We start from the raw sequence: 57,671 nt of genomic DNA, 5'->3' as shown, positions 1-57,671 counted from the left end.
CAGTAGAACTGAAGTTTGATGGCTTGACGCTGAATCTAACCTATCGTAATGGTGTTCTCGAACAGGCATCGACGCGTGGTAATGGTGTCATTGGTGAAGGAATATTTGCTCAGGTGAAGACCATTAAGTCTGTTCCATTAACGATTCCTTTTAAAGAAGGGGTCATTGAAGTACAGGGCGAAGGGATTATGAATCTATCTGTGCTCGCTGATTATAATACCCGGGCTGCAGAGCCACTTAAGAATGCGCGTAATGCGGCGGCAGGAGCACTGCGCAATCTAAACCCGAAGACTACTGCAGAACGTCGTTTGAATGCATATTTCTATAATGTAGGTTTTGGCGAAGGTGTAGAGTTCGCCGATCATCAGGAGATGATGGATTTTCTACGGAATAATAAATTCAAAGTTAATCCTTATCTGACTTACTGTAATGATTTCGATGATGTGACTGAGCAGCTTGCTGGAATCGAGGAGAGTCGTTCAAGTCTTGATTACCTCATTGATGGAGCGGTGATCAAGGTAACGGATTTCCGTATTCGTGAAGTTCTTGGTTACACTGACAAGTTCCCTCGCTGGGCAGTGGCTTATAAATTTGAAGCTGAAGAAACAACGACCGTGCTTGAGTCTGTTAGCTGGAATGTAGGACGTACAGGTAAAGTGACTCCTTTAGCTCGTGTTGAAGCCGTAGAGCTTGCTGGAGTTACCGTGCAGAATTGCACATTAAATAATGTGGGCGATATTGAGCGCAAAAACTTGAAATTCGCCTTAGGCTCACGAGTGTTTATTCGGCGTTCTAATGATGTTATCCCGGAAATTCTCGGCAAGGTAACAGAAGAGAATGACGGAGGAGAAATTATTTTCCCTGAGGATTGCCCGGCTTGTGGATTTCCGCTAGAAATGCGTGGTGCGCATCTTTTCTGTAATAATAAGCTGAACTGTAGACCGCAAATTATTAGTCGGATCACTCATTTCGCTTCGCGTGATGCGATGGATATTGAGACGTTTAGTGAGAAGACAGCAGGTCAGCTCTACGACGAGCTTAATGTTCATGACTCTGCGGATCTGTATGAGTTGTCCTTTGAGCAGCTTGTACAGCTGAACCGTTTCGGGGAGAAAAAAGCACAGAATTTGCTGCAAGCGTTAGAGGATAGCAAAGGTCGCGATCTCGCCTCATTCCTCTTTGCGTTAGGAATCCCTAACACAGGTAAAGCAACAACTAAGATGCTGGCTGATCATTTCCGCGATCTGGATGCTGTGATGCAGGCTAAAGCGGAAGAACTTGCCGAGTTGCCAGACATTGGCGGGATTGTCGCCGAGAGTATTGTTAACTTCTTCGCAGATCCTATAGTTGTGGCGAATGTTGCTCGGTTGCGGGCGCTTGGGGTTGAAGCAAAAGCTCCTGAGGCCGCACGCCCTGTTAGCACGGATTCCTTCTTTAGCGGAAAAACGGTAGTGTTGACCGGTTCATTACAAAAGCTTACACGTGACGAAGCCGCCGAACGTCTGGAAGCACTCGGAGCGAAGGTGTCTGGAAGTGTATCTAAGAAGACGGATTTGGTTATTGCCGGTGAGAAGGCAGGTAGTAAACTGGCCAAAGCACAGCAGCTGGGCATTCAGGTCATCGAGGATGAGGCTGAGCTGATTCGACTGCTGGAGATGTAAGCATATTTTTACTAAATTCTAAAAGGGTACCAGTTCCATTTCGTTTAAGTACGAGTGGAGCGGGTACCCTTTTTTTGCGTAACCTACTTATTGTCGTTCGATTTTAAGTACATGTTTCTATTTTCGAGGAAAAACGTTCAATGGATCTGCTAATATAGAAGCTAAAGATAATTATTACTATATTTGAAAGGAACCCCCTCCTGTGAAGAGAGAAACGATATTGTTAGTAGATGATGAGAAGGAAATTGTAGAGCTGTTATCGATATACCTCTGTAATGAGGGCTATCGCCTGCTTAAAGCTTATGATGGGATGGAGGCACTGGCGTGTCTGCAGAAGGAAGAAGTAGATCTGATTATTCTTGATGTCATGATGCCTAAGATGGATGGATTAGCTGCATGTATGAAGATCCGTGAAGAGCGGAAGATGCCAATTATCATCCTTTCAGCCAAAAATACGGATATGGACAAAATCTCAGGACTTAGCATAGGAGCGGACGACTACGTGGGCAAGCCGTTTAATCCTTTGGAGATTGTGGCACGAGTTAAGTCACAGCTGCGTCGTTATCACGCTTTCAATAAAGATAGTAATAGCCTAGGGAATGACAGCAAACTGAGCTTTGAAGATTTAACTATAGATACGTCTAAGCATGAGGTACATATAGACCAGCAGAAGATTAAGCTGACCCCCCGGGAATTTTCTATTTTAGAACTTTTGGCAAGGCACCAAGGTCAAGTGCTCAGCTTAGAGCAGATATACGATAAGGTGTGGAACGAACCATTTTTAGATGGGGGTAATACTGTTATGGTACATATTCGTAACCTCCGCGATAAAATCGAAGTGGATTCGAAGCGCCCCCGTTATATACAAACCGTCTGGGGAGTTGGCTATAAATTAGATGGACCTTCCTGAAAGGATTAGGTGAGGCTTCTTGAATTCAAAATATATAACTACGATTCGTTGGAAGTTTATATACGCCTTTTTGCTTAGTGTGCTTTCCGGTGGATTACTGCTGTTTGCAGGTTACCAGCTCGTTAATTTCATGATCTATCTGAATCCAGCGTCAGAGTCGGCTCCCTATTCACGTATCTTACGCTGGATCATTAATCATATTGGTTCTATGCCACTGCTGACCGCAGCTGGTATTATCAGCTTTTTACTGTTCTTTTTTATCTATACTCATAAAGTAGTACTGTATCTGGAGGAGATCACCAAAGGAATTCGGGAAATCACAAGCTCCGGGATGTCGCACCGAATTGAAGTCAGAACCACGGACGAGCTGGGAGTGCTGGCTGAGAATATTAATGAAATGGCTGAACGTTTGCAGCACTCCATGGAAGAGGAACGTAAAGCAGTGAATGCAAAAAATGACTTGATCACAGGTGTCTCCCACGATTTACGAACCCCCCTTACCTCTGTCCTCGGTTTTCTGGAATATATCGAGCAAGATCGATGCCAGGAAGAAGTAGAAATACGATATTACGTGAGCATAGCCTACAACAAATCCCTTGTGCTGCGTAAACTGATCGACGATCTTTTTGAATATACACGCGTAAATAGTGGGGAATACCCTCTGGTTATGGAGCGATTAGATTTAAAAGCATTTATACGGCAGCTAGCGGAGGAGTCAGTTCCCGAACTAACAAAGGCTGAAATGACCTATGAGATCGATGACCAAGCTGGTGAGTTGTGGATAGAGGCATCCCCTAAAGAATTAGTTCGTGCTTATGAAAATTTGATTACGAACGCGATCCGTTACGGTAGAAGCGGCGGGAAAGTGGAGATTGGTTTCAGTAAAAGGGGAAATGAAGCGGTTGTCCGCATTAGCAATTTTGGAGAGATGATTGCAGAGAGCGATATTCCGTTTATTTTTGAACGATTCTATCGAGCAGAGAAGTCTCGTTCACAGCATACAGGCGGTTCAGGCCTAGGTCTTGCCATTTCCAAAAGTATCGTCGAACGCCACAATGGCGTTATTTATGTAGAAAGCTCCCCGCTTCGGACGGATTTTATCACCTATTTCCCATTCTTCATAGAATCTTAAGAAAACTCTTGGCGGGTTCTTAAGATTTGGAAGATATCCTTGTGAGCACAAGGAGGGAATGACTATGCACAAACTTCGGACGGTTCGCATCCATTATCTTTATATTTTTATAGGGAGTGCTCTTTTGAGTGCTGCCTTTCTTTTTGCTGTCCAGCGGGCTGTTGCTTTGCTGTATTCTCATTATTCGGGGAAGTCAGGCGTCTTTTTTGTTCGTCTTATCCATTGGACCATTAATCATATTGGAACAATCCCTAGCGTCATAATTCTATTTGTTCTATTCTTCAGTGGGTTATTTATTCTCCGTTCACAGAAAATTGCCGATGATTTGCACACGGTACTGATTGGAAGCTCAGAGTTAGCAGACAAGGGAGTAACAAAAGAAATCAAGGTCCTCTCTGGAGGAGAATTAGGCCAAATCGCCGCTAACCTGAATCGCATGCAAAGAATTGAAGTTCCGAATAGAGGCGTAGCAACAGAAAAGATGCAGGATACACCAGCTGTAGCTTTATTGATAAGAACTCGGGCAATTCTCCGTGCTCTCCGTGAGGTAGAGGAGGCTGACAACACGGATGATGGGATGGAAGCCCAAGCACTTCTTGAAGCAGCGAGTGTTGAAGCCCGTAGTATGGAGCGGTTCTTAGAGTACCTGATTATAGAATCATGAATACCGTTACCGAAAAAAAACAAAGTGTAGCCCATTCAGGCAAGGATGGCAGATGGATCGTGCGTACCCGGATACTCCGTCTAGGGTATTTATTATTTGATGGGAGTATCATTGGAATAATATTAGCGCTCGTGGGTTTGCTTTACGTATTTCAATACGGCGGGCAAGTGGTTAAACAGCAAGAGGATAAACTTCAGCTGCCGGAATCGAGCATCATTAAGACCTCGGACGGGACGACATTACGAATGATCCCTTTACCGGGCTCGGGGTATAGACATTCAGTGGAGCTGGAGGAAATGCCTGCATTATTGATAAATACGTTTTTAGCGGTGGAGGACCGACGCTTTTATAGCCACCAGGGATTAGATTATAAAGGAATTTCTCGCGCTTTTCTAAATAATATTGTGGATATGGATCTCTCTGAGGGCGGGAGTAGTATTACTCAGCAGCTAGCTCGCAATCTTTATTTGAACAGGAACAAGAATGTCATACGTAAGCTAAACGAAGCATCCATTGCTCTTGCATTGGAGAGGCAGTTATCAAAACGAGAGATTCTAGGGCTTTACCTCAATCAGATTTACATGGGGCGTGGACAATATGGAGTAAAGGCAGCTGCGGAGCGTTACTTCGGCGTATCCGATTTGAAAAAACTAGAAATATGGCAAATCGCCACCTTGGCAGGAATCCCTAAAGGACCATCTATTTATAATCCGGTAGACAATAGTACATTATCCAAAACAAGAAGGAATCTCGTTCTACAGATTATGTTAGATCAAGGACTGATTACTAAAGAACAAATGCTTGAGGCCAGAGATAAAAAGTATCAACCTCCCGCTGCGAACAAAGTAGAAGTCATTGGTGTGCATTATGTGGACGCTACGCTTAAGGAAGCGGCTCAGATCACTGGGAAGTCTGTGGAGGAGCTTCGAACGGGTGGCTACACTATCGTTACAGGGTTGAACATTAAAGCACAGCAGGCGCTAGAGCAGGCTTTTCTAAAGGGTTCTTCTTTCCCGCCTGACGGAAAAGATCAGCAGGTAGAAGCAGCTATGACCATAATGGATCATCGTACAGGTGAAGTGGTGGCACTAATTGGTGGGCGTGAACAAAATGAGGGGAGCTTGAACAGAGCTACAATTGATGCGCGGCAGCCAGGCTCCAGCTTCAAGCCGATCATTGATTATGGACCCGCGCTAGAGAGCGGGAAGTTTAGCCCGAATAGCATACTTTCTGATCGCAAATACGCTTATGGAAACTATGTACCTGAGAATTTGAACGGTGTGTATCAAGGTCAAATCACAATGAGTAGAGCGCTGCAAAAATCCGTGAATGCGCCAGCTGTTTGGCTTTTGAAGCAGGTTGGAATCTCTTCTGCACGGCAATTTGCAGCCAAATTAGGAATTGTACTGACAGAGGAGGATAACCATTTATCAATAGCTTTAGGAGGGCTTCATAATGGGGTATCGCCACTTAAAATGACACAAGCCTATGGTGTCTTTGCTAATGGAGGTAAATTCAATGAGGCTCATATGGTACGCACGATAATGGATTCAAAAGGGAAGGTTGTGTATTCACATCTCTCCGAATCACGGCAGGTAATATCGCAACGAACCACAGAGGCAATGACGATGATGCTACGTAATGTTGTCAATGAAGGAACGGGCAAAAAAGCGCAAATGAACAGGCCTGTAGCGGGGAAAACCGGAACAACCCAATTGGATCTGCCAGGCGTAAGCAAGAAAGCTAACCGGGATTTGTGGTTTGTTGGTTATACTTCGGAATGGACAGCTGCAGTGTGGATGGGGTTTGATCGTACAAATAAGGATAATTATATGACAGAGGGCAGCGGGAAGGCTGCCGCTCTATTTTCTACAGTCATGAGTAAGGCGTTAAGTGGTTACTGATGTTACTGATGTTTATTGAGCGGCCCATTCTTCTAGTTTCTCGTCTCTAGGAAGCAGGAGAGCAAGGAAACCCAAAAGAGGTAGGAATCCACAAGCTATAAATACTTTTGAAATTCCAATGCTGTCAATCAGATTGCCGAGTACCAAGGAGCCAATTCCTCCGAGCCCAAAAGCAAGACCAGTGATTAACCCTGAAACTGTTCCGATATTGCCTGGATAAAGCATCTGAGCATAGATTACAGTAACAGAGAAGCTGGACAAAAGGATGAAGCCGCCAATCAGTAAGAGTATAGCTGCCCACATTTGGTTCACGAAGGGTAGAGCCAGTGCGAAGGGCACTGTTCCGACCATAGAGAGAAGAATGAGATTACGCCGTCCGAAGCGGTCTGCCAGTGGGCCTCCAAAGAATGTACCGACAGCTCCAGCTGCCAGATACATAAAAATATAGATTTGGGCCTTATCAAGCGTCATTTGATATTTGTCCATTAAATAGAAAGCGTAGTAACTGCCGATAGAAGCGCCGTACCAAGATCTTACAAAAACTAGGAAAACGAGGATGATTGTTGCCGTTCGAATACTTTTGCGTCGGGCAGGATCGATTGCACGAGCTGTTGATTTTTTATGAAACGTATATCCCGCATCCAGCATCTCTCGATACCAGCGAGCGACATAGGTCTGGACGGCAATTCCGGCAGCCGCAACGATAGTGAAGCCAAGAGCGCCGATCTGCCCAAAGGGAATGAATATCCATTTCGTGAGCATTGGTCCTAAAGATTGTCCAGCATTGCCGCCGACTTGAAAAATAGATTGTGAAAGACCTTTCCGCTGACCGGCAGCCATATGAGCAACACGCATGCCTTCGGGATGAAAGGTAGCAGATCCGAAACCGATTAGCATGACGGAAAACAATACAAGGATATAGTTGTTGGCATAAGCCAATAAAAGTACGCCTAGAAATGTGCTGCACATACCCAGTGGTAACAATATAGGACGTGGCTTACGATCTGCTGCATACCCAATGACTGGTTGGATAACTGAGGACGTCATGTTTAAAGCAAAGGAGATCCACCCGATCTGAGCGAAGGAGAGCATTAAGTTATCTTTGAGAATAGGAAAGATTGCAGGGATGACTGCCTGAATAGAATCGTTAAATAAATGAACAAAGCTGACAGCCAGCAAAATCTTATAGATTGTTGCTTGTTGCAGATTACGCTGCTCCTTGTCCTTGGTGTTTGTTTGGGTCGCGGCACTAGATGGATTGTTTTTCATTTAGACTCCTCTCATACGTATTATTAGAAGTTAATATATGGGATTACGATAAATTCTATTTAGCCATAAATTAAGGATTATTGGAATCAATTTGTGTTGGTTTGTGCTAGTTTGAAAGTATTTATTCGTAGATTATTTTTATTTCAAAAAAAGCTTGCAAACATAAGAACAGCATGGTATATTATCTCTTGTGCTTATGACGCATCGAACAAATGAAACACAAACGATGAAAAAATAAGTTGACAAGAAATACGAAAACATGATATACTCAAATTCCTGTGCAAGAGACATTTAATGTCGAAATGCTGGGAGCAAGTTCTTTGAAAACTGAACAAATGGAACGCGTTAATTTTTAAAAAAAAGATTCATTTAATGAATCGTCAGTTTCAAAATGAGCATATCGCTCTTTTCAATACTAATTGGAGAGTTTGATCCTGGCTCAGGACGAACGCTGGCGGCGTGCCTAATACATGCAAGTCGAGCGGAGTTATTTTGAAAGCTTGCTTTCAAAATAACTCAGCGGCGGACGGGTGAGTAACACGTAGGCAACCTGCCCCTTAGACTGGGATAACTACCGGAAACGGTAGCTAATACCGGATAATTTCTTTTTTCTCCTGAAGAAAGAATGAAAGACGGAGCAATCTGTCACTGAGGGATGGGCCTGCGGCGCATTAGCTAGTTGGTGGGGTAACGGCCCACCAAGGCGACGATGCGTAGCCGACCTGAGAGGGTGAACGGCCACACTGGGACTGAGACACGGCCCAGACTCCTACGGGAGGCAGCAGTAGGGAATCTTCCGCAATGGACGAAAGTCTGACGGAGCAACGCCGCGTGAGTGATGAAGGTTTTCGGATCGTAAAGCTCTGTTGCCAGGGAAGAACGTCCGGTAGAGTAACTGCTATCGGAGTGACGGTACCTGAGAAGAAAGCCCCGGCTAACTACGTGCCAGCAGCCGCGGTAATACGTAGGGGGCAAGCGTTGTCCGGAATTATTGGGCGTAAAGCGCGCGCAGGCGGTCATTTAAGTCTGGTGTTTAAACCTTGGGCTCAACCTGAGGTCGCACTGGAAACTGGGTGACTTGAGTACAGAAGAGGAAAGTGGAATTCCACGTGTAGCGGTGAAATGCGTAGATATGTGGAGGAACACCAGTGGCGAAGGCGACTTTCTGGGCTGTAACTGACGCTGAGGCGCGAAAGCGTGGGGAGCAAACAGGATTAGATACCCTGGTAGTCCACGCCGTAAACGATGAGTGCTAGGTGTTAGGGGTTTCGATACCCTTGGTGCCGAAGTTAACACAGTAAGCACTCCGCCTGGGGAGTACGGTCGCAAGACTGAAACTCAAAGGAATTGACGGGGACCCGCACAAGCAGTGGAGTATGTGGTTTAATTCGAAGCAACGCGAAGAACCTTACCAGGTCTTGACATCCCTCTGAATCCACTAGAGATAGTGGCGGCCTTCGGGACAGAGGAGACAGGTGGTGCATGGTTGTCGTCAGCTCGTGTCGTGAGATGTTGGGTTAAGTCCCGCAACGAGCGCAACCCTTAACTTTAGTTGCCAGCAAGTAATGTTGGGCACTCTAGAGTGACTGCCGGTGACAAACCGGAGGAAGGTGGGGATGACGTCAAATCATCATGCCCCTTATGACCTGGGCTACACACGTACTACAATGGCCGGTACAACGGGAAGCGAAACCGCGAGGTGAAGCCAATCCCATCAAAGCCGGTCTCAGTTCGGATTGCAGGCTGCAACTCGCCTGCATGAAGTCGGAATTGCTAGTAATCGCGGATCAGCATGCCGCGGTGAATACGTTCCCGGGTCTTGTACACACCGCCCGTCACACCACGAGAGTTTACAACACCCGAAGTCGGTGGGGTAACCCGCAAGGGAGCCAGCCGCCGAAGGTGGGGTAGATGATTGGGGTGAAGTCGTAACAAGGTAGCCGTATCGGAAGGTGCGGCTGGATCACCTCCTTTCTATGGAGAATCGTCTTCTGCAATGAAGACATTCAAATCGGAAGTTAAACTTCCAAAATCATTTAACGCGTATCCATTTGTTCGGTTTTGATGGAATTTGCGGGGCCATAGCTCAGCTGGGAGAGCGCCTGCCTTGCAAGCAGGAGGTCAGCGGTTCGATCCCGCTTGGCTCCACCAACAAACTTCATCTATTTGTTATGTCTAGAATATTTTTAAACTTGATCCTTGAAAACTGGATACCGAAACGAATTTGCGTTTTAGAACATCTTTTAGCTAAAACTTGTGTAAACAAGTACGTTAGTTATTAGCTGGAAGCGAAGATTTTCAATTGTGCGAACAAGCGAAACATCGGAGCGAAGGTTAAGCTAATAAGAGCACACGGAGGATGCCTAGGCGCCAGGAGCCGACGAAGGACGTGGCGAACAACGAAACTGCCTCGGGGAGCTGTAAGCAAGCTTTGATCCGGGGGTGTCCGAATGGGGAAACCCAGCTGTGGTAATTCGCAGTTACTCATCTCTGAACACATAGGAGATGTAGAGGCAGACCAGGGGAACTGAAACATCTAAGTACCCTGAGGAAGAGAAAACAATAGTGATTCCGTCAGTAGCGGCGAGCGAACGCGGAACAGCCTAAACCTAAGAGCTTGCTCTTAGGGGTTGTGGGACGTCTCACATGGAGTTACAAAGGAATATGGTAGGCGAAGAGGTCTGGAAAGGCCCGCGATAGAGGTAAAAGCCCTGTAGCCTAAACTGTGTTCTCTCCGAGACGGATCCCGAGTAGTGCGGGGCACGTGAAACCCCGTATGAATCCAGCAGGACCATCTGCTAAGGCTAAATACTACCTGGCGACCGATAGTGAAACAGTACCGTGAGGGAAAGGTGAAAAGCACCCCGGAAGGGGAGTGAAATAGAACCTGAAACCGTGTGCTTACAAAAAGTCAGAGCCCGATCTATGGGTGATGGCGTGCCTTTTGTAGAATGAACCGGCGAGTTACGTTTAACATGCAAGGTTAAGTCGAGAAGACGGAGCCGCAGCGAAAGCGAGTCTGAATAGGGCGATTTAGTATGTGGACGTAGACCCGAAACCGTGTGATCTACCCCTGTCCAGGGTGAAGGTGCGGTAACACGCACTGGAGGCCCGAACCCACGCATGTTGAAAAATGCGGGGATGAGGTGGGGGTAGCGGAGAAATTCCAATCGAACTCGGAGATAGCTGGTTCTCCCCGAAATAGCTTTAGGGCTAGCCTCGGTATAAGAGTAGTGGAGGTAGAGCACTGATTGGGTGCGGGGTCCGCAAGGATTACCAAGCTCAGTCAAACTCCGAATGCCATATACTTATTGCCGGGAGTCAGACAGTGAGTGCTAAGATCCATTGTCAAAAGGGAAACAGCCCAGACCATCAGCTAAGGTCCCCAAGTGTGTGTTAAGTGGGAAAGGATGTGGAGTTGCACAGACAACCAGGATGTTGGCTTAGAAGCAGCCACCATTGAAAGAGTGCGTAATAGCTCACTGGTCGAGTGACTCTGCGCCGAAAATGTAACGGGGCTAAACACACCACCGAAGCTATGGCTAGATACGTATGTATCTGGGGTAGGGGAGCGTTGTATGTGGGTTGAAGGTGTACCGTAAGGAGCGCTGGACAGCATACAAGTGAGAATGCCGGTATGAGTAACGAAAAGATCAGTGAGAATCTGATCCGCCGAAAGCCCAAGGTTTCCTGAGGAAGGCTCGTCCGCTCAGGGTAAGTCGGGACCTAAGGCGAGGCCGAAAGGCGTAGTCGAAGGACAACAGTTTGAAATTACTGTACCACCGTAATCCGCTATGAGCGATGGGGTGACGCAGGAGGGTAGTGACGCGGACTGATGGATATGTCCGTCTAAGCAGTGAGGCTGATGTGTAGGCAAATCCGCACATCATTAAGGCTGGGCTGTGATGGGGAGCGAAAATTACAGTAGCGAAGGTCATGATCTCACACTGCCAAGAAAAGCCTCTAGCCAGGAGAAGGTGCCCGTACCGCAAACCGACACAGGTAGGCGAGAAGAGAATTCTAAGGCGCGCGGAAGAACTCTCGTTAAGGAACTCGGCAAAATGACCCCGTAACTTCGGGAGAAGGGGTGCCCCGGTAGTGTGAATAGCACGAGGGGGCCGCAGTGAAAAGGCCCAAGCGACTGTTTAGCAAAAACACAGGTCTGTGCGAAGCCGCAAGGCGAAGTATACGGGCTGACGCCTGCCCGGTGCTGGAAGGTTAAGGGGAGTGGTTAGGGGTAACCCGAAGCTATGAACCGAAGCCCCAGTAAACGGCGGCCGTAACTATAACGGTCCTAAGGTAGCGAAATTCCTTGTCAGGTAAATTCTGACCCGCACGAATGGCGTAACGACTTGGGCGCTGTCTCAACGAGAGATCCGGTGAAATTTTAATACCTGTGAAGATGCAGGTTACCCGCGACAAGACGGAAAGACCCCATGGAGCTTTACTGCAGCTTGATATTGAATTTGGGTACGATCTGTACAGGATAGGTGGGAGCCGTAGAAATCGGAGCGCAAGCTTCGGTGGAGGCGCCGTTGGGATACCACCCTGATCGTATCTAGGTTCTAACCTAGTACCCTTACCGGGTACGGGGACCGTGTCAGGCGGGCAGTTTGACTGGGGCGGTCGCCTCCTAAAGAGTAACGGAGGCGTTCCAAGGTTCCCTCAGAATGGTTGGAAATCATTCGAAGAGTGCAAAGGCATAAGGGAGCTTGACTGCGAGACCTACAAGTCGAGCAGGGACGAAAGTCGGACTTAGTGATCCGGTGGTACCGCATGGAAGGGCCATCGCTCAACGGATAAAAGCTACCCTGGGGATAACAGGCTTATCTCCCCCAAGAGTCCACATCGACGGGGAGGTTTGGCACCTCGATGTCGGCTCATCGCATCCTGGGGCTGAAGTAGGTCCCAAGGGTTGGGCTGTTCGCCCATTAAAGCGGTACGCGAGCTGGGTTCAGAACGTCGTGAGACAGTTCGGTCCCTATCTGTCGTGGGCGCAGGAAATTTGAGAGGAGCTGTCCTTAGTACGAGAGGACCGGGATGGACGTACCGCTGGTGCACCAGTTGTTTCGCCAGAAGCATGGCTGGGTAGCTACGTACGGACGGGATAAGCGCTGAAAGCATCTAAGCGTGAAGCCCCCCTCAAGATGAGATTTCCCAATTAGTAAGACCCCTTGAAGACGACGAGGTAGATAGGTTGGAGGTGGAAGTGCAGTAATGCATGGAGCTGACCAATACTAATCGGTCGAGGGCTTATCCTATACTTAAAATGCAAATTCAATTCGGATTCAGTTTTCAGGCATCAAGCCTGTAACACGCTTAGAAATTCATTCTCACTTCTGGTGATGAACGAAATTTCACGCGGCAGCGTCTGTTTCACAGACGCATGTTTGGTGGCGATAGCGGAGGGGTTCCACGCGTACCCATCCCGAACACGACCGTTAAGCCCTCCAGCGCCGATGGTACTTGGACCGAAGGGTCCTGGGAGAGTAGGACGTTGCCAAGCACAATTAGACCACTGTTGAGTAATCGACAGTGGCTTTTTTGCGTCTATTATAGGCTGTGGAAAACTTGTGGATAAACATTTGGATTTGCAGAAAAGTTACGCACATGTGGATAGATGATTGAAAGAGAAATAATCTCTAAATAGTGTGGATTAAATGCATAATTATATGGATCTGTCAACAGAAAACCTAAGTAATACACGGGTTGCTGTGGATATAACCGGGATTATGTGGATAGAGCTATTGATAAGTGGATAACTATTTTAACTTGGATGTGACAAGATTTCAAGACTATTTTTAAAACTGCATAGAGCTGTGGATAACTAAAATAAAGTTATAAATAATGTAATAGATTAGCGCACAATTGACGCTCTTGTTATACTTATCCTAAAAGTAATTTTATAAAGGATGAGGTGAGTTTGTGGTAATAAGACAGTTACGTTCAGAAGAATTCGATGCAAGCATGAACTTGTCAGAATATGCTTTTCAGTACAAGCTTCCTAGTGAAAAAAGGGCAAGTGCTAAGGAAAGATTCAAGGCTGAACAGGTATGGGGTGCTTTTGAGGACGGAACATTGGAAGCTAAATTGACGATTATACCTTTCCAAGTCTACATACAGGGCAGAGTGGTACCTATGGGTGGTATAGCAGGAGTGGCTACATGGCCCGAGAACCGCAGACAAGGACATGTGGCAAATCTTTTGTCTCATGCGCTGCATACGATGAATGAGGCAGGTCAAACGCTCTCTTTTCTACACCCGTTCTTGATTCCGTTTTATCGTAAATTTGGCTGGGAGGTTTATTGTGAATATAAGAAATACTCTATTCCAGTAGCGAAGTTTCCCAAAAAGGTTGAAGTTGAGGGCAAGGTTAAACGGGACATCAAAGATATCGAAGTATTGGATAGCCTATACAATCGATTCGCTGTCAGTTATAACGGGACACTCAAGCGCGATTTGGACTGGTGGGAGAACTCTGTTTTAGATGATGAAGGAAAGAGTGCAGTATTTTACTCCAAGAGTGGTGAACCAGAGGGATATGTGCTGTATAAGGTAGAGAACAGAGAACTGGTCATTGATGAATTTGTTTTTTTGAATGAACAAGCTCGGCAGGGGCTGTGGACATTTCTTGCGAACCATGATTCGATGGTGACCGGTGCATCCTTAAAGCTGGTGCCTTCGGATGACATGTTACCTTTCTTGCTGCCAGATCCACGTATAGGACAAGAGAATTATCCTTATTTTATGGGGCGGATTGTTAATGCCAAGTCATTCATTGAAACTTACGCCTTCAGAGGAAATAGTAGTCAAAAGAAGCATCTAATATATATCGAAGATAAGTTTGCACCTTGGAATCATGGGTTATGGGCATGGAATATCTCTAATGAGGGCTCGGCTACTTTGATAAGAGTAGAAGGGGAACGGGCGGAAGCAGACCTGAGCTGTGATATAGGTACTTTGACGGCCTTGATGCTTGGATACAAACGACCAACAGAGATGACTCGTTATGGAAGTGTCTCTGGCCACGCAGCAGCACTGGAATGGTTTGAAGAAATTATTCCACAAGCACAGACAGCTTTATTTGATCATTTTTAAAATATAAGAAAGTATAAGTTTCACGCTATACATTATCCTTATATTTCTCGCATAAACGCTTATCGCCCTAATAAGGATACCGAAGGCGTTTATACTTGACAAAAATTAGGCTCTCCCCTTCGAAAGAAGTTGGGAGAGTTCTTTATTTCCGAATACATTCGCTGAAAAAAGTGAAAAATAAGAGAATCCACTTGGAATTAGCACAGAATATGTTATAATATTAAAAAGTCAAAGAAAGTCAAAGTCAACGAAGCATAATGACATCTATCCGATCTTCTGAACACGTGGGATTATCCACAAATGTTTAAGTTCAATTAAAGACCATTGTCATTATGAATGCAAGTTGCAATCGGTATTATAAAGATTTAAGCACTGGAGGATGAGTGATGCGCAATATCTCTGATATTATCGAACAATATCTGAAGAATATTTTGCATGAAAGTCCCGAAGGTACGGTGGAAATCCAGCGAAATGACCTGGCGGACCAGTTCTCATGCGTACCGTCACAGATCAACTATGTCATCAGTACACGCTTTACTCTGGAAAAAGGTTATGTGGTGGAAAGTAAGCGTGGTGGCGGGGGATATATTCGTATTCAACGTTTTGAATTACCACCTAACGTGGCACTGCATGCCCATTTAAACCATACTATAGGTGGCGGGATTGATCAGAACGCTGCTGAAGGGCTGATTTATCAGCTGGAGGAAGCTGGTTTTCTAAGTAAGCGTGAAGCGTGCCTTATGCGCGCTGCTGTTTCTCGGGAATGCCTAACGGTTAAGATTCCATACCGGGATGAGATTCGTGCCAAGATTATGAAGGCGATGTTAATCTCTTTGTTAGGCAAATAATTGTCAACCATAAGGGAGGGGCTTACGCTTATGCAATGCCAGGAATGTGGCGTCAAGCCGGCAACACTCCACTTCACTAAGATCGTGAATGGAGAGAAGACGGAGTTTCATATCTGCGAGAGCTGTGCACGGGAGAAGGGTGAACTCATTCCCGGAACGGCTGGAGGATTCTCTATCCACAGTCTGCTCTCAGGTCTGCTTGATCTTGAAGGTGCCGGCAAGGAGAAGTCGGCTGCAACGAAGACTACGCAGAGTCTGCAATGTGAGAATTGTGGGATGACGTACTCCCAGTTTAGCAAATTAGGCCGTTTTGGCTGTAGCTCCTGTTATGAATATTTTAACAGTGCACTGGACCCGCTTTTTAAGCGAGTGCATGGCAGTACTTCACATGTAGGTAAGATTCCGAAACGTGCAGGAGCTCAGATTGTGTTTAGACGCCAAATTGATGAACTCAAGCAGGAATTACAGCAAAGTATTACACAAGAAGAATTCGAGAAAGCAGCGGAGCTGCGAGATCAGATTCGTAAACTTGAAAAAGAAATAGCACAAGAGTAAAGTCTTTGATATATAGGGGGGATATGACATGTCAAGTCTCCGATTTACTGAACAAGCGCTTAGTGATTGGATGCGTTCTGGAGGTAGTCATTCTGAGATTGTAATTAGCAGTCGTATGCGTATTGCCCGTAATCTAGAGCATCTTCCGTTCCCAATGCTGGCTTCCTTAGAGCAATCGGAAGAAGTATTAGAGCTACTGGCTCCTGTGTTTCATGAGGAAGCAGCTGCAGATTTCGGATCTTTTCAACTCCTAAAGCTTGATGAAGTGAATGAACTGGACAAAAAGGTACTGGTTGAGAAGCATCTAATCAGTCCTAACTTGGCTAATGATTCGCGCAGTGCGGCTGTCTTATTAAATGAAGATGAGTCGGTCAGCATCATGATTAACGAAGAGGACCATCTGCGAATCCAGTGTCTGTTTCCTGGTCTTCAGGTTAGAGAAGCATGGGAACGTGCGACGGCGATCGATGACATATTCGAGGCAGCTGTTAATTACGCTTTTGATGATAAAAGAGGATATTTGACTAGTTGTCCCACCAATGTTGGTACTGGGCTTCGTGCCTCGGTAATGCTGCATCTACCAGCGCTTGTAATGACTCATCAGATTAATCGCATCTTGTCTGCAGTGAACCAAGTGGGATTGACTGTAAGAGGAATTTACGGTGAGGGTAGCGAAGCAGTAGGGAACATCTTTCAAATTTCTAATCAAATCACCCTCGGTCAAACGGAAAGTGAAATTATAGAGAACCTTCACAGTGTAGTTACCCAGATTATTGAGCATGAGCGAAATGCACGTGAACGGTTGCTTGTTGATTCCGCCCTGAGAATAACAGACCGAGTGAAGCGTTCTTACGGAATTTTATGTTATGCAGCTCTTATGGAGCTTAAAGAATCTGCTCAACGCCTATCTGATGTGAGACTTGGGGTTGACCTTGGCATTCTGGAAGGTCTTTCGATTTCAGTGCTTAATGAACTTAACGTTAAGACACAGCCAGGATTTCTGCAAAAGATGTTCGGCGATGAGCTGAACGCTACTGAACGAGATATGTATCGGGCAAAACTGCTCCGAGAAACACTGGGAACACAACATTAATATAGATATTTATTATTCATGGAGGTGCAGGAGATATGATGTTTGGAAGATTTACGGAACGCGCACAAAAAGTGCTAGCGCTGGCGCAGGAAGAAGCTGTTCGTTTAGGACACAACAATATTGGTACAGAACATATTTTGCTCGGACTTATTCGTGAAGGAGACGGCATTGCTGCTAAGGCATTAATAGCTTTAGGGCTAGGTCTTGAAAAAATCCAGGACGAAGTGGAGACACTGATTGGCAGAGGTCAAGAACAGCCTACGAACATTGCTTATACTCCTCGCGCTAAAAAAGTGATTGAGCTGTCGATGGACGAAGCCCGCAAATTGGGTCATACGTATGTTGGCACTGAGCATATTTTGCTTGGACTTATCCGTGAAGGGGAAGGTGTCGCGGCTCGTGTGCTTAATAACCTCGGCATCAGCTTGAACAAAGCTCGTCAACAAGTTCTTCAGCTCCTGGGAAGCAGCGAGGCTGCCTCTAGTCATAGCGGGACTCCGGCTAACGTCAGCACACCGACCCTGGATGGTCTTGCGCGCGATTTGACCGCTTATGCTAAGGAAGGTAATCTAGACCCAGTTATCGGCCGTAGTAAGGAAATTGAACGTGTTATTCAGGTACTGAGTCGCCGGACTAAGAATAACCCGGTACTGATCGGTGAACCTGGTGTTGGTAAAACAGCTATCGCTGAAGGACTTGCACAAAAGATTATCAATAATGAAATCCCAGAAACACTTCGCGACAAACGCGTCATGACGCTCGACATGGGCTCAGTAGTGGCTGGAACAAAATATCGCGGTGAGTTTGAAGACCGCCTCAAGAAAATTATGGATGAGATTCGCCAAGCAGGTAATATCGTGCTCTTTATCGATGAGCTTCATACACTGATCGGTGCTGGTGGCGCGGAAGGTGCGATTGACGCATCTAACATTCTGAAGCCGGCTTTAGCCCGTGGAGAACTTCAGTGCATTGGTGCGACTACGCTTGACGAATATCGTAAATATATTGAAAAAGATGCTGCGTTGGAGCGTCGTTTCCAACCGATTACGGTGGATCAGCCATCTCCAGAAGAAGCGGTCCAAATTCTGTTCGGACTTCGCGATCGTTATGAAGCGCATCACCGTGTGAAGATTACGGATGAAGCTATAGTGGAAGCAGTGAAGTTGTCCGATCGTTACATCCCGGATCGTTTCCTGCCAGATAAAGCGATTGACCTTATCGATGAAGCAGGATCTAAAGTAAGGCTTCACTCTTACACCATCCCGCCAAATCTGAAGGAACTTGAAATGCGCTTGGATGATATCCGTAAGGAGAAGGATTCCGCAGTGCAGAGTCAAGAGTTTGAAAAAGCGGCGGCCTTGCGTGATACAGAGCAAAAAATCCGTGAAGAGCTTGATACGACTAAGAATCAATGGAAAGAAAAACAGGGTCGCACGGATTCAGAGGTTACACCTGAAGACATCGCACAGGTTGTAGCTAGCTGGACGGGTATACCTGTAAGCAAGCTGAAGGAAGAGGAGACCGACCGTCTACTTAACATGGAGGCTTTACTGCATGAGCGAGTGATCGGTCAGGACGAAGCTGTTAAGGCAGTTAGCCGGGCACTACGCCGTGCGCGTGCGGGTCTTAAAGATCCGAAACGTCCAATGGGTTCCTTTATCTTCCTCGGTCCTACTGGTGTAGGTAAAACTGAGTTGGCTCGTGCATTGGCTGAAGCCATGTTCGGCGATGAGAATGCGGTCATTCGTATTGATATGTCGGAATACATGGAGAAGCACTCCACGTCCCGCTTAGTCGGAGCCCCTCCTGGATATGTTGGCTATGAAGAAGGTGGCCAATTAACCGAGAAGGTACGCCGTAAACCTTATTCTGTAGTGCTGCTTGATGAAATTGAAAAAGCGCACCCAGAAGTATTCAACATTCTGCTGCAAGTTCTTGAAGATGGTCGTTTAACTGACTCTAAAGGACGGGTAGTCGATTTCCGTAATACATTAATTATTCTGACTTCTAACGTAGGCGCACAAGCGATCAAGAAGAATTCGACACTTGGATTCACAGCTGTGCAAGATGCTGGAGCAGAATACGGTAATATGAAGGGCAAGGTTATGGAAGAGCTTAAGAAGAGCTTCCGTCCTGAGTTCTTGAACCGGATTGACGAAATCATCGTCTTCCATTCCCTCGATGAGAAGCATATTGCTGAAATCGTTACATTGATGTCTGATGAGCTGCGCAAGCGGCTGCGTGAATATGATGTTGATTTCGTACTCACGGATGCGGCGAAGGCTTTCCTGGCTAAGGAAGGTTACGACCCAGCCTTTGGTGCACGTCCATTACGTCGTGCGATTCAGAAGCATATTGAAGACCGTCTCTCCGAGGAATTGTTGAGAGGAAATATCCAAAAGGGTGATTCGCTCAACATTGATGAAGTTGGCGGAGAACTTGTAGTGAATAAAGTGGATGCTCCTGTAGCGCCATTGCTTGAAAAAGAAGTAGAATCCGAATAAAAAAACGGAATAAAAAAAGCTTCCGCTCCTCAGTTTATAGAGGGGCGGAAGCTTTTTTAATATAAATTTATCACTTAAAAATATACATTTAGTACAAATTCCGAATGACCTTTCGTTAAAGGGGCAGAAATGGTAAACTTTCATTAGAAGAAAATATCCGCAATTTAAAAGTTCGGACCGTAAGGAGAACAAATGGCTAAACCAAAAACTAAATTTTTTTGCACCGATTGTGGATACGAATCGCCAAAATGGTTCGGAAAATGTCCCGGGTGCCAAGCTTGGAACTCCATGGTGGAGGAAACGGAAAGCGTAGTCAAAACACAGGGAATGAATGCCCCTATTTTTCATAGTAAAGAAAAGGCACAATCGATCATAAGTATAGAAAGTGACAAGGAACCGCGCATACTGACAGGTATAGGTGAGCTTAACCGTGTTCTCGGTGGGGGGATCGTACCAGGATCGCTGGTACTAGTAGGGGGAGACCCAGGAATCGGTAAATCTACGCTCTTATTACAGACGTCGCATGCTCTGACAACTCAGGGATTGCGAGTGCTGTACATTTCGGGCGAAGAATCGGTAAGGCAAACTAAACTACGTGCGGATCGCCTCGGTGCGTTGTCAGCTGAGCTATATGTACTATGTGAGACGAATATGGAAAGCATAGAAGAAGCGATTGAACAAATTCAGCCGCAATTTCTTGTTATCGATTCGATTCAGACTGTATTTATGCCAGAAGTAACCAGTGCGCCAGGCAGTGTGACCCAGGTTCGGGAATGTACGACAAGATTTATGCGTATCGCTAAGATTCGGGGAATTGCTACAGTTCTCGTTGGGCATGTCACCAAGGAAGGCGCTATTGCAGGCCCACGGATGCTTGAACATATGGTGGATTGTGTGCTGTATTTTGAGGGAGAGCGGCATCATACGTATAGACTCCTGCGGGCTGTAAAGAACCGCTTCGGTTCAACGAATGAAATCGGCATTTTCGAAATGGGTGAAGTGGGTCTAACAGAAGTAGAAAATCCATCGGAGCTCTTCTTATCGGAGCGTCCACTCGGCGTAGCCGGATCTACAGTCGTGGCTAGTATGGAAGGGACTAGACCGGTGCTTGTTGAGCTTCAGGCTCTTATCGCTGCCACTCATTTCCCCTCCCCACGCCGGGTGTGCACAGGTATGGATCACCAGCGGATGGCACTCATTATCGCTGTACTTGAGAAGCGGATGGGCATGTTCCTGCAAAATCAGGATGCATACCTTAATGTTGCTGGAGGCGTGAAGCTGGATGAACCGGCGATTGATTTAGCAGTAGCTGTTAGTATCGCTTCCAGCTTTCGTGATATTTCAACAAAACCTTACGATGTTTTCTTCGGTGAAGTAGGACTTACAGGTGAAGTAAGAGGTGTTTCACGCGCGGAAATGCGTGTGAAGGAGGCCGCGAAGCTAGGCTTCCGGCGGGTGATCATGCCAGAGAAAAGTTTGAAGGGCTGGAAGCACCCGCAAGATATCCAGATTATTGGCGTCAGTACCGTAGCAGATGCACTATCGGTCGCGTTAGATTAGGGGGCACAGGGATTATGAAAGAATATAACCAATTAGAGAATATGAATGATCTGCTCAGACTGGCGGCACCGGGGACACCCTTTCGGGAAGGTCTTGAGAATGTGCTGCGAGCTAAGACGGGAGCACTAATCGTCGTTGGGTATAGTCCTGAGGTGATGGAGGTAGTGGATGGAGGATTCTCCATTAACTGCGATTTTTCACCCAATTATTTATATGAGCTCGCCAAAATGGACGGTGCCATTATTCTTAGTGAGGATTTGAAACGAATTTTGTATGCAAATACACAGCTAATTCCGGATTCGTCCATCTCTTCTATCGAGACAGGCATTCGTCACCGGACCGCCGAGCGCGTAGCGAAGCAAACAGGTAAACTGGTTGTTTCTATTTCACAGCGCCGCAATATCATTACCCTGTATCAAGGTTCCATTCGGTATGCTTTAAAAGAAATCGGAGCTATTTTGGCTAAAGCTAATCAAGCGATTCAGACCCTCGAAAAGTACAAAGCGGTTCTTACACAAGGACTGACGAATTTGTCTGCTTCGGAGTATGAGGGAATCGTCACCGTAGCTGAAGTGGTCGGAGTGATTCAGCGGGTAGAGATGGTTCTACGCATAAAAATGGAGATCAAACGATATATAAATGAACTAGGCAATGAAGGACGCTTAATCAGCATGCAGATGGAAGAACTGGTTGGAAATACAGAGGAAGAAGCATGGCTCCTATACAGAGACTATGCTAAGGAAGAGCAAGAAGATAAAATCCGTGAAATTATTGCCGGTCTCAAACGTATTAGTGATGATGACCTAATGGATGACAACCATATTGCTCGATTGCTGGGCTACTCTTCTACGGCAATTTCTTCCGAAGAGGTGGTTACTCCGCGTGGATATCGTCTGCTCAACAAGATTCCGCGGCTTCCAAATGTGATCATTCATAATCTGGTGGAGCGGTTTGAAATGCTGCCTAATTTGATGTCTGCAAGCATAGCTGAACTGGATGAAGTGGACGGAATTGGGGAGGTGCGGGCTCGTAATATTCAGGATGGGCTCAAACGTTTACAGAAGCAAGTTCTTATTGACAGGCAAATGTAAATAACATACAATCACGTAATATTGGAGCTGTTTAAGGCCAATGTGAGAAAATTGAGGTGAAGAAATGATACAAAAATCAATTCCGAGTCTTTTTACCATAGGTAACTTGATGCTCGGAATGTTTGGTATCATGATGGCGTTTGACGGTAAAGTTAGCATGGCCGCTATCATGGTTATTATTGCTATGCTGTTAGACGGATTGGATGGCCGAGTTGCTCGTGCACTTAAATGTGAGAGTGAATTTGGTAAGGAACTGGACTCTTTGTCTGATGTCGTTTCTTTTGGAGTAGCACCGGCTGTTATTATGTACGTCTCAAGCCTGCATGATTTAAATTCTGCATTAGCCTGGACAGTAACTGCAATTTTCCCGGTGTTTGGTGCATTGCGCCTAGCTCGCTTTAATGTTCATCCAGGGGTTCCTGGTTATTTCATCGGATTGCCAATTCCTGCTGCTGGTGGTGTACTTGCCACATTAGCTCTTTTTAATAAAGATGTTTCTGCTCCATTTATGATCGTGGCTACATTGCTCTTATCATATTTGATGGTCAGCACTGTTAAATATCCTAATTTTAAGAAGGTTGGATTACCTAAAAAAGTGGTTGTCGGAGCGCCAGTAGTCATTGTTGTTGCCGTGGCTGTTGCTGTTGTGTTCCCTGAACAAATTGCTAAGCTAATCTTCGTCTTACTTGGGATTTACGCGTTATATGGTTTTAAACAAAACATCGATCGATTGACAGCCAGACGCCGTCACCGTCGTAGAAGACGTTCTGAAGATAAAGTGTATCACTCGAAGAACGGTTAAAGCAGTCTTGTAGTAAGGTTGAACTAATATAATTATAGCTAGAGGCTTTGTCGTCCTTAGGGGATGGCAAAGCCTTTTTGCAATTCCAGCGCTACCCCAAGTTTATCGTCTTGAAAATTGGAACATACTGGTGAGGTATAGATCATTCAAGGATGAATAAAAAGGAGGTGCGTTAGGTTATGTGGAAAAAAGTGATATTGTCTTTTGCTTTAATATGTGGTGCTTGGTCTGGTTTTTCGCTATACCATGCGCTTGAAAGAGGATTCCCCAAGGGAATGGAAAAGCTGAGTGAAAGTTTACCTGTAGAGGGAAGCATTTTATTTACGGTGCTGGGTGCCATTATTTTTTTGTTTGCGGGGTCTTTATGCGCGGAATGGGGAGGTTCAAAACTGCGGGAGGCGGTTCTGTACTGTTCGCGTATACCAATGAATGAATTGGCTGCAGGTGCAGCTGGGCTTACAGGAGGGCTTTTGCTATCTCTTCTGTTATATCCTGCTATGATTTGGCTTGGAAAAGCTGGGCAGTTGCTGCAGGTACCCGTTACGTTAGCTTTTGGATATATGGGGCTGCGGATCGGTCTGGAGAAAAAAGAGGAACTAGCTGCACTTTGGACAACTGGACGCTGGGGGCAAGCGGCTGAACCGGAAGGTCGTGGCCTGGAGGAGCATAAAATCCTCGATACGAGCGTTATTATTGATGGTCGGATCGCCGACATTTGCAAAACTGGATTTATTGAGGGAACGATTGTCATACCGGAATTCGTACTTGAGGAGCTCCAACATATCGCAGATTCTTCCGATCTACTGAAACGTAATCGCGGACGGCGGGGACTTGATATTCTCAATAAAATCCAAAAAGAGCTCGATGTGAAGGTATTAATCTACGAGGGAGATTTTGAAGAAATCTCTGAGGTGGATAGTAAGCTGGTGAAGTTAGCGAAGGTACTGCGAGGTAAAGTAGTTACCAATGACTTTAACTTGAATAAGGTTTGCGAATTACAAGGAGTCTCAGTCCTGAATATTAATGATCTTGCGAATGCCGTGAAGCCCGTAGTGTTGCCTGGTGAGGAAATCGTAGTTCAGGTCATTAAGGATGGAAAAGAGCATGGACAAGGCGTAGCCTATTTAGACGATGGAACAATGATCGTTGTGGAAGGCGGACGGGAATATATCGGAACTACGATGGAGGTTCTCGTCACGAGTGTGCTTCAAACTTCAGCTGGACGGATGATATTTGCGAAGCCAAAGCTCTTGGAAAAAGCACAATAAGCGTAGATAAAGTACACGGCAAATGTCCTATGGGTTGGAAATGCCCGCCAAACACGTTATGATGGGAATATACGTGAAAGACAGGAGCCTGAGTAATGTCAAACAGTGTGGGCGTCGTCATTGTGGCGGCAGGCAGAGGAACGCGAATGGGGACTGTAGAGAGCAAGCAATATCTGTTACTGCAGGGGAAACCAATCATCGTTCATACGCTGGAAGTATTTCAGCAGCACGAATTGATTTCTGAAATCGTGCTCGTAACCGGTAAGGAAGATATTGAGCGCTGCCGGGAATGGATACAGCTCTATAAGCTGGACAAGGTTAAGGCTATAGTACCTGGTGGATCTGAGCGTCAGCATTCCGTACATAAAGGATTGTTGAAACTTACGACACAGTGGGTAATGGTACATGATGGTGTTCGTCCGTTTGTGCAGCCGAATGAAATTGAGGCATGTTATGAGCGAGCGAAGCAGATCGGTGCTTCAGTTCTTGCTGTACCAGTCAAAGATACGATCAAACAGGTAGATAACGAAGGCAAAGTACTGTCTACGCCGGATCGGCGAAGTCTGTGGGCGATTCAAACCCCGCAGACTTTTCGTCTTTCTGAATTGCTGGATGCCTATGCGGCCGCGGAGCGGGATGGATTTCTAGGTACTGATGATTCCAGCTTGGCAGAGCGTGCTGGTATTCCGGTTTCTGTGGTAGAGGGAAGCTACAGAAATATTAAGATTACGACGCCAGATGATTTGGATTTTGCAGAATTCACAGAAAGAAACAGGGGAGAGGGACAATCATGATCGCTGTAGGACAAGGGTTTGATGTACATCAACTGGTTGAGGGAAGGCCTTGTATTATTGGAGGCGTTACAATTCCTTATGAAAAAGGATTAGTAGGACATTCCGATGCCGATGTGCTGCTGCACGCAGTAAGTGACGCGATTCTAGGCGCACTAGGACTTGGTGATATTGGCAGACATTTTCCGGACACAGATCCAGCGTTTAAGGACGCGGATAGCTTGAAATTATTAGAACAAGTGTGGGCACTTGCTAGCGAGCGAGGTTATAAGCTTGGAAATATCGATTCAACGATTATTGCCCAAAAACCAAAGATGGCGCCATACATTCCACAAATGACGGAGATTATCGCTCGTGCGCTTCACGCGGACCCGTCCAAGGTGAACGTTAAAGCTACGACTACTGAACAGCTTGGTTTTGCCGGTCGTGGTGAAGGAATTGCCGCACAATCTATTGTCTGTCTACTCCAAGATGTGATATCATCTTGAGATGGTCTAAGTAGCAAATCTAAGTTTTAACCATATGAAGCGGAGGGAATATAATGACGGATCAAGTCCGGGTGCGTTACGCACCGAGCCCTACGGGACATTTACATATAGGTAACGCCAGAACGGCGCTGTTTAACTATCTGTTCGCCCGTAATAAAGGCGGTAAATTCATTATCAGAATTGAAGATACAGACGTGAAGCGCAATGTCGCAGGCGGCGAAGAGAGCCAGCTTAAGTATTTGAAATGGCTAGGCATGGATTGGGATGAGAGTGTTGATGTTGGCGGAGAGTACGGACCTTACCGCCAGACTGAACGTCTTGACCTATATCGTGTATATTGGCAGGATTTGCTGGACAAAGGTTTAGCTTACCGCTGCTACTGCACAGAGGAAGAACTGGAAGCAGAACGTGAAGAACAGACTGCACGTGGAGAAACCCCTCGTTATTCCGGCAAACACCGTGATTTGACGGAAGAACAACGCCTTGCCTTTGAAGCTGAGGGACGAGTAGCTAGCATTCGCTTCCGTGTACCAGAAGATCGTACGTACACGTTCGATGATATCGTAAAAGGTACTATTTCTTTTGATACGAAAGAAATGGGTGATTTTGTTATCGTGAAGAAGGACGGAATTCCGACCTATAACTTTGCGGTAGCTGTTGATGATTATTTGATGGCTATCACCCATGTACTACGTGGGGAAGATCATATTTCCAACACACCACGTCAGCTAATGATCTATGAGGCTCTTGGTTGGAAACCCCCAATATTTGGTCATATGACACTGATTGTCGGTGACAACCATAAGAAGCTTAGCAAGCGGGATCAATCTGTAATTACATTTATTGAGCAATATGATGAATTGGGTTACTTGCCTGAGGCTTTGGTTAACTTCATTTCTCTACTGGGCTGGTCGCCAGAGGGAGAAGAGGAGATCTTCAGTAAAGAAGAACTTATTTCTATTTTTGATGCGGACCGTTTGTCCAAAAGTCCGGCTGTATTCGATAAGCACAAGCTGGCGCATCTAAATAATCACTATATTAAGCATGCTGATCCTAAACGGATCTCGGCATTAGCGATTCCACATCTGCAAAAAGCGGGGAAAATACCGGCTGAGCTGAATGATGAGCAGCAGGCATGGGCAGAAAGCCTTGTAGCACTGTATCAAGAGCAGATGAACTCTGCCTCCGATATCGTAGAGCTATCTGAACTATTCTTCCGCAGCCATCTGGAGTTAGAAACAGAAGCGGCGCAGGTTCTGGCGGAAAGCCAAGTGCCTGAAGTCTTGTCTGCTTTCCTAGCTAAGGTTGAAGCTTGTCAGGATTTCAGTGCTAGTAATATGGCTGTACTGATCAAGGAAGTGCAGAAAGAAACAGGGCACAAAGGCAAAGCGCTCTTTATGCCGATACGTGTGGCTTTGACCGGACAAACGCACGGACGTGATCTTAATATAACGATTGCTTTGCTCGGCCAAAACCGTGTCATCGAACGTTTGAAATCACAAATTAAAGGAGCTTAAGGTAGTATTACTTATCATTAAGCCTCTTGTCAGTCCCTTATCTTTTACGCTAAGATAGAACCATATGATAATAGCTGTGATCAGGAGAAGTACGTCCATAAAGGCAATTGCCAGAGAGAATAACCGAGAAAGGGATACCCTTTCGGGCTGGGAGTTATTCATTTGTCCGGGGCAGAACATGCGCCTGTGAGCTGCACGGTTGAACGATCCTAAAGGCTCGTTAGATCGCGCCGGGTACATCGCCGTTAATGATGCCAAGTGGAACGAAGGAACTCTGCCGATGGTAACAACAGCAGTCTGTTTGATTCGTTCAAGCAGAGTGGAACCGCGGTTAAACGTCTCTGCAGCTTTATGCTGCAGGGGCTTTTTTTGTTTCAGGGTATCTTTTCTAATATAACAAACCAAGCAAACACCCACAGCATATGTATGATAAGAATGATGGATTGGAGACAATACCTTCCTTGTGTACCTGTAAACAGGAGATGGGGGAGTCAAGAAGAGAGGAACCGTGATGTTTAAGCATATTAAGTCGGACATTCGGGCGGTATTTGATAACGATCCCGCTGCCCGCAGCTGGTTCGAGGTTGTCTTCACGTATGCAGGGTTGCACGCCATTTGGGGTCACCGGATTGCCCATTCTTTTTTCAAACGCCGCTGGTATACAATGGCCCGTATGGTCTCACAGTTTAGTAGATTTATGACCGGTGTTGAAATCCATCCCGGAGCTGTCATCGGAAATAGGCTGTTTATCGACCATGGTATGGGGATTGTTATTGGGGAAACCTGTGAAATCGGTGATGATGTTATTATCTATCAAGGTGTTACACTTGGGGGGACAGGGAAAGAAAAAGGTAAGCGCCATCCCACAGTTGGCAACAATGTAGTTATTGGTTCTGGTGCGAAGGTATTAGGATCGTTTCGTATCGGCGACAATTCAAATATAGGTTCGAATGCGGTTGTGCTGCGTGAAGTTCCAAATAACAGTACAGTAGTAGGGAATCCGGGCCGTGTAGTAAAACGTAACGGTGAACGTGTATCCGATCGCTTGGATCATACCAAGATGCCAGACCCGCTTGTAGATTCACTTCGCTTTCTGCAAAAAGAGATCGAAGAGATCAGAGAGAAGCTTGGCGAAGAAGATAAGCAAAAGACCGCGCAGCGGCTAGTCGAAACTCAGCAGTACATTGGTGATTACGAAATTTAAGCATATCCGGTACTTAAGGAATCGGGACAACAGAAAGGGTTGGAATAGGATGGCTTTACAAATTTACAACACAATGACACGCAGCAAGGAGCAGTTTGTGCCCCAAGAGTCGGGCAAAGTGAAAATGTATGTATGTGGTCCAACCGTTTATGGATATATGCATATCGGAAATGCTAGACCTATTATTGTCTTTGATATGGTCCGGAATTATTTGGAGCAACTCGGCAATGAGGTACGGTATGTTACGAACTTCACAGATGTAGATGATAAACTGATACGCAAAGCAGAAGAAATGAACACTTCAGTAGCAGAGGTTGCTGAGATTTTTATTAATGCTTATCGTGAGGATCTTGAAGGGCTTGGAGTAAAACCGGCAACATTGAATCCGCGGGTAACAGAAAGCATGGAGCTGATCATTGGATTCATTAAAGAGCTCGAGGAAAAAGGGTATGCCTACGAGAGTGGTGGCGATGTATACTACCGTACTTCCAAATTTGAAGACTATGGTAAGCTGTCCCGTCAGAATCTAGATGAATTACAGTTTGGTATTCGCGTGGAGGTAGACTCACGGAAAGAGAAACCTGAGGACTTTGTGCTGTGGAAAGCAGCAAAACCAGGTGAAGTGTACTGGCAGAGCCCGTGGGGAGATGGACGCCCGGGCTGGCATATTGAATGCTCGGCCATGGCAAGAGAGTTCTTGGGGGATACGATGGACATCCACGGGGGTGGACAAGATTTGCAGTTCCCGCATCATGAATGCGAATGCGCTCAGACAGAAGCTCTGACGGGTAAGCCACTCTCTAATTATTGGATGCATAATGGATTTATCAACATCGGTGATGAAAAAATGTCGAAATCATTGGGTAACGGTTGGCTTGTGAAAGATATCCGTGGGCAATTTAAAGCTGGGACTATTCGTTATTTCATGCTATCGACCCATTATCGTAATCCGTTGAACTTCTCGGTGGATTCAATGACTTCAGCTGAAAAGAGCGTAGAACGTATCTCACTTGCAGAAAGTAACGTTAAGCATCGTCTTGAACTTGCTGCTGAAGGTGCTCAGGGTGAGGTCAGCTTAGAGATTAATGATAAGTTATCTGCTATTGTGGCCAATTTTCATGCTAGAATGCAGGATGACTTTAATACCCCTGATGCGATTACCGCTATGTTTGATTGGGTGAGTCTTGCAAACCATACCCTTGCGAATAGTGAAGCAGCCCCTGCTGATTTTGCTGCGCTCTTGCAAGCTTTTGGGGAAATGAATGCTGTGCTGCGTTTGACACCTGAGCATGAGGAAGAAGAGATCGCGAGTGAAGAAGTTGAACGATTGATCGCGGAGCGGGTTGAAGCGCGTAAGAATAAGAATTGGAGCCGGTCCGATGAGATTCGTGATGAATTAGGTCGCTTGGGCATATTGCTTGAGGATACTCCGCAAGGAATGCGGTGGCGGCGGAAATGAGTGAGGAACGCAAGTTTCAGAACGGGTGGTTTCCTTACGAGCCTTCCAAACCTGCGCGACTCCTCTCGCCAATTGTGCTTGCCTATGTAGGAGATGCCATTTACGAAGTGTCAGTTCGCCAGTATTTAGTATCTCTTCCGAATTTGCGCCCAAACCATCTGCATCGCTCCGCTACAGGACTTGTATCCGCTAAGGCGCAGAGTGCAATTCTTGGATTTTTGGAGCCAAGTCTCACAGAAGAGGAAAAAGATGTCGCCCGTCAGGGGAGAAATGCTAAATCGGGAAGTATTCCTAAGAATGCAGATGTGCTTGAATACCGTCATGCTACTGCTTTTGAGTGTCTGATAGGTTACTTATACTACACAGGTCAACAGGAGAGAATACAAGAAATTGTGAACAGTGGCATACAGTTTATGTTGAAACAGCCGTGATAAAGCTTTTGCGAAATAGAGAATAGGAGAAGTGAACATGGAAGAAGATTTGAAGACAGAAGAGGAAATATTGGCTGGGAAGCATTCAGTGCTTGAGGCGCTTCGTGCGGGTCGTACATTAAATAAAATATGGATTGCAGAAACGGCTCAGAAGCATCTGACCGCACCAATCGTCGCTGAAGCACGTAAAGCGGGGATTGTCATTCAGCATGTGGACAAGCGTAAGCTGGATCAGCTTGCTCCTGGAGTTCAACATCAGGGGGTAGTTGCTCAAGCCGCGCCTTTTGCCTATGTCGAGGTAGATGATCTGCTGGCTGCAGCTGAAGCCAAAGGAGAGCCTGCATTCTTGATTTTGCTGGATGAGATTGAAGATCCTCATAACCTAGGGTCCATTCTGCGGACAGCAGATTGTACTGGAGTGCATGGAGTAATCGTACCTAAACGTCGTTCGGCTCAGATTACTGCTACCGTCTCCAAAACATCGGCGGGTGCCGTGGAATATGTTCCGGTTGCGCGGGTGACTAACCTAGGTCAGACCATTGATCGTCTGAAAGAGCAGGGAGTCTGGGTAGTAGGTACGGATGTGGATACAGATCAGAATCTGTTTGGATCCAATATTTTCACAGGACCGGTAGCTGTTGTAATCGGTAATGAGAATAAAGGGATGGGACGCCTGATTCGTGAAAAATGTGATGTATTACTTAAGCTGCCGATGGCCGGAAAGATCAATTCATTAAATGCCTCTGTCGCCGCAGGAGTCATTATGTATGAAGTGGTACGCCTTCGGCAACAGCAGGGATAACTATGGCCGACTGGCGCGATGTGCTGCTTGTGGACGGGTATAATATGATCGGTGGCTGGCCGGAACTAGCGGCACTGTCCCAGATTGGTATGCAGGAAGCACGCGACCGCTTGATGGATTTGCTGGCTGATTACCAGGCTTACTCAGGACGACGAGTTATTGCTGTGTTTGATGCATACCGCGTTCCAGGATTGGGTCGGTCATTTGTCCAGGGCAAAGTCCAGGTGTTTTTCACCAAGGAAAAAGAAACCGCAGATGAATGCATCGAGCGATTGGTTGGAGAATTTAGCAACCGACGTCGGCAGATCTATGTTGCAACAAGTGACTTTGTGGAGCAACATATTATTTTCGCCCAAGGTGCACTGCGGATTTCTGCAAGAGAATTGCACCTAGAAATTGAAGAGAACCAGAAACAAGTGAAAAAAGCTATCGAACCGGGAAGTATCAGTTCTACACGTCATTCTTTGGAAGACAAACTGCCTCCTGATGTGCGGAGTAAACTGGAAAATTGGCGTAGGCAGTGACAAGAGGAAAGATTTAGGTAATATTTTTATTCCATTTTATGCTATTCCAGATTGTTTTTGGACAAATCCGGTTGACGGTGTAAGGTAACATAATATATACTGATCCTATATTTCGCGAAGTAACGATGTGTCTTGCGTTGCAGCCGGGGGGATTCTTGGTGAGTGTCGACCTCAAGGAAATAATGCTATCCGAGTATGATTTCATAAGTGATGAAGATATTGTCGAGGCTTTCCGTGGTGGCGACAGTGGCGCATTGGAACACTTAATTAATAAATACCGTAATTTTGTACGTGCTAAAGCCCGCTCTTATTTCTTGATCGGGGCAGATCGTGAAGATATTGTTCAAGAAGGAATGATTGGTCTATATAAGGCTATTCGTGACTTTAAAGGTGACAAGCTCTCTTCATTCAAGGCTTTTGCTGAGCTCTGCATAACACGTCAGATTATAACTGCTATTAAGACGGCCACGCGTCAGAAGCATATTCCGCTCAATTCTTATGTTTCGTTGGATAAGCCCATTTATGATGAAGATTCCGACCGGACGCTTATGGATGTCATTTGTGGAACTCAGGTACTAGATCCAGAAGAGCTAATTATCAATCAAGAAGAATTCATTGGACTTGAAGATAAGATGGCGGAGATTTTAAGTGACCTAGAGCGTAAGGTTCTGATGTTGTATTTAGACGGACGATCTTATCAGGAAATTGCTGAAGATCTGAAGCGGCATGTGAAATCTATTGATAACGCTTTACAACGAGTAAAGCGGAAATTAGAAAGATATCTAGAAGTGCGTGACAATTAATGATATAATGAACACAAGAGGGCTCGTACATCGAGTTCTTTTTTTTAGTCTCATGAAATTGCTTAGATAGAATTAGGAGCTAACACCATAAATTTCTATTTGAGTCGATTTTAGTTGTTGCCGTTGAGGGTAGGTTTATACACAGTCGGAATGCCCCATAATGATAAGGAAGACAGCGAAGTGTGAGGAAGAGATAGACCCAAGGACAGGGTACGGCCATATGACTATAACACCCGAAATTACCCAGTGCAGAACGGAATTCTTTCGTTGACACAGACCTTGACATTATGCTAAAGTGTTTTAGGTAGGCCTAAATTCGCGGCTTTTTTTAGGATCAATATTTACGTCTTCTAATTGTAATGTTAGAAGGACGTCTCGGGAGGTGCACATCATGCGGGTAATTATCACTTTGGCTTGTACAAGTTGCAAACAAAGAAACTATGCGACTACCAAAAACAAGCGAAATCACCCCGACCGCATGGAGATGAAGAAATTTTGCAAGTATTGTAACTCGCAAACTCCTCATCGCGAAACCAGATAGTCTGTGGAGGTGTAGTCGGCATGAAACGTAGTTTCAAGTCTATGTTTTCCTTTTTCACTGAGAGCTGGAGTGAACTCAAAAAAGTTCGCTGGCCAAGTCGTAAAGAATTGACCAACTATACATTGATCGTTCTCGGTACAATTGTAGTTGTCGCTATTTACTTCTGGGTTCTGGACATCGGTATTTCCGCTGTGATTGAAGCGATTATTTAGAGAGGTCCCAGGTGGCTTGATATGGAAAAAAGATGGTATGTCGTTCATACCTATTCTGGGTATGAGAATAAGGTCAAAGCCAATTTGGAAAAGCGCGTTGAGTCCATGGGCATGGAAGACAAAATATTCCGCGTTCTTGTTCCTATGGAAGAAGAAATCGTAAACAAAGACGGTAAGAAAAAAACCGTTATGCGTAAAGTTTACCCGGGTTATGTTTTGGTGGAAATGGTTCAGACTGATGATTCCTGGTATGTTGTCCGCAATACTCCGGGCGTTACTGGATTTGTTGGTTCGACAGGCTCAGGGTCTAAACCAACAGCTTTGCTTCCGGAAGAGGTAGAACAAATTCTGAAGCATATGGGCATGGTTGAACCTAAAGCGAAGATTGATTTCGAAATCAAGGAATCCGTACGTATTATGGTTGGTCCGTTTGCGAATTTTGTGGGATCCGTGGAAGAAATTTTGGCTGACAAGAGCAAGATCAAAGTGCATGTGAACATGTTTGGACGGGAAACCCCGCTAGAGTTGGATTTCACTCAAGTGGAGAAAATATAACATAAGCTAAGGGTTTCTTGTGGGAGAGCGCCAATGGCGTTCGAAGACCACTATTTTTGCAAGGAGGTGTCACTCATGGCTAAAAAAGTTATTAAAATGGTGAAACTGCAGATTCCTGCAGGGAAAGCGAATCCAGCGCCTCCAGTAGGTCCGGCGTTAGGTCAAGCAGGTGTCAACATCATGGCATTCTGTAAGGAATTTAATGCTCGTACTGCCGACCAGGCTGGCTTGATCATTCCGGTTGAAATTACAGTATTTGAAGACCGTTCCTTTACGTTCATCACTAAAACTCCTCCGGCTGCTGTTCTGCTTCGCATCGCTGCTAAAGTAGAAAAAGGATCCGGCGAACCAAACAAGAAAAAAGTAGCAAAAATCGGCCGCGCTGCGGTTCGTGAAATTGCTGAAACAAAAATGCCAGACCTTAACGCTGCATCTGTAGAAGCTGCAATGCGTATGGTTGAAGGTACTGCTCGCAGTATGGGTATCACAATCGAAGACTAGTAGTTTTCGAAGAATCGGTCATTCGTGACCCGCAAGTATGTGGGAGGAATTTCCGCTAACACCACAAAGGAGGAACATTTTCATGGCTAAACATGGTAAGAAATACCAAGAAGCTGCTAAGCTGATCAACAGCGAAGCAACTTACGAGCCTTCAGAAGCTGTAGAGCTTGTGAAAAAGGCAGCGACTGCAAAATTCGACGAAACCGTTGAAGCAGCAGTTCGTCTGGGTGTAGACCCGCGTAAACAAGACCAAGCAGTTCGTGGTGTTGTTGTCCTGCCTCACGGCACTGGTAAAACACAACGCGTGCTTGTATTTGCAAAAGGTGAAAAAGCGAAAGAGGCAGAAGCTGCTGGCGCGGATTTTGTTGGTGATCAAGACATGATCAACAAAATTCAACAAGGCTGGTTTGAATTTGATGTCTGCGTAGCTACACCTGATATGATGAGTGAAGTCGGTAAACTGGGTCGTCTGCTTGGTGGTAAAGGTCTTATGCCTAACCCTAAAGCTGGCACAGTTACATTCGATGTTTCCAAGGCTGTGCAAGAAATCAAAGCCGGTAAAATCGAATATCGTCTTGACAAAGCAGGTCAAATTCACGCGCCAATCGGCAAAGTGTCCTTTGATGCTGCACAATTGAACGATAACCTTAAAGCTCTTATCGACGCTTTGAACCGTGCGAAACCAGCTGCTGCTAAAGGTGTATACCTTAAAGGCATCTCGATTTCTTCCACAATGGGTCCTAGCGCTCGTGTGAACACAACCGTCTTCAGATAAATAAGGGTTGACTCTTTGGGTCAATTTTGATAATCTATAACAGTTGTGAAACTTAAGGTATCAATCTTAACCTTGAATATGCTTACCGTAGACAGTAGGTGCCTTAGTGCTTAATTCCCTACCGAGGTGTTGTGATAGAAACAAGAAGTAACGAGCTCGCTCGTATAACTTTCGTTTTATCAAGCCTTCGTGATTCTGCGGAGGCTTTTCTAATGCCTGCGTAGGAGCGGTGATGCTTTCCTTGGAAAGGACGCCGACACATAAATTTTCAGGAGGTGTATACATTGGCAAATGCAAAAGTAATTCAAGCAAAACAGGATGCGGTTGACGTTGTTACTGCGAAACTGCAAAACAGTCTTTCGACTGTTGTAGCGGACTATCGTGGATTGAACGTTTCCCAAGTGACTGAACTGCGTAAGCAACTTCGTGAAGCTGGCGTTGAGTTTCAAGTCCTGAAGAACACATTGCTACGTCGCGCAACTGCTGCGGCTGAGTTGACTGAGTTGGATGAAGTTTTGACTGGTCCAACAGCTATCGCATTCAGCACAACTGATGCAGTAGCTCCAGCTAAAATTTTGAACGATTTCGCCAAGAAAAACGACGCTTTGAAATTGAAAGGCGGCGTAGTAGAAGGACGTGTCATCGACGCGGACCAATTGAAAGCACTGGCTGAGCTTCCATCCCGCGATGGTTTGCTGTCCATGCTGCTTAGCGTACTTCAAGCTCCAATGCGCAACTTCGCGCTTGCAGTTAAAGCTGTTGCTGAAAAAGAAGAACAAAGCGCGTAAGCCTTTGACTCTTGCAGCATAAATCAATACCACAAACAAATTTAAATTATAAATGGAGGTTCAATCATGAGTAAAGAAGCAATCTTGGAAGCAATTAAAGGCATGAGCGTATTGGAACTGAACGACCTGGTTAAAGCAATTGAAGAAGAATTCGGCGTAACAGCAGCAGCTCCAGTAGCAGCTGGCGGTGCGGTAGCAGCAGTAGCTGAAGAGCAATCCGAATTTGACGTAATTTTGACAGGCGCTGGCGCTTCCAAAATCAACGTTATCAAAATCGTTCGCGAAATCACAGGCCTTGGCTTGAAAGAAGCTAAAGACCTTGTAGACAACGCACCAAAAGCAATCAAAGAAAAAGTAAGCAAAGACGAAGCCGAAGCTACTAAAGCAAAATTGGAAGAAGCAGGCGCAGCTGTAGAAGTGAAGTAATTCCTTCTATACTGAAAACCCCTTGAACTTGTTCAAGGGGTTTATTTTATAAAAATATAAGAAAGTATAAGTTTCACATTATACTTTATCTTTATATTTCTCGCTTGAACGCTTACCGTCCTTATAAGGACATCAGAGGCGTTTATGCTTGATAGAGTTAGTAGGGTTGTGTGAATACAAACTATTAACATAAAGGAAAGGGAGGATAGAGATGTCGCAACATTATTATTCGCAGCAACCGGAAGTGCGTCATGACAGACGTACCATCGACACCGTTCTAAGAGGCAAAAGCTTTCGTTTCACAAGTGATGCGGGTGTGTTCTCTAAAGGAGACATCGATTACGGTAGTCGAGTTCTCATTGAAGCTATGGATATTCCGGACGGTTCAGCAGTGCTTGATGTGGGTTGCGGATATGGACCGATAGGCATAAGTGCAGCATACCTAGCCCCCAAAGGGCAAGTTACGATGATTGATATTAATAGTCGTGCGGTAGAACTTGCGCGTGAAAATGCCCAGCACAATGGAATCCGGAATGTTACGGTAATGGAAAGCGATGTGCTCGGCGCATTGAATGAACAACAAAAGTTCGATGTGATTCTTACCAATCCTCCGATACGTGCAGGAAAAGCTGTAGTGCATCAGATTTTTGAAGAAGCTTATGAGCATTTAAATGAGGGTGGATTTCTGTGGATTGTCATTCAGAAGAAGCAGGGCGCTCCATCAGCGGTAGCTAAACTTGAAAGCTTGTTCTCAAATGTAGAAGAAGTGGGCAAAGATAAAGGTTATCGTATTATTAAAGCTCAAAAATAAAAATCAATAGGTTATTGACATGTGATAGTGATAATGGTATTATTATAAAATGTCAGTATTAAGATAGGCTCCATGTCTTTAGTTTGCTGAAAATGTCAAGCGATATATTGTCGCCGGCTAGCGCAAGCCGTACGGCAAGTTTTTTGCGAATTGGTTCTCTATGCTCTGGCGTAGCGAGTGTTACGCGGTAATAGATAATAGCGCATAAACTGTTGCTTGTTGACGTATAATATGTACGTTTTGGGCAAATCTACTGGATAAGGAGTATTTTGGTCATGGATAAGTGCGCTCTTTTTTCGAAGATTTCGATAAGGGCTTTTCTTTTATTTATGACTGAATCCTTGTAGTATGGTTCCATTATACGGTTCCAAACAAGGGTTCGCAATCAATTTTTAAGTGAGTAGACATGAGGGGTGAGTAAAGTTGGCAGGACATCTTGTTCAGTATGGTCGACGCACTCGGCGGAGCTATGCGAGAATTAACGAGGTACTCGAGGTCCCGAACCTGATCGAGATCCAACAAAAATCTTATGATTGGTTTTTGGAGGAAGGATTGCGGGAAATGTTTCAGGACATCTCGCCGATCCAGGATTTCACAGGTAATTTGGTGCTAGAGTTCATTGATTACAGCCTGGGTGAACCAAAATATACGGTTGACGACGCTAAAGAGCGGGACGTGACGTATGCGGCTCCTCTGCGTGTAAAGGTGCGGCTCATTAATAAGGAGACCGGTGAGGTCAAAGAGCAGGAAGTGTTCATGGGAGATTTCCCGCTGATGACGGAGACCGGCACTTTTATTATTAACGGTGCGGAACGGGTTATTGTCAGCCAGTTGGTTCGCTCTCCAAGCGTCTATTTCAGCACAAAAGTGGATAAGAACGGCAAAAAAACCTACACCGCCACAGTAATCCCGAACCGCGGAGCCTGGTTGGAACTTGAGACCGACGCTAAGGATATTATGTATGTTCGTATCGATCGGACTCGTAAAATTCCTGTTACCGTACTTTTGCGTGCTCTCGGTTTCGGTAGTGATGCCGAAATTCTGGAATTGCTTGGCAATGATGAATATATTCGCAATACGCTGGATAAAGACAACACGGACTCCACGGAGAAGGCGCTTATTGAAATTTATGAGCGTTTGCGTCCGGGCGAACCGCCGACACTAGACAATGCCAAAAGTTTGCTGGTCGCGCGTTTCTTTGATCCAAAACGCTACGACCTAGCTAATGTAGGCCGTTACAAAATCAATAAAAAGCTACACATTAAGAACCGTCTTTTCAATCAACGTCTTGCTCAGCCTTTGGTTGACGAAGCTACAGGAGAAATCCTGGCTGAGTCCGGTCAAATGGTCGATCGCAGACTGCTTGATGAATTGATTCCTTACTTCGAAAAGAATGTTGCCTTTAAGAACTACCGTGTTACTGGTGGGGTTATGGACAGCGAAGATATTCCTCTTCAAACGATTGACGTATTCTCGCCAATTGAAGAAGGTCGGGTTATTAAGCTGATCGCTAACGGCAACATCGACAAGTCTGTTAAGCACATTACTCAAGCTGATATTATATCCTCGATCAGCTACTTTATTAATTTGCTTCACGGAATTGGTAATACCGATGATATTGACCATCTGGGTAACCGTCGTCTGCGTTCTGTGGGTGAACTTCTGCAGAATCAGTTCCGTATCGGTTTGTCCCGTATGGAGCGCGTTGTGCGTGAAAGAATGTCGATTCAGGATGCTAATGCAATTACGCCTCAAGCTCTGATCAATATTCGTCCGGTTATCGCGTCCATTAAAGAGTTCTTCGGTAGCTCCCAGCTGTCTCAGTTTATGGACCAGACGAACCCACTTGCGGAACTTACGCATAAACGTCGTCTGTCTGCACTCGGACCCGGTGGTTTGACACGTGAACGCGCGGGCTTTGAAGTTCGTGACGTCCATCACAGTCACTACGGCCGGATGTGTCCAATTGAAACACCGGAAGGTCCGAACATTGGATTGATCAACTCCTTGTCCACCTTTGCTCGTATCAACGAATACGGCTTTATTGAAGCTCCGTATCGTTGGGTAGATCCAAAGACAGGTAAGGTAACTGAACAAATCGATTATCTGACTGCTGATGAGGAAGATAATTATGTAGTTGCTCAGGCTAACGTATTGATCGATGAAGATGGCTCCTTTAAGGAAGACATGGTAATCGTTCGTTACAATAAAGACTCTGACAACATTACAACAATGCCAAGTAATCGTGTAGATTACATGGACGTTTCGCCTAAACAGGTCGTATCCGTCGCTACGGCGCTCATTCCGTTCCTTGAGAACGATGACTCCAACCGCGCTCTGATGGGATCTAACATGCAGCGTCAAGCCGTTCCACTTCTAATTCCTAAAGCTCCGCTCGTCGGAACAGGGATGGAACATAAATCCGCTAAGGATTCTGGCGTATGTGTTGTTTCTAAATATGACGGTATTATCGAACGCTCTTCAGCTAATGAAATTTGGCTGCGCCGGGTTGAAACTGTCGAAGGCAAAGAAGTTAAAGGCGATATCGTTAAATATAAATTACACAAATTTATGCGTTCTAACCAAGGTACCTGTATTAACCAACGTCCTCTAGCTAAAAGAGGGGATATTGTTAAGAAGGGTGACATCCTGGCGGACGGTCCTTCTACAGAAATGGGCGAACTTGCTCTTGGTCGTAACGTAGTCGTTGCGTTCATGACTTGGGAAGGTTACAACTACGAGGATGCGATCCTGTTAAGTGAAAAGCTAGTTAAGGAAGATGTATACACTTCGATTCATATCGAGGAATACGAATCCGAAGCTCGTGACACTAAACTGGGACCTGAAGAAATCACACGTGATATTCCAAACGTGGGCGAAGAAGCTCTGCGCAATCTTGATGAGCGTGGAATTATCCGCATCGGTGCGGAAATCAGTGCTGGTGACATTCTAGTTGGTAAGGTTACTCCTAAGGGTGTAACTGAATTGACTGCAGAAGAGCGTCTCCTACACGCTATCTTTGGTGAGAAGGCTCGTGAAGTACGGGATACCTCTTTACGCGTTCCTCACGGTAGTGATGGTATTATCGTTGACGTTAAAGTATTTACACGTGAGAACGGCGATGAGCTGCCTCCTGGCGTAAATCAATTGGTTCGTGTGTACATCGCTCAGAAACGTAAGATTTCTGAAGGTGACAAAATGGCCGGACGTCACGGTAACAAGGGTGTCGTTGCTCGTATCCTGCCAGAAGAAGATATGCCGTTCCTTCCGGACGGTACGCCGGTACAGGTTGTTCTTAACCCTCTAGGCGTTCCTTCTCGTATGAACATCGGACAGGTGCTTGAGGTCCATATTGGTATGGCCGCATTGCGTCTGGGAATTCACATTGCAACGCCGGTATTCGACGGAGCGCGTGAGTACGACGTATTTGATACGATGGAAGAAGCTGGCATGCAGCGTAATGGTAAGACTGTATTGTACGATGGTCGTACAGGTGAACGCTTCGAACGTGAAGTTACTGTCGGTGTCATGCATATGATCAAACTGGCGCACATGGTTGATGATAAGATTCACGCCCGTTCAACAGGACCTTACTCACTAGTTACGCAACAGCCACTGGGTGGTAAAGCTCAGTTTGGTGGACAGCGTTTCGGGGAGATGGAAGTGTGGGCGCTTGAAGCTTACGGTGCTGCATATACATTGCAAGAAATTTTGACTGTAAAATCCGATGACGTGGTTGGTCGCGTGAAGACGTACGAATCCATTGTCAAAGGTGAAAATGTACCGGAACCAGGTGTTCCTGAGTCGTTCAAGGTATTGATCAAAGAACTGCAGTCCCTGGGTATGGATGTTAAGATTCTTAGCGGTGACGAGCAGGAAATTGAAATGAGAGAATTGGACGATGAGGACGAGACGTCAGGCGACAAGCTGAGCCTCAATTTAGAAGGCGCAGAAGTCGGAATAGAATAATCACGTTGGAGCTTTTGAGTTCCATTTTATAAAGGACCGCGCCCTCTTTTGATGTAACAGTCAGAGGAGGGCAAAGCGGTACTAAATCAGGATTAGGTTAAGGAGGGTTGCTCCTTGTTGGACGTTAACAATTTTGAATTTATGAAAATCGGACTCGCTTCTCCGGAGAAGATTCGTTCATGGTCCCGCGGAGAAGTTAAGAAACCGGAAACCATTAACTATCGTACATTGAAACCGGAAAAAGAGGGTCTTTTCTGTGAGCGTATCTTTGGACCGCAAAAAGACTGGGAATGTCATTGCGGTAAATACAAACGTGTCCGTTATAAGGGCGTAGTCTGCGACCGTTGTGGCGTTGAAGTTACTCGTGCTAAAGTTCGTCGTGAACGTATGGGTCACATTGAATTGGCTGCTCCGGTATCTCATATCTGGTACTTCAAAGGTATCCCAAGCCGTATGGGTTTGGCACTAGATATGTCTCCAAGATCACTTGAAGAGATTATCTACTTCGCTTCGTATGTTGTAACTGACCCAGGTGAAACACCACTGGAAAAGAAACAACTTCTATCCGAGAAAGAATATCGTAGCTACCGTGAAAAATACGGTTACGGATTCCAAGCGGGCATGGGTGCTGAAGCTGTTAAGAAGCTTCTTCAAGACATCGACATCGAAAAAGAGCTGGAATTCCTCAAAGAAGAACTGCGTACGGCCCAAGGCCAACGTCGTAACCGGGCGATCAAACGTCTGGAAGTCATTGAAGCATTCCGTAACTCAGGCAACAAACCTGATTGGATGATCATGGATGTTCTTCCGGTTATACCTCCGGAGCTTCGTCCGATGGTTCAATTGGATGGTGGCCGTTTTGCTACGTCTGATTTGAACGATCTTTATCGTCGTGTTATTAACCGGAACAACCGTCTGAAAAGACTGTTGGATCTTGGTGCGCCTGACATTATCGTGCAGAACGAGAAACGGATGCTACAGGAAGCTGTCGATGCTCTCATCGATAACGGCCGTAGAGGACGTCCGGTAACGGGTCCTGGTAACCGTCCATTGAAATCTCTCAGCCACATGCTGAAAGGTAAACAAGGACGTTTCCGTCAGAACTTGCTCGGTAAACGGGTTGACTACTCTGGTCGTTCCGTTATCGTTGTAGGACCGTACCTCAAGATGTATCAGTGCGGACTCCCTAAGAAAATGGCGCTAGAATTGTTCAAGCCTTTTGTCATGAAGGAATTGGTTAATAAGGGCCTAGCCCACAACATAAAGAGCGCAAAACGTAAAGTTGAGCGTGTAAGTCCTGAAGTATGGGATGTACTTGAAGAAGTAATCAGAGAGCACCCAGTACTTCTAAACCGCGCACCAACACTTCACCGTCTCGGTATCCAAGCTTTTGAACCGATTTTGGTGGAAGGTCATGCTATTCGTCTTCACCCACTCGTATGTACGGCTTATAACGCCGACTTTGACGGTGACCAAATGGCGGTGCACGTTCCTCTGTCAGCAGAAGCTCAAGCGGAAGCACGTATTCTCATGCTTGCATCCGGTAATATCTTGAACCCTAAAGACGGAAAACCGGTTGTAACACCTTCCCAGGATATGGTCCTTGGTACTTTCTACCTGACCATGGACAACAAGGAAGAAAAAGGATCAGGTATGATTCTGCGTACCGTAAATGAAGCTGTATCAGCTTACCAGCGCGGAACTGCAGGTCTTCATGCTCGTGTAGCTATTCCAGTTAAAGCACTAGGTAAGACTTGCTTTACGGAAAAACAACAAGGTGCAATGTTGATTACTACGATCGGTAAGATTATCTTTAATGAAATTTACCCAAGTAGTTTCCCTTATATCAATGAAGCGACTAAGACTAACTTGCTGCATGGCACGCCAGAGAAATACTTTATCTATGAAAAAGGCGCAGATATTCGCGAGCTGATTGAATCCGCTCCTGAAGCCAGCGCTGTAGGTAAAGAATACCTGGGTCTGATTATCGCACGTTGTTTTGAAACTTATCATACAACCAAAACCTCTATGATTTTGGATAAAATTAAACAACTCGGCTTTACTTACTCCACACGTTCCGGTGTTACCGTTGCTGTGTCGGATGTTATCGTGCCTGAGGAGAAAGTTACGATCCTGAAAGAGTCCGAAGCTAAGGTAGATGTGGTTGCTAACCAATATCGCCGTGGTCTGATCACTAATGACGAACGGTACGACCGCGTTATTGAGATCTGGTCGAAGACGAAGGATGATCTTACAAACATCCTGCTTAAATCGATGGACCGTTTCAACTCAATCATGCTCATGGTTGACTCCAAAGCGCGGGGTAACAAATCGCAGATCACTCAGCTGGGTGGTATGCGTGGTCTGATGGCAACACCTTCGGGTCGGATTTTCGAATTGCCAATTAAAGCGAACTTCCGTGAAGGTCTTACGGTCTTGGAGTACTTTATCTCCACTCACGGAGCGCGTAAAGGTCTTGCCGATACCGCACTTCGTACTGCTGACTCCGGTTACTTGACTCGTCGTCTCGTTGACGTAGCTCAGGACGTTATCGTCCGTGAGGAAGATTGTGGAACGGATAAAGGATTTACAGTTAGTCGTATTCAGGATGGTAAAGAGGTTATTGAGGATCTGTATGACCGTATTGAAGGTCGTTACTGCTTCGAGACTGTTCGTCATCCGGAAACAGGCGAAATCATTGTTCACCGCAACGATTTGATTGACTCCGATAAAGCGGAAGCAATCGTAGACGCTGGTGTAACTAAGCTACAAATCCGATCTGTACTAAGCTGCCGTGCTCGTCATGGTGTTTGTAAGAAATGTTACGGTCGTAACTTGGCAACTGGTAAACACGTTGAGATCGGTGAAGCGGTTGGTATTATCGCTGCACAATCTATCGGTGAACCAGGAACCCAGCTTACAATGCGTACGTTCCATACCGGCGGTGTTGCCGGTGATGACATCACGCAAGGTTTGCCGCGTATTCAAGAGTTGTTTGAAGCCCGTAACCCTAAAGGTCAGGCTACAATCAGTGAGATCGATGGTGTAATCAAGGAAATCCGTGAAACTAAGGATCGTCGTGAAATCGAAGTTCAAGGTGAAGCAGAATCCAAGACTTATTCCATTACTTATGGATCACGTCTACGTGTCAGCGAAGGCCAAGAAATTGAAGCCGGCGATGAGTTGACAGACGGTTCGATTGACCCTAAAGAAATGCTGCGAATCAAAGGGATCCGTGGGGTACAAAACTACATTCTGCAAGAAGTTCAGCGTGTATATCGTAACCAGGGCGTTGAGATCAATGATAAGCACATTGAAGTTATGATCAAACAAATGCTTCGGAAGATCCGTATCATTGATGCAGGTGACACAAGTCTGTTACCAGGCGCGTTTGCGGATATTCATGAATATGAAGCTGCTAACAAAGAAGCCATCTTGTCAGGTAAAGAGCCTGCAGTTGCTAAACCGGTCTTACTCGGTATTACCAAGGCATCTCTTGAGACAGATTCCTTCTTATCCGCTGCATCTTTCCAAGAAACTACTCGTGTCTTAACAGACGCTGCTATCAAAGGCAAAGTAGATAAGTTGCTTGGACTCAAAGAAAATGTTATTATCGGTAAGTTGATTCCTGCAGGTACTGGTATGAATCGTTACCGTAATGTTAAGCTAAGTGATCCAAATGCAGAAAGCGCGCTTGAATCTTTAGAGCCGGTTCCTGCTGAATAAATTAGCAAACATGGTAGTGAACTCGTGTCATACCTAATCATAGGTGTGACACGAATATCTGCTGTGTATAATATTCATAAAAATTATTGCTGAATTTCTTGACACCATCTATTGATAATGCTAAAATGTCTAAGGTGCGTGAGTAGCCATGTTATCCTTGTTCATTGGAGGTAATGATTATGACTGATGATAGAGGACTACAGGATGCTCAGGTCAAGATCGGTACCAAACAAACCGTCAAGGCGGTAGAGTTGGGCCAAGCTGCAGAAGTCTATGTGGCAGAGGACGGAGATCAAAGGCTTACTTCCAGGATAGTTATGCTTTGTAACAAACAAGGTGTTAAGATCACATACGTGGATACGATGCTGAATTTGGGCAAGGCCTGCGGAATAGAAGTTGGCGCTGCGATGGCAGCCGTCTTAAAACAATAGCTACGGAAATGTTTTTGTACTGGGGTGAACTCCAGCGGCAAGAACTTTTCATTTGTCTTTTTATGAACCGCCTGGGTCTGTGGGCTTAGAGTTCTTAAATTGGCTATCATTTCAGGAAGGGGGTGGCAACAACATGCCAACAATTAACCAATTGGTTCGTAAAGGCCGTCAAGCCAAAATCGAAAAATCTAAATCTCCCGCTCTTCAAAAAGGGTATAACGCCCTCAAGCGTGAGGCTACAAATTTGAGCGCTCCGCAAAAACGCGGTGTGTGCACTCGTGTTGGTACTATGACTCCACGTAAACCAAACTCAGCGCTTCGTAAATATGCCCGTGTTCGTTTGACGAACCGTCTCGAGGTAACAGCTTATATCCCGGGTATCGGACATAACTTACAAGAGCACAGTGTTGTATTACTTCGCGGAGGTAAAGTAAAGGACCTTGCAGGGGTTCGTTACCATATCGTTCGTGGTGCATTGGATACAGCAGGTGTAGCTAACCGGATGCAAGCTCGTTCTAAATACGGTGCTAAACGTCCTAAAGCTAAGAAATAAGAAAAAATTCTAGAATAATAAACATTTAAGAAAGGGGGATATCCATGCCACGCAAAGGTCCAGTTACTAAGAGAGACGTATTGCCAGATCCGTTGTATAATAGCAAGTTGGTTACTCGTTTGATTAACCGCATTATGCTGGGTGGTAAAAGAGGTGTCGCTCAAAGCATTCTGTACAATTCATTCAAGTTGATTGAAGAACGTACGGGTAAAGATCCGATGGAAGTTTTCGAAGCTGCCATCAAGAATATCATGCCGGTTTTGGAAGTCAAAGCTCGTCGTGTCGGTGGTGCTAACTATCAAGTACCTATCGAGGTTAAACCAGAGAGACGTACTGCTCTGGGATTACGTTGGCTCGTAAACTACTCTCGCAACCGCGGTGAGAAGACGATGGAAGAGCGTTTGGCGGCTGAGATCATCGACGCTTCCAACAACACAGGCGCTTCTGTTAAGAAACGCGAAGATACACACAAAATGGCTGAAGCAAACAAAGCGTTCGCTCACTACCGTTGGTAGGATTAAGGTCATTCAAATAACTTATATTTTGAAGGGAGATCCATTTCATGGCTAGAGAGTTCTCCTTAAAAAATACACGTAATATCGGGATCATGGCGCATATTGATGCTGGTAAAACAACTACCACAGAGCGGATTCTTTTCTATACAGGCCGTACGCACAAAATCGGTGAAGTTCACGAGGGTGCTGCTACGATGGACTGGATGGAGCAAGAACAAGAGCGCGGAATCACGATTACGTCCGCTGCTACGACTGCTGCGTGGAAAGGTCACCGCATCAATATCATTGATACCCCAGGACACGTTGACTTCACTGTTGAAGTTGAACGTTCCCTGCGTGTATTGGATGGGGCAGTAGGTGTATTTAGTGCAAAAGAGGGCGTTGAGCCTCAGTCTGAAACCGTATGGAGACAGGCTGACCGTTATAACGTTCCACGTATTGCATATGTGAACAAAATGGACATTATCGGTGCGGATTTCCTTAACGTAATCGAAACTATGCGTGATCGCCTTCAAGCCAATGCAGTTGCTATTCAATTGCCAATTGGTGCAGAAAGTGATTTCACTGGTATTATCGACCTTGTTGAGCAAAAAGCACACATGTTCAGAGATGATCTAGGCCAAAACATCGAAGTAACGGATATTCCGGAAGAATATTTGGCCAAAGTTGAGGAGCTGCGTCTCGAGTTGATCGAGAAAGTTGCTGAACTTGATGAAGATCTGACTATGAAGTACCTGGAAGGCGAAGAAATTACAGTTCCGGAAATTAAAGCTGCACTGCGCAAAGGCGTAGTTGAAGTTAAATTGTTCCCTGTAATTGTTGGATCCTCCTACCGTAACAAAGGGATTCAGCTTATGCTGGATGCTGTTGTTGATTACTTGCCATCTCCTCTTGACGTTCCAGCTATCACTGGACATCTTGATGATGGAACTGAAGCAGTTCGTCATTCATCGGATGAAGAACCGTTTGCAGCTTTGGCATTTAAAATCATGACTGACCCTTATGTAGGTAAACTTACGTTCTTCCGTGTATACTCTGGTATTCTAGAGTCCGGATCTTACGTAGTTAATGCTACTAAGAACAAGCGTGAACGTATTGGTCGTATCCTTCAAATGCATGCTAACAGCCGTCAAGAGATTTCCATCGTGTATTCTGGCGACATCGCTGCAGCAGTTGGTTTGAAAGACACCAGTACAGGTGATACACTGTGTGATGAGAAGCATCCAGTAATTCTGGAATCAATGAACTTCCCTGATCCAGTTATCGAAATCGCTGTTGAACCAAAAACAAAAGCTGACCAAGATAAATTGGGCGTTGCTCTCGGTAAGTTGACTGAAGAGGATCCAACTCTTCGTGCTCATACTGATGAAGAAACAGGCCAAACTATCCTGGCTGGTATGGGTGAACTTCACTTGGACATCATCATCGACCGTATGCGTCGTGAGTTCAAAGTAGAAACCAATGTGGGTAAACCACAGGTTGCTTACCGCGAAACGTTCAAGGCACCTGCTCGCGTCGAAGGTAAATTTGTACGCCAATCTGGTGGTCGTGGTCAATACGGTCACGTATGGGTTGAATTTGAACCCCTCGAGCCAGGTACTGGTAGCAAATTCGAAAGTAAAGTTGTCGGTGGCTCGGTTCCTAGAGAGTACATCGCTCCTGCACTTGCGGGTATCGAAGAACAAATGAAAAACGGCGTACTTGCAGGCTTCCCGCTTGTAGACGTTAAAGCTACCATCGTTGATGGTTCTTACCATGATGTCGATTCCAACGAAATGGCATTTAAAATTGCCGGCTCGATGGCGCTTAAAGCAGCTAAAGACAAGTGTAAACCTGTCCTGCTTGAGCCAATCATGAAAGTAGAAGTAACTGTTCCTGAGGAATATATGGGTGATGTTATGGGTATGCTGAACTCCCGCCGTGGCCGTATCGAAGGTATGGATTCCCGTGGTGGAGCGCAAATTATCCGTGCTAAGGTGCCTCTTTCCGAAATGTTCGGATACTCTACAACTCTTCGTTCTGGTACTCAAGGACGTGGCGTATTCTCAATGGAGCTTTCTCACTATGAAGAAGTTCCTAAATCCATTGCGGAAGAGATCGCTGCTAAGAACAAAGGCGGAGAATAATTACTAGTTTTAACTTGCCGTCCGAGTATAATTACTCAGTCATCTAAGATAAACATATATGCGGGCGGCTCAAATATAAGGAACCCCACATTAAGGAGGAACTGTTCAAATGGCAAAGGCAAAGTTTGAACGTAACAAACCGCACGTTAACATCGGTACTATTGGTCACGTCGACCATGGTAAAACGACTCTGACTGCTGCAATCACTACTGTATTGTCCAAAACTTACGGTGGCGCAGCTATCGCATTCGATCAAATCGACAAAGCTCCTGAAGAGCGCGAACGTGGTATCACAATCTCCACTTCCCACGTTGAATATGAAACTCCTAACCGTCACTACGCTCACGTAGACTGCCCTGGTCACGCCGACTATGTTAAAAACATGATCACTGGCGCAGCGCAAATGGACGGAGCTATCCTGGTTGTATCCGCAGCTGATGGCCCTATGCCACAAACTCGCGAGCACATCCTGTTGTCCCGTCAAGTAGGTGTTCCATACATCGTTGTTTTCTTGAACAAATGCGACATGGTTGAAGACGAAGAGTTGTTGGAATTGGTTGAAATGGAAGTTCGTGACTTGCTGAGCGAGTATGACTTCCCAGGCGACGACACTCCAATCATTCGTGGTTCTGCTCGTGAAGCTCTTCAAAACCCAGAAGGCGAATATGCTAAGAAGATTGTTGAAATGTTCGAAACAATCGACGAGTACATTCCACTTCCAGAGCGTCAAACTGACAAACCATTCTTGATGCCTGTCGAAGATGTATTCTCCATCACTGGCCGCGGTACTGTGGCAACTGGTCGCGTAGAACGCGGAACAGTTAAAGTCGGAGAAGAAATCGAAATCGTTGGTATTCACGAAGAAACTAAGAAATCCGTAGTTACGGGCGTAGAAATGTTCCGTAAATTGCTGGATTCCGCTCAAGCGGGCGACAACATCGGAGCTTTGCTTCGTGGTGTAGACCGTACTATGATCGAGCGTGGCCAAGTATTGGCTAAACCGAACTCTGTTAAACCACACACTGAGTTCACTGCTCAAATCTACGTTTTGACTAAAGAAGAAGGCGGACGTCACAAACCATTCTTCACTGGTTACCGTCCACAGTTCTACTTCCGTACAACTGACGTAACTGGCATCATCAACTTGCCAGAAGGTACTGAAATGGTTATGCCTGGTGACAACATCACTGTAACTGTTGCTTTGATCTCCCCTATCGCTATTGAAGAAGGTACTAAATTCTCCATTCGCGAAGGTGGACGTACAGTTGGAGCAGGTAGCGTAGCTTCCATCCAAAAATAAATTCGTTTCTATCTGCGGGTAGATTCTGAATCATAGTGCCCCGGATTCTTCTTGCGGAGAATCCGGGGCTTTTTGTTATTTAATAGGATAAACCATCATAAATTCGACAATATACGATAAAATAAATATGAAATTTCGAATATTTCTACAAAATTCAACAAAATTCAACGATAAATTGTTTACAATTTTAATAATCATAGAGTAAAATGAAAGGAAGGTAATATTGTAAAAAATTAGTAATTAAGGGGAGAGTGATAACATGGGAAAATGTCCTTTTTCATTCATGCATGCTATAACATCACGTAATAATAATGAGGATTCTCACACCCCTAAATTAATAGAAAATAAACACCAGATTAAGCGTACTGAAGATTTTTTTCATACTCTTGAGGGTTATGACGAACTCAATGAGCAGATGAGAATGATTGATCTATCTGAATCAGATTTGAACTTATTACGTAGGGTGAAGCCTAGCGTTGAAAAGAATATAGACTATATCATTGATCAATTTTATAATTCGGTATTAGGTGTGGATAAACTCGAAGCCATTATATTGGAGCATAGTAGTATCGAGAGGTTGAAATCAACACTCCGCGAGCATATCATTGAAATTTTTGATGGCAAAGTTGATGAAGAATACATAGCAAAGCGAATGAAGATTGCTAATATTCATAAAAGAGTAGGACTTGAGCCTAAATGGTACTTATCTGCTTTTCAAAATCTTCAGAACGTTTTTATACAAGTTATCTATAATGAGACACATGATGACAATACGCGTCTACATGTAGTTAAGACCGTAACTAAGCTGCTTAACCTTGAACAACAACTTGTCCTAGAGGAATACGAGAAGGAGAACGTCAAAGAGAAGGAACAGCAATACCTTTTGGTTAAAAATGAATTAAAGCAGAAAATTGCTGAATTCAGCAACGAATTAATAGATTTTAGTATCGATACAAATGCCGCTGTGAAGCAGCTAGTAGCCAGTAGCAATGAAGTGAGTAGAACATTCCAACGTACAGCTACATCCGCTGTAGAGTCGCAGGGGTTGGCTACAGATGGACATGAGCATTTGGATAGCTTATCAGGACAGATTAATCTTATTTATCAAAGTACTAGTGAAATGGAACATTCAGTCCACGAATTAAGCAATTCCTCTAAACAAATTCAAAAAATCGTAAACTCAGTTAAAGATATTGCAGATCAAACTAAAATTCTTTCACTTAATGCAACGATAGAAGCCGCTAGAGCCGGAGTGCATGGTAGAGGGTTTAGTGTAGTTGCTCAAGAAGTTAGTCGGTTGGCAGAGGATACGAAGAATACTGTAATTCAGATCGTAGAGCTGACTTATAAATCGGGAAGTCTCACACAACAAGTCGTTGAGGAGATACGTAAGGTACAAGAGCTAACCAAAAGTGGGAAACATCAATCCGTTGAGACTAGTCTTTTGTTTTCCGAAATTGTAGAGGCGATGAGGAGTAGCACACAAGAGATTGTTATAGTAGAAGAAGAAATAAGAACATTGATTCAGACAATAGAGGGAATTGGGTCAGCAACAGCACAGACTGCGGAGTCAGCTGAGATTTTTAAGTCTGCCACTGAGAATCTTTAACCTATATAATAGTAACAAAGCAACGCATGAAAAAAATATGCGTTGTTTTGTTATTTTAGCTTGCAATACTGCTGCCTATTATATATAATAATAAATGTTGTTCTGAGACGTTGCGATGATGTGAGAGGTTACTGACACACCCGGCCCCTTTGCCATGAGGTCGACGTCAGAAAATTTTCACGGAGTATGTCCGATAATAAATTGGGCGATAGAAGGAGGGACTAAAATGGCAAAGCAAAAAATTCGTATTCGCTTGAAAGCATACGACCACAGAATTCTTGATCAATCCGCAGAGAAAATCGTTGAAACTGCAAAACGTTCGGGTGCTGGTGTATCTGGACCGATTCCGTTGCCAACTGAGAAGCAAATCATTACTATTCTCCGTGCGGTACACAAGTACAAGGATTCCCGTGAACAGTTTGAACAACGGACTCACAAACGTTTGATCGATATTGTGAACCCAACACCACAAACTGTGGATGCCTTGATGCGCTTGGATCTACCGTCCGGTGTAGATATCGAAATCAAATTGTAATTCTATTTTTAGCAACTTAGGAAAAGAAAAGAGGTGTCAACATTGAAAGGTATCTTAGGAAAAAAACTCGGTATGACTCAAGTGTTTACTCCAGAAGGTAACGTAATTCCTGTTACTGTTATCGAAGCAGGCCCTTGTGTAGTACTGCAAAAGAAAGACCTGAATATCGACGGATATGAAGCAGTGCAATTGGGCTTTTCTGATAAAAAAGAAAGTCGCTCCAATAAGCCTGAACAAGGTCACGCCAAAAAGGCAAATGCAACACCTAAGCGCTACGTTCGTGAAATTCGCGGTGTTGACCTCGGGTCTCTCGAGGTTGGACAAGAACTGAAGGCTGATATTTTTGCTGAGGGCGAATTTGTTGACGTAACTGGCACATCTAAAGGTAAAGGTTTCCAAGGTAACATCAAACGTTGGGGACAAAGCCGCGGACCAATGGCACACGGATCGCGTTACCACAGAAGACCGGGTTCCATGGGTTCTATCCAAGCTAACCGTGTTCCGAAGGGCAAACGCCTCCCAGGACATATGGGTCACACGACTATCACGGTTCAAAAGCTTGAAATCATCAAGGTTGACGTTGAACGTAACGTATTGCTGGTTAAAGGCGCTATCCCAGGTCCTAAAAACAGCTTCGTGAAAGTTAAACAAACCGTTAAGAAATAATTACCTAAGAAAGGAGGAACATGAAATGCCAAAAGTAACACTTTTTAATATTAGTGGCAACGAAGTTGGTGAAGTAGAACTGAGCGATACAGTATTCGGTATTGAACCGAATGAGCACGTTCTACACGAAGCTGCGCTTATGCAAAGAGCTTCCCTTCGTCGTGGTACACACAAAGTAAAAGGACGTTCTGAAGTTCGTGGCGGTGGACGTAAGCCTTGGAAACAAAAAGGTACAGGTCGCGCTCGTCAAGGATCCATTCGTTCTCCACAATGGAAAGGCGGCGGCGTTGTCTTCGGACCAACACCACGTAGCTATTCCTGGAAATTGCCTAAGAAGGTTCGTCGTTTGGCGATCAAATCCGCTTTGTCCTCGAAAGTACTCGAGAATGACATTATCGTATTGGATAGCTTGACAATGAATGCTCCGAAGACGAAAGAATTCGCAGCAATCTTGAACAACCTGAAAGTGGAACGCAAAGCTTTGATCGTAGCTACTAGCTATGATGATAACGTAGCACTTTCCGCTCGTAACATCCCTGGGGTGAAATTCGTAGCGGCTGACGGCATTAATGTTCTTGACGTACTGACGTACGACAAACTGATCATCACTAAAGAAGCAGTTCTGAAGGTAGAGGAGGTGTTCGCGTAATGAAAGATCCTCGTGATATTATCAAACGTCCGGTGATTACGGAACGTACTTCCGACTACATGAGCGAAATGAAATACGCTTTTGAAGTGGATATCCGTGCTAACAAAACCGAAATCAAAAAAGCTGTCGAGGCTATTTTCAAAGTAAAAGTAACTAATGTGAACACAATGCGCGTGCCTGGCAAACTGAAACGTTATGGTAAATATTCTGGTTACACTCCAGAGTGGAAAAAAGCCATCGTTAAGCTTAGCCCGGACAGCAAACCGCTTGAATTTTTTGAAGCGGTAGAATAATACTCTTAAAGTAAGGAGGAAACTATAGTGCCAATCAAAAAGTACAAACCGACCTCTCCGGCAAGACGCCATATGTCTGTGTCTACGTTTGAAGAAATCACAACAAACCAGCCAGAGAAATCGTTGCTTTCTCCGCTGTTCAAACATGCGGGACGCAACAACCAAGGTAAAATTACGGTTCGTCACCATGGCGGCGGACACAAACGTAAATACCGTATTATCGACTTCAAACGGACTAAAGACGGCATACCAGGTAGCGTTGCTACAATCGAGTATGACCCGAACCGTACATCTAATATTGCTTTGATCCACTATGCTGATGGAGAGAAACGTTATATCATCGCTCCTAAAGGCCTAAAAGTTGGGGATAAAGTAGAGTCCGGCCCAACAGCCGACATCAAAATTGGTAACAGTCTTGCACTGGAGAACATCCCAGTGGGTACAGTTATCCACAACATTGAGTTAAAACCAGGTAAAGGCGGACAATTGGTTCGTGCTGCTGGTACAGAAGCTCAATTGCTTGGTAAAGAAGAAAAATACTGTTCCGTTCGTTTGTCATCCGGTGAGGTTCGTAAGATCCTTAGCGTATGCCGTGCAACTATCGGTTCCGTAGGTAACGAAGATCATGAATTGATCAAAATCGGTAAAGCTGGACGTAGTCGCTGGCTGGGCCGTCGCCCTGAAGTACGCGGTGTAGTAATGAACCCGAACGATCACCCACACGGTGGTGGTGAAGGCCGCGCTCCAATCGGACGTAAATCGCCTATGTCTCCATGGGGTAAACCAACCCTTGGTTACAAAACGCGTAAGAAAAACAAGGCATCTGATAAATATATCGTTCGCCGCCGCACAAAATAAGACGCTTCTGGCAAGTTAATAAAGCGCGAAGCGTCGATTCGCGGTTTGAAGAACCGGATGAAGGGAGGATTCACACATGGGTCGCAGTTTAAAGAAGGGGCCGTTTATCGATGGCTACCTGCTTAAAAAAGTTGAGGAACTGAACGAGGCTGAAAAAAAGGTTGTAGTTAAAACTTGGTCCCGTCGCTCAACCATTTTCCCTCAGTTTATCGGACATACGTTTGGTGTATATGACGGCCGTAAACACGTGCCTGTATACGTAACAGAAGATATGGTAGGTCACAAGTTGGGCGAGTTCGCGCCAACACGTACTTACAAAGGCCACGCGGGTGACGATAAGAAAACAAGAAGATAATAATAAGGTCTCTGTTTGAAAGGAGGTTAAACAATGGAAGCAAAAGCACATGCAAGATCGGTGCGGATTTCCGCTCGTAAAGCGAAACTGGTTGTTGACTTGATTCGTGGTAAGCAAGTGGGGGAAGCAATTGCTATTCTTCGCCACACTCCGAAATCCGCTTCTCCGGTCGTTGAGAAGTTGCTTAATTCGGCAATTGCGAATGCTGAGCATAACTATTCTTTGGACGTGAACAGTTTGTTCGTTAGCGAGGTTTTCGTTAACCAAGGACCTACTATGAAACGTTTCCGTCCGCGCGCCATGGGCCGCGCAAGTCGGATCAATAAACGCACGAGCCACATTACACTGGTGGTATCTGAGAAATAAGGAGGGATAACACGTGGGTCAAAAGGTAAATCCAATCGGACTCCGGATCGGGATCATTCGCGATTGGGAATCTAAATGGTATGCAGGAAAAGATTTCGGTACTCTTCTAATGGAAGACGTCAAAATCCGGGAATACCTTAAAGGTAAGTTGAAGGATTCCGCTGTTTCCCATATCGAGATCGAAAGAGCGGCTAACCGCGTGAACGTTACAATTCACACTGCTAAACCAGGTATGGTTATTGGTAAGGGCGGAGCAGAAGTAGAAGTACTTCGCAGCGCAGTTACAGCAATCGCTGGTGGCAAAAAAGTACACATCAACATCAATGAAATCAAGCACCCTGAATTGGATGCAATTCTTGTAGCTGAGAGCATTGCTCAACAATTGGAACGTCGTGTATCGTTCCGTCGTGCACTCAAACAAGCGATTCAAAGAACAATGCGTTCTGGCGCAAAAGGGATTAAAACTCAAGTAGGCGGACGTCTTGGCGGAGCTGAGATTGCTCGTTCAGAAGGTTATAGCGAAGGAACAGTTCCACTTCATACGCTTCGTGCCGATATCGATTACGGAACGGCTGAAGCACATACAACTTACGGTCTTATCGGCGTAAAAGTATGGATCTACCGTGGAGAAGTTCTTCCCCCAGCTAAGAAACAAGCTGCTCAGGAAGGAGGCAACTAATCATGTTGGTACCAAAACGCGTAAAACACCGCAAGCAACAACGCGGACACATGAAGGGTATGGCAAAGGGTGGTACTGAATTGAACTTCGGCGAATTCGGCCTGGTTGCAATGGAACCATCTTGGATCACTAACCGTCAGATCGAAGCTGCTCGTATCGCAATGACACGTTATATCAAACGTGGCGGTCAAGTTTGGATCAAGATTTTCCCAGATAAGCCTATTACTCAAAAGCCTCTCGAGGTTCGTATGGGTAGTGGTAAAGGTAACGTTGAAAAATGGGTAGCCGTAGTTAAACCGGGCAAGATTATGTTCGAACTCGGAGGCGTGTCGGAAGAAATCGCTCGTGAAGCGATGCGTCTTGCCGCTCACAAGCTGCCTGTTAAGACTAAGTTTGTGAAACGTGAAGAATTGGGTGGTGAAGCAAATGAAAGCTAATGAACTTCGCAACTTAACCACTGCTGAGATTGAACAAAAGATCGCTGGATTCAAAGAGGAACTTTTTAATCTCCGTTTCCAATTGGCAACTGGCCAACTGGACAACCCGACTCGGATTCGTGACGTGCGTAAGGAAATAGCTCGTGCTAAAACCGTAATCCATCAAAGAGTGCTTGGGATTAGTTAAGTGAGACGGATCTCAGATCCGTATTCAGGAAGGAGGCTAACTAATGAGCGAAGAACGTAATGCACGTAAAGTGCTAATCGGTAAAGTGGTCAGTGATAAAATGGATAAAACCATCGTAGTCGCTGTTGAAACCTATAAGAAGCATAACTTGTACCACAAACGCATCAAGTCTACGAAGAAATTCAAAGCACATGATGAGGAAAACGTTGCGAAAATTGGCGATACCGTAAAAGTCATGGAAACTCGTCCGTTGTCCAAGGACAAACGTTGGAGACTAGTTGAAGTGGTTGAAAAAGCGGTTATCATCTAAGATAATCAAAAGAGTTTTTCCGGAAGGAGGAAATTATAATGATTCAACCATTTACACGCTTGCATGTGGCTGACAACTCTGGTGCGAAGGAACTGATGTGTATCCGCGTACTGGGTGGTACTGGACGCCGTACAGCAGCAATCGGTGATTTGATCGTTTGTTCCGTTAAACAAGCAACACCAGGCGGCGTTGTCAAAAAAGGTGATGTTGTTAGAGCGGTAGTTGTTCGTACGAAACGTTCCGTTCGTCGTAAAGATGGATCTTACATCGCATTCGACGAAAATGCAGCTGTTGTTGTTAAAGACGACAGAAGCCCTCGTGGAACACGTATCTTTGGACCAGTTGCTCGCGAACTTCGCGATAAAGACTACATGAAGATCGTTTCCTTGGCACCGGAAGTAATCTAATAAACACGAGCACCAATAAGTTGAAGGTTAGTTATAGGAGGTGTAATAAATGCCTAGAGTGAAAAAAGTTCTGGAATCCCATAACAATAAACTGCACGTGAAGAAAGATGATGTGGTGCTTGTGATTAGTGGTAAAGACAAAGGCAAAAAAGGCCGTGTCATCGCTGCTTATCCTCGTGAAAACCGCGTTCTGGTAGAAGGCGTCAATATGGTGAAAAAACACCAAAAGCCGAACCAGCTGAATCCACAGGGTGGAATTATTGAGCAGGAAGCTTCGATTCATGTGTCCAACGTAATGCACATCGATCCGAAGTCCGGCAAAGTAACACGTATCGGTTACAAAGTATTGGACAACGGTAAAAAAGTTCGGATTGCTAAAAGATCCGGAGAGATTATCGACTAATCTAGCCCTTAAGAAAGGAGGTTAAATCTTCATGGCAGCAAGAATGAAAGAACGTTATCTCAACGAAATAACACCTGCTTTGATGCAGAAGTTTAACTATACAACTGTTATGCAAGTGCCTAAGATCGAGAAGGTTGTCATCAACATGGGTGTGGGTGACGCTGTTCAAAACTCCAAAGTACTTGATGCTGCAGTTAATGACATGCAGTTGATCGCTGGTCAAAAACCAGTAATCACTAAAGCTAAAAAATCCATCGCTGGTTTCAAACTACGCGAAAATATGCCGATTGGGGTTAAAGTAACACTGCGC

At 45.3% G+C, this 57,671-nt stretch carries 54 protein-coding genes, 1 tRNA gene, 3 rRNA genes and 1 other annotated feature (2 of these 59 running past the window's edge); of the genes, 57 read left to right on the top strand and 1 reads right to left on the bottom strand.

Annotated elements, in window-relative coordinates:
* The 5 genes from ligA to MKY19_RS27695 all read left to right on the top strand — a co-directional run.
* Positions 1–1,661, top strand: the 3' portion of a protein-coding gene (gene ligA / locus MKY19_RS27715) for an NAD-dependent DNA ligase LigA (RefSeq protein ID WP_339798924.1). Its footprint begins 352 nt before the window's first position; 1,661 of the gene's 2,013 nt are visible here — the last part of the coding sequence; its start codon lies beyond the left edge, outside the window; the stop codon is at positions 1,659–1,661.
* Between the two features lie 202 nt (positions 1,662–1,863).
* Positions 1,864–2,571, top strand: a complete 708-nt coding sequence (locus MKY19_RS27710) for a response regulator transcription factor (RefSeq protein WP_076297845.1) — start codon at positions 1,864–1,866, stop codon at positions 2,569–2,571.
* A 19-nt stretch (positions 2,572–2,590) separates the two neighbouring features.
* Positions 2,591–3,703, top strand: a complete 1,113-nt coding sequence (locus tag MKY19_RS27705; protein WP_339798921.1) for a HAMP domain-containing sensor histidine kinase — start codon at positions 2,591–2,593, stop codon at positions 3,701–3,703.
* A gap of 64 nt (positions 3,704–3,767) precedes the next feature.
* A complete protein-coding gene (locus MKY19_RS27700) occupies positions 3,768–4,367 on the top strand; it encodes a hypothetical protein (protein WP_339798918.1) in 600 nt (199 codons plus the stop codon).
* Positions 4,364–6,271, top strand: coding sequence for a PBP1A family penicillin-binding protein (locus MKY19_RS27695; protein ID WP_339798915.1), 1,908 nt, complete (start codon positions 4,364–4,366; stop codon positions 6,269–6,271). Before MKY19_RS27700 ends, MKY19_RS27695 begins: the two co-directional genes overlap by 4 nt.
* Positions 6,272–6,283: 12 nt before the next feature.
* On the opposite strand, the gene MKY19_RS27690 is transcribed toward MKY19_RS27695, so the two are convergent.
* Complete coding sequence (locus tag MKY19_RS27690) at positions 6,284–7,540, bottom strand: MFS transporter (protein ID WP_149645253.1); 1,257 nt, start codon at positions 7,538–7,540, stop codon at positions 6,284–6,286.
* A gap of 416 nt (positions 7,541–7,956) precedes the next feature.
* On the opposite strand from MKY19_RS27690, the gene MKY19_RS27685 reads away from it, so the two are divergent.
* The 52 genes from MKY19_RS27685 to rplE form a co-directional block, all read left to right on the top strand.
* Positions 7,957–9,514, top strand: a 16S ribosomal RNA gene (locus tag MKY19_RS27685).
* Positions 9,515–9,615: 101 nt separating this feature from the next.
* Positions 9,616–9,691: transfer RNA gene (locus MKY19_RS27680), tRNA-Ala, on the top strand.
* A 181-nt stretch (positions 9,692–9,872) separates the two neighbouring features.
* A 23S ribosomal RNA gene (locus MKY19_RS27675) occupies positions 9,873–12,801 on the top strand.
* Between the two features lie 128 nt (positions 12,802–12,929).
* A 5S ribosomal RNA gene (gene rrf / locus MKY19_RS27670) occupies positions 12,930–13,046 on the top strand.
* The 16S, 23S and 5S rRNA genes sit together here with 1 tRNA gene alongside, the layout of an rRNA operon.
* Before the next feature lie 419 nt (positions 13,047–13,465).
* Positions 13,466–14,638 (top strand): GNAT family N-acetyltransferase, encoded by a 1,173-nt coding sequence (locus MKY19_RS27665; protein WP_339798912.1) that lies wholly within the window; start codon positions 13,466–13,468, stop codon positions 14,636–14,638.
* A gap of 386 nt (positions 14,639–15,024) precedes the next feature.
* Positions 15,025–15,486, top strand: a complete 462-nt coding sequence (locus MKY19_RS27660; RefSeq protein ID WP_042131251.1) for a CtsR family transcriptional regulator — start codon at positions 15,025–15,027, stop codon at positions 15,484–15,486.
* 30 nt (positions 15,487–15,516) lie between these two features.
* Positions 15,517–16,041 carry a UvrB/UvrC motif-containing protein gene (locus MKY19_RS27655; protein ID WP_042192214.1) on the top strand — a complete coding sequence of 175 codons (525 nt, stop codon included), beginning with the start codon at positions 15,517–15,519 and terminating at the stop codon, positions 16,039–16,041.
* Between the two features lie 28 nt (positions 16,042–16,069).
* Positions 16,070–17,134: a protein arginine kinase gene (locus MKY19_RS27650; protein WP_042131249.1), complete on the top strand. Its 1,065-nt coding sequence runs from the start codon at positions 16,070–16,072 to the stop codon at positions 17,132–17,134.
* A 35-nt stretch (positions 17,135–17,169) separates the two neighbouring features.
* The gene (clpC, locus tag MKY19_RS27645) at positions 17,170–19,638 is read left to right on the top strand and encodes an ATP-dependent protease ATP-binding subunit ClpC (protein WP_042131248.1); all 2,469 of its coding nucleotides are present in this window, start codon (positions 17,170–17,172) and stop codon (positions 19,636–19,638) included.
* Positions 19,639–19,830: 192 nt separating this feature from the next.
* Positions 19,831–21,198, top strand: a complete 1,368-nt coding sequence (gene radA / locus MKY19_RS27640; protein ID WP_042131247.1) for a DNA repair protein RadA — start codon at positions 19,831–19,833, stop codon at positions 21,196–21,198.
* A gap of 14 nt (positions 21,199–21,212) precedes the next feature.
* On the top strand, positions 21,213–22,289 hold the full coding sequence (gene disA / locus MKY19_RS27635; protein WP_042131246.1) for a DNA integrity scanning diadenylate cyclase DisA: 1,077 nt from the start codon (positions 21,213–21,215) through the stop codon (positions 22,287–22,289).
* Positions 22,290–22,353: 64 nt separating this feature from the next.
* A complete protein-coding gene (pssA, locus tag MKY19_RS27630) occupies positions 22,354–23,091 on the top strand; it encodes a CDP-diacylglycerol--serine O-phosphatidyltransferase (RefSeq protein WP_042192208.1) in 738 nt (245 codons plus the stop codon).
* A gap of 179 nt (positions 23,092–23,270) precedes the next feature.
* The gene (locus tag MKY19_RS27625) at positions 23,271–24,359 is read left to right on the top strand and encodes a PIN/TRAM domain-containing protein (RefSeq protein ID WP_042131244.1); all 1,089 of its coding nucleotides are present in this window, start codon (positions 23,271–23,273) and stop codon (positions 24,357–24,359) included.
* Positions 24,360–24,454: 95 nt separating this feature from the next.
* The gene (gene ispD / locus MKY19_RS27620; RefSeq protein WP_042192206.1) at positions 24,455–25,153 is read left to right on the top strand and encodes a 2-C-methyl-D-erythritol 4-phosphate cytidylyltransferase; all 699 of its coding nucleotides are present in this window, start codon (positions 24,455–24,457) and stop codon (positions 25,151–25,153) included.
* Entirely contained in the window at positions 25,150–25,638 is a 489-nt protein-coding gene (ispF, locus tag MKY19_RS27615) for a 2-C-methyl-D-erythritol 2,4-cyclodiphosphate synthase (RefSeq protein WP_042192203.1), read from the top strand. Before ispD ends, ispF begins: the two co-directional genes overlap by 4 nt.
* Before the next feature lie 53 nt (positions 25,639–25,691).
* On the top strand, positions 25,692–27,155 hold the full coding sequence (gltX, locus tag MKY19_RS27610) for a glutamate--tRNA ligase (protein WP_339267428.1): 1,464 nt from the start codon (positions 25,692–25,694) through the stop codon (positions 27,153–27,155).
* 511 nt (positions 27,156–27,666) lie between these two features.
* Positions 27,667–28,359 carry a serine O-acetyltransferase gene (gene cysE, locus MKY19_RS27605; protein ID WP_042192199.1) on the top strand — a complete coding sequence of 231 codons (693 nt, stop codon included), beginning with the start codon at positions 27,667–27,669 and terminating at the stop codon, positions 28,357–28,359.
* Between the two features lie 49 nt (positions 28,360–28,408).
* Entirely contained in the window at positions 28,409–29,818 is a 1,410-nt protein-coding gene (gene cysS / locus MKY19_RS27600; protein ID WP_339798907.1) for a cysteine--tRNA ligase, read from the top strand.
* Positions 29,815–30,249 (top strand): Mini-ribonuclease 3, encoded by a 435-nt coding sequence (locus MKY19_RS27595; RefSeq protein ID WP_042192194.1) that lies wholly within the window; start codon positions 29,815–29,817, stop codon positions 30,247–30,249. The genes cysS and MKY19_RS27595 overlap by 4 nt, the downstream gene beginning before the upstream one ends.
* 37 nt (positions 30,250–30,286) lie before the next feature.
* Positions 30,287–31,051, top strand: coding sequence for a 23S rRNA (guanosine(2251)-2'-O)-methyltransferase RlmB (rlmB, locus tag MKY19_RS27590; RefSeq protein ID WP_042131237.1), 765 nt, complete (start codon positions 30,287–30,289; stop codon positions 31,049–31,051).
* A 2-nt stretch (positions 31,052–31,053) separates the two neighbouring features.
* A complete protein-coding gene (locus tag MKY19_RS27585) occupies positions 31,054–31,575 on the top strand; it encodes an NYN domain-containing protein (RefSeq protein WP_076286854.1) in 522 nt (173 codons plus the stop codon).
* Between the two features lie 158 nt (positions 31,576–31,733).
* Positions 31,734–32,378 carry an RNA polymerase sporulation sigma factor SigH gene (gene sigH / locus MKY19_RS27580; protein WP_036680496.1) on the top strand — a complete coding sequence of 215 codons (645 nt, stop codon included), beginning with the start codon at positions 31,734–31,736 and terminating at the stop codon, positions 32,376–32,378.
* Positions 32,379–32,769: 391 nt separating this feature from the next.
* Complete coding sequence (gene rpmG, locus MKY19_RS27575; RefSeq protein ID WP_076099620.1) at positions 32,770–32,919, top strand: 50S ribosomal protein L33; 150 nt, start codon at positions 32,770–32,772, stop codon at positions 32,917–32,919.
* Between the two features lie 20 nt (positions 32,920–32,939).
* Complete coding sequence (gene secE / locus MKY19_RS27570; protein WP_036680497.1) at positions 32,940–33,131, top strand: preprotein translocase subunit SecE; 192 nt, start codon at positions 32,940–32,942, stop codon at positions 33,129–33,131.
* 21 nt (positions 33,132–33,152) lie between these two features.
* Complete coding sequence (nusG, locus tag MKY19_RS27565) at positions 33,153–33,686, top strand: transcription termination/antitermination protein NusG (RefSeq protein ID WP_036680499.1); 534 nt, start codon at positions 33,153–33,155, stop codon at positions 33,684–33,686.
* 75 nt (positions 33,687–33,761) lie between these two features.
* Positions 33,762–34,187: a 50S ribosomal protein L11 gene (gene rplK / locus MKY19_RS27560; RefSeq protein WP_042131235.1), complete on the top strand. Its 426-nt coding sequence runs from the start codon at positions 33,762–33,764 to the stop codon at positions 34,185–34,187.
* Positions 34,188–34,269: 82 nt separating this feature from the next.
* The gene (gene rplA / locus MKY19_RS27555) at positions 34,270–34,962 is read left to right on the top strand and encodes a 50S ribosomal protein L1 (protein WP_036680504.1); all 693 of its coding nucleotides are present in this window, start codon (positions 34,270–34,272) and stop codon (positions 34,960–34,962) included.
* 67 nt (positions 34,963–35,029) lie between these two features.
* Positions 35,030–35,182 (top strand) — a sequence feature (ribosomal protein L10 leader region).
* A gap of 64 nt (positions 35,183–35,246) precedes the next feature.
* Positions 35,247–35,750 carry a 50S ribosomal protein L10 gene (gene rplJ / locus MKY19_RS27550; RefSeq protein WP_042192187.1) on the top strand — a complete coding sequence of 168 codons (504 nt, stop codon included), beginning with the start codon at positions 35,247–35,249 and terminating at the stop codon, positions 35,748–35,750.
* Between the two features lie 66 nt (positions 35,751–35,816).
* Positions 35,817–36,176, top strand: coding sequence for a 50S ribosomal protein L7/L12 (rplL, locus tag MKY19_RS27545; protein ID WP_036680508.1), 360 nt, complete (start codon positions 35,817–35,819; stop codon positions 36,174–36,176).
* Between the two features lie 211 nt (positions 36,177–36,387).
* Positions 36,388–36,987 carry a class I SAM-dependent methyltransferase gene (locus MKY19_RS27540; protein ID WP_042192184.1) on the top strand — a complete coding sequence of 200 codons (600 nt, stop codon included), beginning with the start codon at positions 36,388–36,390 and terminating at the stop codon, positions 36,985–36,987.
* Positions 36,988–37,410: 423 nt separating this feature from the next.
* Positions 37,411–40,956 (top strand): DNA-directed RNA polymerase subunit beta, encoded by a 3,546-nt coding sequence (gene rpoB / locus MKY19_RS27535; RefSeq protein WP_339798902.1) that lies wholly within the window; start codon positions 37,411–37,413, stop codon positions 40,954–40,956.
* A 114-nt stretch (positions 40,957–41,070) separates the two neighbouring features.
* On the top strand, positions 41,071–44,682 hold the full coding sequence (gene rpoC / locus MKY19_RS27530; protein WP_042192182.1) for a DNA-directed RNA polymerase subunit beta': 3,612 nt from the start codon (positions 41,071–41,073) through the stop codon (positions 44,680–44,682).
* A 179-nt stretch (positions 44,683–44,861) separates the two neighbouring features.
* On the top strand, positions 44,862–45,113 hold the full coding sequence (locus MKY19_RS27525; RefSeq protein WP_042131229.1) for a ribosomal L7Ae/L30e/S12e/Gadd45 family protein: 252 nt from the start codon (positions 44,862–44,864) through the stop codon (positions 45,111–45,113).
* Positions 45,114–45,246: 133 nt separating this feature from the next.
* A complete protein-coding gene (gene rpsL / locus MKY19_RS27520) occupies positions 45,247–45,666 on the top strand; it encodes a 30S ribosomal protein S12 (protein WP_036680518.1) in 420 nt (139 codons plus the stop codon).
* 44 nt (positions 45,667–45,710) lie between these two features.
* Positions 45,711–46,181 carry a 30S ribosomal protein S7 gene (gene rpsG, locus MKY19_RS27515; protein WP_036680520.1) on the top strand — a complete coding sequence of 157 codons (471 nt, stop codon included), beginning with the start codon at positions 45,711–45,713 and terminating at the stop codon, positions 46,179–46,181.
* Positions 46,182–46,228: 47 nt separating this feature from the next.
* Positions 46,229–48,307: an elongation factor G gene (fusA, locus tag MKY19_RS27510; RefSeq protein WP_042192180.1), complete on the top strand. Its 2,079-nt coding sequence runs from the start codon at positions 46,229–46,231 to the stop codon at positions 48,305–48,307.
* Positions 48,308–48,416: 109 nt separating this feature from the next.
* Positions 48,417–49,607, top strand: a complete 1,191-nt coding sequence (gene tuf / locus MKY19_RS27505) for an elongation factor Tu (RefSeq protein WP_042192178.1) — start codon at positions 48,417–48,419, stop codon at positions 49,605–49,607.
* 283 nt (positions 49,608–49,890) lie between these two features.
* Entirely contained in the window at positions 49,891–51,216 is a 1,326-nt protein-coding gene (locus tag MKY19_RS27500) for a globin-coupled sensor protein (RefSeq protein WP_339798897.1), read from the top strand.
* A gap of 226 nt (positions 51,217–51,442) precedes the next feature.
* Positions 51,443–51,751, top strand: a complete 309-nt coding sequence (gene rpsJ, locus MKY19_RS27495) for a 30S ribosomal protein S10 (protein WP_017692074.1) — start codon at positions 51,443–51,445, stop codon at positions 51,749–51,751.
* Between the two features lie 42 nt (positions 51,752–51,793).
* Positions 51,794–52,417 (top strand): 50S ribosomal protein L3, encoded by a 624-nt coding sequence (rplC, locus tag MKY19_RS27490; protein ID WP_076286852.1) that lies wholly within the window; start codon positions 51,794–51,796, stop codon positions 52,415–52,417.
* A gap of 25 nt (positions 52,418–52,442) precedes the next feature.
* The gene (rplD, locus tag MKY19_RS27485; protein WP_042192174.1) at positions 52,443–53,066 is read left to right on the top strand and encodes a 50S ribosomal protein L4; all 624 of its coding nucleotides are present in this window, start codon (positions 52,443–52,445) and stop codon (positions 53,064–53,066) included.
* Positions 53,066–53,359 carry a 50S ribosomal protein L23 gene (gene rplW, locus MKY19_RS27480; protein WP_036680537.1) on the top strand — a complete coding sequence of 98 codons (294 nt, stop codon included), beginning with the start codon at positions 53,066–53,068 and terminating at the stop codon, positions 53,357–53,359. The genes rplD and rplW overlap by 1 nt, the downstream gene beginning before the upstream one ends.
* Positions 53,360–53,386: 27 nt before the next feature.
* On the top strand, positions 53,387–54,217 hold the full coding sequence (gene rplB / locus MKY19_RS27475; protein ID WP_042192171.1) for a 50S ribosomal protein L2: 831 nt from the start codon (positions 53,387–53,389) through the stop codon (positions 54,215–54,217).
* Positions 54,218–54,293: 76 nt separating this feature from the next.
* Positions 54,294–54,572, top strand: coding sequence for a 30S ribosomal protein S19 (gene rpsS, locus MKY19_RS27470; protein ID WP_036652940.1), 279 nt, complete (start codon positions 54,294–54,296; stop codon positions 54,570–54,572).
* 33 nt (positions 54,573–54,605) lie between these two features.
* Positions 54,606–54,938, top strand: a complete 333-nt coding sequence (rplV, locus tag MKY19_RS27465) for a 50S ribosomal protein L22 (protein ID WP_036680546.1) — start codon at positions 54,606–54,608, stop codon at positions 54,936–54,938.
* 13 nt (positions 54,939–54,951) lie between these two features.
* Positions 54,952–55,617: a 30S ribosomal protein S3 gene (gene rpsC, locus MKY19_RS27460; protein ID WP_042192169.1), complete on the top strand. Its 666-nt coding sequence runs from the start codon at positions 54,952–54,954 to the stop codon at positions 55,615–55,617.
* A 2-nt stretch (positions 55,618–55,619) separates the two neighbouring features.
* Positions 55,620–56,054 (top strand): 50S ribosomal protein L16, encoded by a 435-nt coding sequence (gene rplP / locus MKY19_RS27455; protein WP_042131224.1) that lies wholly within the window; start codon positions 55,620–55,622, stop codon positions 56,052–56,054.
* Positions 56,044–56,241, top strand: a complete 198-nt coding sequence (rpmC, locus tag MKY19_RS27450) for a 50S ribosomal protein L29 (protein ID WP_019908232.1) — start codon at positions 56,044–56,046, stop codon at positions 56,239–56,241. The genes rplP and rpmC overlap by 11 nt, the downstream gene beginning before the upstream one ends.
* A 43-nt stretch (positions 56,242–56,284) precedes the next feature.
* Positions 56,285–56,551, top strand: a complete 267-nt coding sequence (gene rpsQ / locus MKY19_RS27445) for a 30S ribosomal protein S17 (RefSeq protein ID WP_042131223.1) — start codon at positions 56,285–56,287, stop codon at positions 56,549–56,551.
* A 38-nt stretch (positions 56,552–56,589) separates the two neighbouring features.
* A complete protein-coding gene (gene rplN / locus MKY19_RS27440; protein ID WP_036680556.1) occupies positions 56,590–56,958 on the top strand; it encodes a 50S ribosomal protein L14 in 369 nt (122 codons plus the stop codon).
* A gap of 49 nt (positions 56,959–57,007) precedes the next feature.
* Positions 57,008–57,361: a 50S ribosomal protein L24 gene (rplX, locus tag MKY19_RS27435; RefSeq protein WP_076286851.1), complete on the top strand. Its 354-nt coding sequence runs from the start codon at positions 57,008–57,010 to the stop codon at positions 57,359–57,361.
* A 31-nt stretch (positions 57,362–57,392) separates the two neighbouring features.
* Positions 57,393–57,671, top strand: partial view of a 50S ribosomal protein L5 gene (gene rplE, locus MKY19_RS27430; RefSeq protein ID WP_042131222.1) — the 5' portion only. It continues 264 nt past the right edge of the window; only the first 279 of its 543 coding nucleotides appear in the window; its start codon is at positions 57,393–57,395; the stop codon falls past the right edge of the window.

It is taken from the genome of Paenibacillus sp. FSL R5-0744 (assembly GCF_037972555.1).
Taxonomy (GTDB): Bacteria; Bacillota; Bacilli; order Paenibacillales; family Paenibacillaceae; genus Paenibacillus_AQ.
This window is presented reverse-complemented; position numbering and strand designations above follow the sequence as displayed.

Coding starts and splice junctions, on each gene's coding strand:
- rplK (WP_042131235.1), top strand. CDS start 33,762: ATGGCTAAAAAAGTTATTAAAATGGTGAAACTGCAGATTCCTGCAGGG.
- rplW (WP_036680537.1), top strand. CDS start 53,066: ATGAAAGATCCTCGTGATATTATCAAACGTCCGGTGATTACGGAACGT.
- MKY19_RS27585 (WP_076286854.1), top strand. CDS start 31,054: ATGGCCGACTGGCGCGATGTGCTGCTTGTGGACGGGTATAATATGATC.
- pssA (WP_042192208.1), top strand. CDS start 22,354: ATGATACAAAAATCAATTCCGAGTCTTTTTACCATAGGTAACTTGATG.
- rplL (WP_036680508.1), top strand. CDS start 35,817: ATGAGTAAAGAAGCAATCTTGGAAGCAATTAAAGGCATGAGCGTATTG.
- rplV (WP_036680546.1), top strand. CDS start 54,606: ATGGAAGCAAAAGCACATGCAAGATCGGTGCGGATTTCCGCTCGTAAA.
- cysE (WP_042192199.1), top strand. CDS start 27,667: ATGTTTAAGCATATTAAGTCGGACATTCGGGCGGTATTTGATAACGAT.
- MKY19_RS27625 (WP_042131244.1), top strand. CDS start 23,271: ATGTGGAAAAAAGTGATATTGTCTTTTGCTTTAATATGTGGTGCTTGG.
- rpsS (WP_036652940.1), top strand. CDS start 54,294: ATGGGTCGCAGTTTAAAGAAGGGGCCGTTTATCGATGGCTACCTGCTT.
- nusG (WP_036680499.1), top strand. CDS start 33,153: ATGGAAAAAAGATGGTATGTCGTTCATACCTATTCTGGGTATGAGAAT.
- rplX (WP_076286851.1), top strand. CDS start 57,008: ATGCCTAGAGTGAAAAAAGTTCTGGAATCCCATAACAATAAACTGCAC.
- ispF (WP_042192203.1), top strand. CDS start 25,150: ATGATCGCTGTAGGACAAGGGTTTGATGTACATCAACTGGTTGAGGGA.
- MKY19_RS27695 (WP_339798915.1), top strand. CDS start 4,364: ATGAATACCGTTACCGAAAAAAAACAAAGTGTAGCCCATTCAGGCAAG.
- MKY19_RS27540 (WP_042192184.1), top strand. CDS start 36,388: ATGTCGCAACATTATTATTCGCAGCAACCGGAAGTGCGTCATGACAGA.
- ispD (WP_042192206.1), top strand. CDS start 24,455: ATGTCAAACAGTGTGGGCGTCGTCATTGTGGCGGCAGGCAGAGGAACG.
- cysS (WP_339798907.1), top strand. CDS start 28,409: ATGGCTTTACAAATTTACAACACAATGACACGCAGCAAGGAGCAGTTT.
- fusA (WP_042192180.1), top strand. CDS start 46,229: ATGGCTAGAGAGTTCTCCTTAAAAAATACACGTAATATCGGGATCATG.
- MKY19_RS27525 (WP_042131229.1), top strand. CDS start 44,862: ATGACTGATGATAGAGGACTACAGGATGCTCAGGTCAAGATCGGTACC.
- gltX (WP_339267428.1), top strand. CDS start 25,692: ATGACGGATCAAGTCCGGGTGCGTTACGCACCGAGCCCTACGGGACAT.
- MKY19_RS27690 (WP_149645253.1), bottom strand. CDS start 7,540: ATGAAAAACAATCCATCTAGTGCCGCGACCCAAACAAACACCAAGGAC.
- MKY19_RS27700 (WP_339798918.1), top strand. CDS start 3,768: ATGCACAAACTTCGGACGGTTCGCATCCATTATCTTTATATTTTTATA.
- rpmC (WP_019908232.1), top strand. CDS start 56,044: ATGAAAGCTAATGAACTTCGCAACTTAACCACTGCTGAGATTGAACAA.
- rpsG (WP_036680520.1), top strand. CDS start 45,711: ATGCCACGCAAAGGTCCAGTTACTAAGAGAGACGTATTGCCAGATCCG.
- rplP (WP_042131224.1), top strand. CDS start 55,620: ATGTTGGTACCAAAACGCGTAAAACACCGCAAGCAACAACGCGGACAC.
- rpsQ (WP_042131223.1), top strand. CDS start 56,285: ATGAGCGAAGAACGTAATGCACGTAAAGTGCTAATCGGTAAAGTGGTC.
- MKY19_RS27650 (WP_042131249.1), top strand. CDS start 16,070: ATGTCAAGTCTCCGATTTACTGAACAAGCGCTTAGTGATTGGATGCGT.
- rplN (WP_036680556.1), top strand. CDS start 56,590: ATGATTCAACCATTTACACGCTTGCATGTGGCTGACAACTCTGGTGCG.
- rpsL (WP_036680518.1), top strand. CDS start 45,247: ATGCCAACAATTAACCAATTGGTTCGTAAAGGCCGTCAAGCCAAAATC.
- MKY19_RS27500 (WP_339798897.1), top strand. CDS start 49,891: ATGCATGCTATAACATCACGTAATAATAATGAGGATTCTCACACCCCT.
- clpC (WP_042131248.1), top strand. CDS start 17,170: ATGATGTTTGGAAGATTTACGGAACGCGCACAAAAAGTGCTAGCGCTG.
- rpsJ (WP_017692074.1), top strand. CDS start 51,443: ATGGCAAAGCAAAAAATTCGTATTCGCTTGAAAGCATACGACCACAGA.
- rplA (WP_036680504.1), top strand. CDS start 34,270: ATGGCTAAACATGGTAAGAAATACCAAGAAGCTGCTAAGCTGATCAAC.
- tuf (WP_042192178.1), top strand. CDS start 48,417: ATGGCAAAGGCAAAGTTTGAACGTAACAAACCGCACGTTAACATCGGT.
- radA (WP_042131247.1), top strand. CDS start 19,831: ATGGCTAAACCAAAAACTAAATTTTTTTGCACCGATTGTGGATACGAA.
- rplD (WP_042192174.1), top strand. CDS start 52,443: ATGCCAAAAGTAACACTTTTTAATATTAGTGGCAACGAAGTTGGTGAA.
- MKY19_RS27660 (WP_042131251.1), top strand. CDS start 15,025: ATGCGCAATATCTCTGATATTATCGAACAATATCTGAAGAATATTTTG.
- rpmG (WP_076099620.1), top strand. CDS start 32,770: ATGCGGGTAATTATCACTTTGGCTTGTACAAGTTGCAAACAAAGAAAC.
- MKY19_RS27655 (WP_042192214.1), top strand. CDS start 15,517: ATGCAATGCCAGGAATGTGGCGTCAAGCCGGCAACACTCCACTTCACT.
- rlmB (WP_042131237.1), top strand. CDS start 30,287: ATGGAAGAAGATTTGAAGACAGAAGAGGAAATATTGGCTGGGAAGCAT.
- secE (WP_036680497.1), top strand. CDS start 32,940: ATGAAACGTAGTTTCAAGTCTATGTTTTCCTTTTTCACTGAGAGCTGG.
- MKY19_RS27595 (WP_042192194.1), top strand. CDS start 29,815: ATGAGTGAGGAACGCAAGTTTCAGAACGGGTGGTTTCCTTACGAGCCT.
- disA (WP_042131246.1), top strand. CDS start 21,213: ATGAAAGAATATAACCAATTAGAGAATATGAATGATCTGCTCAGACTG.